At 46.1% G+C, this 57,671-nt stretch carries 56 protein-coding genes (2 of these 56 only partly in view); 26 read left to right on the plus strand and 30 right to left on the minus strand.

Features of this window, described 5'->3' with window-relative positions; genetic code table 11:
- Positions 1 to 537, plus strand: the 3' end of a protein-coding gene (locus HW988_RS14205) for a response regulator (protein ID WP_255490030.1). It extends 1,536 nt beyond the left edge of the window; the window shows 537 of its 2,073 coding nt (coding positions 1,537-2,073); the start codon falls outside the window, past its left edge; its stop codon occupies positions 535 to 537.
- Here HW988_RS14205 and HW988_RS14210 read toward each other — a convergent pair.
- The 4 genes from HW988_RS14210 to HW988_RS14225 form a co-directional block, all read right to left on the minus strand.
- The gene (locus HW988_RS14210; RefSeq protein WP_181604878.1) at positions 530 to 1,963 is read right to left on the minus strand and encodes a cell wall metabolism sensor histidine kinase WalK; all 1,434 of its coding nucleotides are present in this window, start codon (positions 1,961 to 1,963) and stop codon (positions 530 to 532) included. The two genes, HW988_RS14205 and HW988_RS14210, sit on opposite strands and share 8 nt — an antisense overlap.
- A complete protein-coding gene (locus tag HW988_RS14215; protein ID WP_255490031.1) occupies positions 1,960 to 2,664 on the minus strand; it encodes a response regulator transcription factor in 705 nt (234 codons plus the stop codon). Before HW988_RS14215 ends, HW988_RS14210 begins: the two co-directional genes overlap by 4 nt.
- Positions 2,657 to 3,322, minus strand: coding sequence for a phosphate signaling complex protein PhoU (phoU, locus tag HW988_RS14220; RefSeq protein ID WP_142701166.1), 666 nt, complete (start codon positions 3,320 to 3,322; stop codon positions 2,657 to 2,659). Before phoU ends, HW988_RS14215 begins: the two co-directional genes overlap by 8 nt.
- A 116-nt stretch (positions 3,323 to 3,438) precedes the next feature.
- Positions 3,439 to 4,497: a hypothetical protein gene (locus HW988_RS14225; protein ID WP_181604879.1), complete on the minus strand. Its 1,059-nt coding sequence runs from the start codon at positions 4,495 to 4,497 to the stop codon at positions 3,439 to 3,441.
- A gap of 51 nt (positions 4,498 to 4,548) precedes the next feature.
- Between HW988_RS14225 and HW988_RS14230 the strand changes: the two genes are divergently transcribed.
- Together HW988_RS14230 and HW988_RS14235 are read left to right on the plus strand one after the other, a co-directional pair.
- Positions 4,549 to 5,460, plus strand: coding sequence for a hypothetical protein (locus HW988_RS14230; protein WP_181604880.1), 912 nt, complete (start codon positions 4,549 to 4,551; stop codon positions 5,458 to 5,460).
- 108 nt (positions 5,461 to 5,568) lie between these two features.
- Positions 5,569 to 6,000 (plus strand): hypothetical protein, encoded by a 432-nt coding sequence (locus HW988_RS14235; RefSeq protein WP_181604881.1) that lies wholly within the window; start codon positions 5,569 to 5,571, stop codon positions 5,998 to 6,000.
- A 14-nt stretch (positions 6,001 to 6,014) separates the two neighbouring features.
- Here the strand turns inward: HW988_RS14235 and HW988_RS14240 are convergent, their stop codons facing one another.
- Entirely contained in the window at positions 6,015 to 6,518 is a 504-nt protein-coding gene (locus HW988_RS14240; protein WP_181604882.1) for a histidine phosphatase family protein, read from the minus strand.
- A gap of 1 nt (position 6,519) precedes the next feature.
- A complete protein-coding gene (gene ppk1, locus HW988_RS14245) occupies positions 6,520 to 8,688 on the minus strand; it encodes a polyphosphate kinase 1 (protein ID WP_181604883.1) in 2,169 nt (722 codons plus the stop codon).
- An 80-nt stretch (positions 8,689 to 8,768) separates the two neighbouring features.
- On the opposite strand from ppk1, the gene thiL reads away from it, so the two are divergent.
- Positions 8,769 to 9,743, plus strand: a complete 975-nt coding sequence (gene thiL, locus HW988_RS14250) for a thiamine-phosphate kinase (RefSeq protein ID WP_181604884.1) — start codon at positions 8,769 to 8,771, stop codon at positions 9,741 to 9,743.
- 86 nt (positions 9,744 to 9,829) lie between these two features.
- Entirely contained in the window at positions 9,830 to 10,369 is a 540-nt protein-coding gene (locus HW988_RS14255; RefSeq protein WP_181604885.1) for a PilZ domain-containing protein, read from the plus strand.
- 12 nt (positions 10,370 to 10,381) lie between these two features.
- Here HW988_RS14255 and HW988_RS14260 read toward each other — a convergent pair whose 3' ends face one another.
- Complete coding sequence (locus HW988_RS14260) at positions 10,382 to 11,284, minus strand: LysR family transcriptional regulator (protein ID WP_181604886.1); 903 nt, start codon at positions 11,282 to 11,284, stop codon at positions 10,382 to 10,384.
- Positions 11,285 to 11,380: 96 nt separating this feature from the next.
- On the opposite strand from HW988_RS14260, the gene HW988_RS14265 reads away from it, so the two are divergent.
- On the plus strand, positions 11,381 to 11,977 hold the full coding sequence (locus HW988_RS14265) for a YceI family protein (protein WP_181604887.1): 597 nt from the start codon (positions 11,381 to 11,383) through the stop codon (positions 11,975 to 11,977).
- 5 nt (positions 11,978 to 11,982) lie between these two features.
- Positions 11,983 to 12,756 (plus strand): 4,5-DOPA dioxygenase extradiol, encoded by a 774-nt coding sequence (gene ygiD, locus HW988_RS14270; RefSeq protein WP_255490032.1) that lies wholly within the window; start codon positions 11,983 to 11,985, stop codon positions 12,754 to 12,756.
- A 104-nt stretch (positions 12,757 to 12,860) separates the two neighbouring features.
- Here the strand turns inward: ygiD and HW988_RS14275 are convergent, their stop codons facing one another.
- The 3 genes from HW988_RS14275 to HW988_RS14285 all read right to left on the minus strand — a co-directional run bounded on the left by HW988_RS14275 (position 12,861) and on the right by HW988_RS14285 (position 18,177).
- A complete protein-coding gene (locus HW988_RS14275; RefSeq protein ID WP_181604888.1) occupies positions 12,861 to 14,024 on the minus strand; it encodes a hypothetical protein in 1,164 nt (387 codons plus the stop codon).
- Entirely contained in the window at positions 14,024 to 14,890 is an 867-nt protein-coding gene (locus HW988_RS14280; RefSeq protein WP_181604889.1) for an ATP-binding cassette domain-containing protein, read from the minus strand. The genes HW988_RS14275 and HW988_RS14280 overlap by 1 nt, the downstream gene beginning before the upstream one ends.
- A 149-nt stretch (positions 14,891 to 15,039) precedes the next feature.
- A complete protein-coding gene (locus tag HW988_RS14285; RefSeq protein WP_181604890.1) occupies positions 15,040 to 18,177 on the minus strand; it encodes an efflux RND transporter permease subunit in 3,138 nt (1,045 codons plus the stop codon).
- Between the two features lie 211 nt (positions 18,178 to 18,388).
- Here HW988_RS14285 and HW988_RS14290 point away from each other — a divergent pair, with 211 nt between their 5' ends.
- The 4 genes from HW988_RS14290 to HW988_RS14305 all read left to right on the plus strand — a co-directional run bounded on the left by HW988_RS14290 (position 18,389) and on the right by HW988_RS14305 (position 22,995).
- Positions 18,389 to 19,156 carry a hypothetical protein gene (locus HW988_RS14290; RefSeq protein WP_255490034.1) on the plus strand — a complete coding sequence of 256 codons (768 nt, stop codon included), beginning with the start codon at positions 18,389 to 18,391 and terminating at the stop codon, positions 19,154 to 19,156.
- Positions 19,150 to 20,625 carry a TolC family protein gene (locus tag HW988_RS14295; protein WP_181604891.1) on the plus strand — a complete coding sequence of 492 codons (1,476 nt, stop codon included), beginning with the start codon at positions 19,150 to 19,152 and terminating at the stop codon, positions 20,623 to 20,625. Before HW988_RS14290 ends, HW988_RS14295 begins: the two co-directional genes overlap by 7 nt.
- Before the next feature lie 12 nt (positions 20,626 to 20,637).
- On the plus strand, positions 20,638 to 21,618 hold the full coding sequence (locus HW988_RS14300; RefSeq protein WP_181604892.1) for a hypothetical protein: 981 nt from the start codon (positions 20,638 to 20,640) through the stop codon (positions 21,616 to 21,618).
- Between the two features lie 222 nt (positions 21,619 to 21,840).
- Complete coding sequence (locus HW988_RS14305; protein ID WP_181604893.1) at positions 21,841 to 22,995, plus strand: sensor histidine kinase KdpD; 1,155 nt, start codon at positions 21,841 to 21,843, stop codon at positions 22,993 to 22,995.
- Here the strand turns inward: HW988_RS14305 and abc-f are convergent.
- The 4 genes from abc-f to HW988_RS14325 form a co-directional block, all read right to left on the minus strand.
- A complete protein-coding gene (gene abc-f, locus HW988_RS14310; RefSeq protein WP_181604894.1) occupies positions 22,992 to 24,791 on the minus strand; it encodes a ribosomal protection-like ABC-F family protein in 1,800 nt (599 codons plus the stop codon). The two genes, HW988_RS14305 and abc-f, sit on opposite strands and share 4 nt — an antisense overlap.
- Before the next feature lie 293 nt (positions 24,792 to 25,084).
- Positions 25,085 to 25,741 (minus strand): leucyl/phenylalanyl-tRNA--protein transferase, encoded by a 657-nt coding sequence (gene aat, locus HW988_RS14315; protein WP_255490035.1) that lies wholly within the window; start codon positions 25,739 to 25,741, stop codon positions 25,085 to 25,087.
- A 3-nt stretch (positions 25,742 to 25,744) separates the two neighbouring features.
- Positions 25,745 to 26,842: a sorbosone dehydrogenase family protein gene (locus HW988_RS14320; RefSeq protein WP_181604895.1), complete on the minus strand. Its 1,098-nt coding sequence runs from the start codon at positions 26,840 to 26,842 to the stop codon at positions 25,745 to 25,747.
- Between the two features lie 71 nt (positions 26,843 to 26,913).
- Positions 26,914 to 28,359 carry an ATP-dependent DNA helicase RecQ gene (locus HW988_RS14325; RefSeq protein WP_181604896.1) on the minus strand — a complete coding sequence of 482 codons (1,446 nt, stop codon included), beginning with the start codon at positions 28,357 to 28,359 and terminating at the stop codon, positions 26,914 to 26,916.
- A 176-nt stretch (positions 28,360 to 28,535) separates the two neighbouring features.
- Here HW988_RS14325 and fusA point away from each other — a divergent pair, with 176 nt between their 5' ends.
- Complete coding sequence (fusA, locus tag HW988_RS14330; RefSeq protein WP_142701183.1) at positions 28,536 to 30,644, plus strand: elongation factor G; 2,109 nt, start codon at positions 28,536 to 28,538, stop codon at positions 30,642 to 30,644.
- 370 nt (positions 30,645 to 31,014) lie between these two features.
- Here fusA and HW988_RS14335 read toward each other — a convergent pair whose 3' ends face one another.
- Positions 31,015 to 31,599: a CAP domain-containing protein gene (locus HW988_RS14335; RefSeq protein ID WP_220128750.1), complete on the minus strand. Its 585-nt coding sequence runs from the start codon at positions 31,597 to 31,599 to the stop codon at positions 31,015 to 31,017.
- Between the two features lie 165 nt (positions 31,600 to 31,764).
- Between HW988_RS14335 and HW988_RS14340 the strand changes: the two genes are divergently transcribed.
- On the plus strand, positions 31,765 to 34,908 hold the full coding sequence (locus tag HW988_RS14340) for a kelch repeat-containing protein (protein ID WP_181604898.1): 3,144 nt from the start codon (positions 31,765 to 31,767) through the stop codon (positions 34,906 to 34,908).
- A 5-nt stretch (positions 34,909 to 34,913) separates the two neighbouring features.
- Here HW988_RS14340 and HW988_RS14345 read toward each other — a convergent pair whose 3' ends face one another.
- The gene (locus tag HW988_RS14345) at positions 34,914 to 35,546 is read right to left on the minus strand and encodes a hypothetical protein (RefSeq protein ID WP_181604899.1); all 633 of its coding nucleotides are present in this window, start codon (positions 35,544 to 35,546) and stop codon (positions 34,914 to 34,916) included.
- Positions 35,547 to 35,681: 135 nt separating this feature from the next.
- On the opposite strand from HW988_RS14345, the gene HW988_RS14350 reads away from it, so the two are divergent.
- Both HW988_RS14350 and HW988_RS14355 read left to right on the plus strand, forming a co-directional pair.
- On the plus strand, positions 35,682 to 35,909 hold the full coding sequence (locus HW988_RS14350) for a hypothetical protein (protein WP_181604900.1): 228 nt from the start codon (positions 35,682 to 35,684) through the stop codon (positions 35,907 to 35,909).
- Between the two features lie 2 nt (positions 35,910 to 35,911).
- Entirely contained in the window at positions 35,912 to 36,373 is a 462-nt protein-coding gene (locus HW988_RS14355; protein ID WP_255490036.1) for a hypothetical protein, read from the plus strand.
- Between the two features lie 70 nt (positions 36,374 to 36,443).
- Here HW988_RS14355 and HW988_RS14360 read toward each other — a convergent pair whose 3' ends face one another.
- From HW988_RS14360 to HW988_RS14370, 3 genes are all read right to left on the minus strand, one after another.
- Positions 36,444 to 36,713 carry a hypothetical protein gene (locus HW988_RS14360; protein WP_181604901.1) on the minus strand — a complete coding sequence of 90 codons (270 nt, stop codon included), beginning with the start codon at positions 36,711 to 36,713 and terminating at the stop codon, positions 36,444 to 36,446.
- A gap of 118 nt (positions 36,714 to 36,831) precedes the next feature.
- Positions 36,832 to 38,562: a hypothetical protein gene (locus HW988_RS14365; protein WP_181604902.1), complete on the minus strand. Its 1,731-nt coding sequence runs from the start codon at positions 38,560 to 38,562 to the stop codon at positions 36,832 to 36,834.
- Positions 38,563 to 38,654: 92 nt separating this feature from the next.
- Positions 38,655 to 39,311: a TetR/AcrR family transcriptional regulator gene (locus tag HW988_RS14370; protein ID WP_181604903.1), complete on the minus strand. Its 657-nt coding sequence runs from the start codon at positions 39,309 to 39,311 to the stop codon at positions 38,655 to 38,657.
- A 123-nt stretch (positions 39,312 to 39,434) separates the two neighbouring features.
- Here HW988_RS14370 and HW988_RS14375 point away from each other — a divergent pair, with 123 nt between their 5' ends.
- Genes HW988_RS14375 through HW988_RS14385 form a run of 3 tightly spaced genes read left to right on the plus strand, consistent with a single transcriptional unit; the run spans position 39,435 to position 40,815 of the window.
- Positions 39,435 to 39,965, plus strand: coding sequence for a hypothetical protein (locus tag HW988_RS14375; protein WP_181604904.1), 531 nt, complete (start codon positions 39,435 to 39,437; stop codon positions 39,963 to 39,965).
- Positions 39,966 to 39,981: 16 nt separating this feature from the next.
- A complete protein-coding gene (locus tag HW988_RS14380) occupies positions 39,982 to 40,479 on the plus strand; it encodes a hypothetical protein (RefSeq protein WP_181604905.1) in 498 nt (165 codons plus the stop codon).
- A 9-nt stretch (positions 40,480 to 40,488) separates the two neighbouring features.
- The gene (locus HW988_RS14385; protein WP_181604906.1) at positions 40,489 to 40,815 is read left to right on the plus strand and encodes a hypothetical protein; all 327 of its coding nucleotides are present in this window, start codon (positions 40,489 to 40,491) and stop codon (positions 40,813 to 40,815) included.
- A 51-nt stretch (positions 40,816 to 40,866) separates the two neighbouring features.
- Here the strand turns inward: HW988_RS14385 and HW988_RS14390 are convergent, their stop codons facing one another.
- Entirely contained in the window at positions 40,867 to 41,649 is a 783-nt protein-coding gene (locus tag HW988_RS14390) for a dienelactone hydrolase family protein (RefSeq protein ID WP_181604907.1), read from the minus strand.
- Between the two features lie 229 nt (positions 41,650 to 41,878).
- Here HW988_RS14390 and HW988_RS14395 point away from each other — a divergent pair, with 229 nt between their 5' ends.
- The 3 genes from HW988_RS14395 to pyrE all read left to right on the plus strand — a co-directional run bounded on the left by HW988_RS14395 (position 41,879) and on the right by pyrE (position 43,828).
- Positions 41,879 to 42,919: a CNNM domain-containing protein gene (locus HW988_RS14395; protein WP_181604908.1), complete on the plus strand. Its 1,041-nt coding sequence runs from the start codon at positions 41,879 to 41,881 to the stop codon at positions 42,917 to 42,919.
- A 5-nt stretch (positions 42,920 to 42,924) separates the two neighbouring features.
- Complete coding sequence (gene cutA / locus HW988_RS14400) at positions 42,925 to 43,239, plus strand: divalent-cation tolerance protein CutA (protein ID WP_181604909.1); 315 nt, start codon at positions 42,925 to 42,927, stop codon at positions 43,237 to 43,239.
- A gap of 70 nt (positions 43,240 to 43,309) precedes the next feature.
- Positions 43,310 to 43,828: an orotate phosphoribosyltransferase gene (pyrE, locus tag HW988_RS14405; RefSeq protein WP_181604910.1), complete on the plus strand. Its 519-nt coding sequence runs from the start codon at positions 43,310 to 43,312 to the stop codon at positions 43,826 to 43,828.
- On the opposite strand, the gene HW988_RS14410 is transcribed toward pyrE, so the two are convergent.
- From HW988_RS14410 to HW988_RS14425, 4 genes are read right to left on the minus strand one after another with little or no spacing between them, the layout of a single operon-like run.
- Positions 43,825 to 44,595 carry an ABC transporter substrate-binding protein gene (locus tag HW988_RS14410; RefSeq protein ID WP_181604911.1) on the minus strand — a complete coding sequence of 257 codons (771 nt, stop codon included), beginning with the start codon at positions 44,593 to 44,595 and terminating at the stop codon, positions 43,825 to 43,827. The genes pyrE and HW988_RS14410 overlap by 4 nt on opposite strands.
- A 36-nt stretch (positions 44,596 to 44,631) precedes the next feature.
- Positions 44,632 to 45,471 carry a class I SAM-dependent methyltransferase gene (locus HW988_RS14415; protein WP_181604912.1) on the minus strand — a complete coding sequence of 280 codons (840 nt, stop codon included), beginning with the start codon at positions 45,469 to 45,471 and terminating at the stop codon, positions 44,632 to 44,634.
- 2 nt (positions 45,472 to 45,473) lie between these two features.
- Complete coding sequence (locus HW988_RS14420; protein WP_181604913.1) at positions 45,474 to 46,529, minus strand: alpha-ketoacid dehydrogenase subunit beta; 1,056 nt, start codon at positions 46,527 to 46,529, stop codon at positions 45,474 to 45,476.
- A complete protein-coding gene (locus HW988_RS14425) occupies positions 46,529 to 47,650 on the minus strand; it encodes a thiamine pyrophosphate-dependent dehydrogenase E1 component subunit alpha (RefSeq protein WP_181604914.1) in 1,122 nt (373 codons plus the stop codon). Before HW988_RS14425 ends, HW988_RS14420 begins: the two co-directional genes overlap by 1 nt.
- 254 nt (positions 47,651 to 47,904) lie before the next feature.
- Between HW988_RS14425 and HW988_RS14430 the strand changes: the two genes are divergently transcribed.
- Positions 47,905 to 48,093, plus strand: coding sequence for a hypothetical protein (locus HW988_RS14430; RefSeq protein WP_181604915.1), 189 nt, complete (start codon positions 47,905 to 47,907; stop codon positions 48,091 to 48,093).
- Between the two features lies 1 nt (position 48,094).
- On the opposite strand, the gene HW988_RS14435 is transcribed toward HW988_RS14430, so the two are convergent.
- A complete protein-coding gene (locus HW988_RS14435) occupies positions 48,095 to 49,024 on the minus strand; it encodes a prepilin-type N-terminal cleavage/methylation domain-containing protein (RefSeq protein ID WP_181604916.1) in 930 nt (309 codons plus the stop codon).
- Positions 49,021 to 50,010 (minus strand): type II secretion system protein, encoded by a 990-nt coding sequence (locus HW988_RS14440; RefSeq protein WP_181604917.1) that lies wholly within the window; start codon positions 50,008 to 50,010, stop codon positions 49,021 to 49,023. Before HW988_RS14440 ends, HW988_RS14435 begins: the two co-directional genes overlap by 4 nt.
- 86 nt (positions 50,011 to 50,096) lie before the next feature.
- Here HW988_RS14440 and HW988_RS14445 point away from each other — a divergent pair, with 86 nt between their 5' ends.
- Both HW988_RS14445 and HW988_RS14450 read left to right on the plus strand, forming a co-directional pair.
- The gene (locus tag HW988_RS14445; RefSeq protein WP_181604918.1) at positions 50,097 to 51,140 is read left to right on the plus strand and encodes a hypothetical protein; all 1,044 of its coding nucleotides are present in this window, start codon (positions 50,097 to 50,099) and stop codon (positions 51,138 to 51,140) included.
- Positions 51,141 to 51,161: 21 nt separating this feature from the next.
- Positions 51,162 to 51,788, plus strand: coding sequence for a hypothetical protein (locus tag HW988_RS14450; protein WP_220128751.1), 627 nt, complete (start codon positions 51,162 to 51,164; stop codon positions 51,786 to 51,788).
- Between the two features lie 19 nt (positions 51,789 to 51,807).
- Here HW988_RS14450 and HW988_RS14455 read toward each other — a convergent pair whose 3' ends face one another.
- The 3 genes from HW988_RS14455 to HW988_RS14465 all read right to left on the minus strand — a co-directional run bounded on the left by HW988_RS14455 (position 51,808) and on the right by HW988_RS14465 (position 55,287).
- Positions 51,808 to 52,890, minus strand: a complete 1,083-nt coding sequence (locus HW988_RS14455; RefSeq protein ID WP_181604920.1) for a hypothetical protein — start codon at positions 52,888 to 52,890, stop codon at positions 51,808 to 51,810.
- Between the two features lie 11 nt (positions 52,891 to 52,901).
- Entirely contained in the window at positions 52,902 to 54,350 is a 1,449-nt protein-coding gene (locus tag HW988_RS14460) for a hypothetical protein (protein ID WP_220128752.1), read from the minus strand.
- A gap of 94 nt (positions 54,351 to 54,444) precedes the next feature.
- Entirely contained in the window at positions 54,445 to 55,287 is an 843-nt protein-coding gene (locus HW988_RS14465) for a TIGR02147 family protein (protein WP_181604922.1), read from the minus strand.
- Positions 55,288 to 55,494: 207 nt separating this feature from the next.
- On the opposite strand from HW988_RS14465, the gene HW988_RS14470 reads away from it, so the two are divergent.
- Positions 55,495 to 55,854, plus strand: coding sequence for a hypothetical protein (locus tag HW988_RS14470; protein WP_181604923.1), 360 nt, complete (start codon positions 55,495 to 55,497; stop codon positions 55,852 to 55,854).
- Positions 55,855 to 55,992: 138 nt separating this feature from the next.
- On the plus strand, positions 55,993 to 57,180 hold the full coding sequence (locus tag HW988_RS14475; RefSeq protein WP_181604924.1) for a hypothetical protein: 1,188 nt from the start codon (positions 55,993 to 55,995) through the stop codon (positions 57,178 to 57,180).
- Positions 57,181 to 57,239: 59 nt separating this feature from the next.
- On the opposite strand, the gene HW988_RS14480 is transcribed toward HW988_RS14475, so the two are convergent.
- A protein-coding gene (locus HW988_RS14480; protein ID WP_181604925.1) for a S41 family peptidase crosses the window boundary here: on the minus strand, positions 57,240 to 57,671 show its end. It continues 1,587 nt past the right edge of the window; only the last 432 of its 2,019 coding nucleotides appear in the window; its start codon lies beyond the right edge, outside the window — the gene reads right to left on this strand; its stop codon occupies positions 57,240 to 57,242.

Below are 57,671 nucleotides of genomic sequence, written 5' to 3' on the forward strand. Positions count from 1 at the left end.
TCCCGCCATTTTGCCCGCGCTTTAGGTGGCGACTTGTCGCTTCTAGAAAGTAAAGAAGATGTCGGCAGTACTTTCTTGTTCACGATAACTTCCTCTGACGAAGAACAAGCCACAGCACAACATCCACCTCAAGTGCAAAATCAAACGCCCGTCAGTTTGCAAGATTTTGAAGGTAAAACCATCAAGGTGTTGTTGGCCGAAGACTTGAAAGACAACCAGATTCTAATCGGAATTTATCTTCGCTCGAAACATTTCGTTGTTTCTTATGCCAACGATGGCTTCGAAGCCGTGAAAATGGCGACGGAAAATGATTACGATATCATTTTAATGGACGTCCAAATGCCAGGGATGGATGGTCTGCAAGCCACCAGAACTCTTAGAGCTCAAGGGTACAAAAAGCCCATTATCGCATTAACGGCCCATGCCCTGCGCGAAGAAGTAAAAAAATCCTTAGATGCTGGTTGCAATGCCCATCTGACGAAACCGATCAATCGCCCCGATCTTCTCGGAGCAATTAAGACTTTTATTTCTATTTGATGGGGAAGGCGCAGATGAACTCTGTGCCGCGGTCTAATTCGGATTTTACAGCCACAGTGCCGCCGTGGCTTTGCATGATGTGTTTAACAATGGCTAAGCCCAAACCTGTGCCCCCGGCGTCTCTTGTACGACCTTTATCGATGCGATAGAAGCGTTCAAATAAGCGATCCAAATGTTCAGATGGGATACCAGGACCGTCGTCGATCACGCGCAGGATGATGTATTCTTTGATGTCGCGTTCCCAACGGATCTGCACAGTTTTATTGTTCGGGATGAACTTCACCGCGTTTGAAACCAAGTTGCGAAGAACCTGTTCAACTTTACGCGAATCCGCTTTGAACGGAGGAACTTCGCCCACCACACGGATAGCGATGCTTTTCTCGGCAGCCAGGACGGCCATTTCAGAAACCACGTGTTCTGAAATTTGCAGAGGATGAATCAATTCCAATTTTAATTCTGAATTCGAAGATTCCATGGACGTCAACGACAACAAGTCATTCACCAAGTCCATCAAGCGATCAATATTGCGAGAAACGATATTGATGAACTTACCCGCTTGCTCCGTTTGGCCGTTGTTGATGTCTTCTTTCAAAGTATCAACATAACCTTTGATCGAAGTCAGGGGCGTGCGCAATTCGTGGGAAGCATTACCTACAAATTCGATACGGATTTGCTCGGCCCGTTTCAGCTCAGTGATATCATGGAAGATACCCACGATACCGTAAACTTCACGGGTCTTTTCATTGCGAATCGGATTGACCGATACCGAGAAAAAGCGCGGCTGGTTGTCGATCAGGGTTGGCAATTTCACGGTGAAGCGCGTGCCCTTACCTGTTTTGATCGTGGTTGCAAAACCTTCCAGAACATCCGAAGAGCGAATCGCATCCTTCAGACGCAGATTTTCAGTGGAAAGCTGTGGGCCTTTCAAAAACTGCGCTGCAAACTGAGAATTGAAGTAAAGGATTTTTTCGTCAAGGCTGACACTGACCAAGCCTTCCGACACAGAACTCATGAAAGCCTGGGATTCCTCCTGCGCTTGCAGGAAGTTCGCCTTACGACGCTTCATCTTTTTGTGGATTTTATCCAAAGCGACTTCAAGCTCTGACAGGTCATCAGCATCATCATCCAAAAGATCCTCGGCATCCGACGCCGAAAAGATCTCTCCATAGGCGCGCTTATTGGAAATACGCAAAGCTTTTAGGATGACTTTATGAATTGGACGAACAAAACGGAAAGCGATGATCAAAGACACTAAAAGACTGAACATGAAAAAGTTCAGCAGGAAGTCCGTGTACACGAAATCAGCCATACGATGTTGCGAATCCAAAGAAGCCGCAATAACAAAGGCCAAGATGTTAAAAACAACTACTTGAAAGAAGAATAACTTCCAGAAAAGACGTGACGGAAAACGGATGAAACTCTTCATGCCTGTTCCATTTTCACCCGGTAGCCCACGCCACGGATGGTTTCAATGCGATCGCCCCACTCGCCCAGTTTTTTACGAAGACCGAAGACGTGAGTGTCAATCGTACGACCGACGACACTAATGCCCTCGCCCTGAATGTTTTCAATCAGTTTTTCACGAGTCAAAACCACACCGTGGTTTTGCACCAGCGTGCCTAAAAGTTTGAATTCTGAGGGAGTCAAATGCAGAGGTTCATTTTTATAAGAGATCTCGTAGGTTTTGAAATTCATTTTCAAACCGTGGATACTGATTTCGCTGTCATCTTTGATGACTTCTTCAGCCTTCGGACTTGCACGACGAAGCAAAGCTTTTGCGCGTGCGATCAAAACGGAAGGATTAAAGGGTTTCGTCAAATAGTCATCAGCGCCGCGCTCAAGACCCATAACGATATCCTGAGGTTCCGTCTTTGCCGTCACCATCAATACGGACGCGTTTTGATTTTTTGCTTTGATACGATCCAGAATATCGACACCGTGAAGACCTGGAAGCATCCAGTCCAACACGAACAATTGGTAGTTTTTGGCATTCATTTCAGCGAGGGCTTCTTCGGCAGAGGCACATTCAGTCACGCGGTAACCTTGACGTAGCAAATGCAAAGCCATCAGTTCGCGGATCTCTTGTTCGTCCTCAACCACCATCACTTGAATTGAATTTTCAGCCAAACTTGCCCCCATGTCGAACATCTTTACCGGTAAATGCGAAGATCACGTCTTCGGCAATATTAGTCGCATGGTCACCCAGGCGCTCCAAATTACGTGCGATCAAAATAAAATCCATACTTGCTTCAACATCGTCTGGATTGCTTTTCATATGCTTGATGGCGTCGTTGAAAACTTTATTTTTCAACGTATCGATCTCATCATCCATCAACAAAATATTTTTTGCTTCAACAGCGTCACCACGTACAAAACAATCCAAAGAACCTTTAACCATGCGGCCTGCGATTTCAGACATTTTCTGAATATCGCCAGTTTGTGCCTGGATCGGTTTACGACCCAAATAATCTTTACCGGAATAAGAAATATTCACAGTTTGATCACCCATGCGCTCAAGGTCGTTGTTGATTTTCAATACGGAGATAATCAAACGAAGATCTTTCGCCACGGGGCCTTGTTTGGCCAGGATGTGCATGCAGTGGTTATCGACGCGAATGTGATCTTCGTTGATGCGCTTTTCGATTTCATGAACTTCTTGAAAAGCATTTACATCACGGGAAAGCAAAGCGGCAGTGACTTGAGAGAGGGCTTTTTCAACATGACCACCCATTACCAGAATCATTTTCTTAAGGTCTTCAAGTTGAGTGTCGATGGCACGTTCCATACGTATTCCCCGTTTGTTGGTTGTATAAAGGTTTTCAGAGTAAAAGACACCGCTTAACACGGCTCTCAAAGCAAAACTAACAGAATCTTAACAGATCACGAAGTCGCCTGGGTCCCCTAGAATAGGACTTGGGCAGCTAGCTCTACTTTAGAGGCATCGCGGATGCCTTTTCCATAGTTATCAGCATACCACGTGTGATCCACAGCCAAAGCAGTTTTTACATCTTCAGTGACTTGATAAGCAAAAGACACGATTCCCGTTTGCAGGTTTTTATCAGGCTCTCCCACCGCGGCGTCCAAATAATCATAACGAAGCATCACTTCAGATTTAGGACCCACACCGAAAATCGTGAAAGCGCTGCCCCCGAATCCATGAACCGCTTGCCCCGCCAAACTTACAACATCGACACCGTCGGCCATTTTGCCATCGGTGATGGCCCCTGCCGGATCATGGGTGTCCAAAAGCTCGATACCGATTTTAGTTTTGCTGTCTTCAGGTTTATAAAGGAATGAGGCCTGAATACGCTCTTTCGCCGCGACTTCATCCCCGTATTGTTCGTAAGTTCCGTGGATGTATTGCAATGTGATGGCAAAGGGATTCCAACTTGTAAAACGCAGAAACAATGCGCCCTCTTTGTGAGGTCCCGCAGAATCCTGATCGCGACCTTCGCCATTTACCACAGACAAAGACCACTCCCCCAAATCTCCTGGGAGTTCAGACATAAAACCCGCGCCCAGGTCCGAATAAGTCTCATACTTCCATTTTTCTGTCAGACCGTAGGCGGTTTCGCCCAAAAAACGATAATTCACGTCTTCATACTGTGCTTCCAACCAAGATTGCGGCACCACCCCCATGCGCAAGGCAGAGACACCTTCAAAAATGCTAACCAAGTCCAAGTAGGCTTCACGAGTATTGACCATGAAACTTTCTGAGGTTTCGCTGCGCTTTTGTGCGCCTTCGAATGAGACGTACAAAAGATTGCCCTCTTTGAGGGGCACGCTGAAATTCAAAAGCAACGAGGGAACGCGAAATTCAGTTTCACCCGCTTCGCCTGTTGGGAGCAAATGAACCAACGCATTCAAGTCAGCCTCCCCGGAAATTTCGATATCCGTCAAAGCCCAGGCTTGCCCACAAACAAAAATACTCAACAAGGTGATAAAAAATGATTTTTTCATGTCTATGATGCTCGCATTTTTATATACTATTGCCAAAGGAGATCTTTAGCCGTGTCACGTCGAGTTTCCGCCATCGATATCGGGTCCAACGCCATTCGTATGATGGTGGCTGATATCAATGAAACAGCCCCCTTTATCCGTGTGAATAAAAAGCAGCGAGCTCCGGTTCGCCTGGGGCATGATGTATTTACGACGGGCACTATCACCCCTGAAACCATGGAAATTGCTAAAGCCACCTTTCGTCGTTTTGCTGAAACCAACGCAAAGCTGAAGGTCGAAAAATGTCGAGCCGTGGCGACCAGTGCCTGCCGCGAGGCCAAGAATAAAAAAGAATTTCTGGAAACCATTAAGAAAGTTTCCGGAATCGATATTGAGATCATCGACGGCACCGAAGAAGGCCGCCTTATCCATTTAGCCGTCCGCAAAGAAGTCCAACTCGATAACAAGAAAACCATGCTGATCGATATCGGTGGCGGCAGTGTTGAGGTGACTTTTTCTAAGGGAGGCAAGCTTTTAGCGACTAAGTCTTTTCCGATGGGCACGGTTCGGGTGTTAGAATACTTAAGCAAACGCCGCATGAATGAAAGCCATTTAAGTATCATCATGGGCGAGTTTTTGTCAGATCTGGGACCCCACATCTATCCCAACACTGAAAATGATCCAGTTGATTTCGCGATCGGTACCGGCGGAAACCTGGAGTGCATGGCGGAACTTAAAGTACGTTTGCTTAAAAAGACTCCCAATACATTTGTGACTCTTGCAGAGCTTGCAGAAATCATCGCTCGTCTGAAAGCCATGTCGATTAAAGATCGCATCGATAAATTGGAGTTACGCCCCGACCGCGCTGACGTGATTATGCCCGCCTCCATGCTGGTGGAAACCATCATGCGCCAGGCAGAGGTGGAAAAAATCGTCATCCCTGCAGTGGGCCTGCGTGACGGCCTTATTTGGTCGATGGTTTAACACTTCCAAAATTTAGAACACAACCTTCCAAAACATCTATTTTTCATTTTTCGCTCAGCGCGATAGATCTCTTTTCAACGACCCTCACAAACTTGAATCGGAGATCCCATGAAACTAGCTATCTTTTCTATGAGTCTGTTCCTATTCTTCGCAAGCCTTGCTGAAGCAAAAACTGTTGCTGTTCAAGGTGACGCTGCTCGCTCCATCATGGAAGCTTTATACTCTGCAGGCTTCCCAGTAAAACACGTTGATGACGACCAATACGGCACAAACCCAATGACGGTGGATGTATCTAACTTAACTTGCCGCTATTCAGCTGCTGATGGTCCCGATGAATGGATGAATGCAGTTCAGTGCTACACACAAATTGATCCAGCGGCTCGTCCAAACTCTTTGGCGCTGGCTAAAGCTTTGGCTCCGTTTGCCGCTTTCGAAGGCGCTGCAGGAAGCCGTTACCTAACTGCAAACAAAATCCAGTGCGTGCTAAACTACAATGAACGCGCCTATCAATGTCAATTAGACGTCGATGATATCGAATAGTTTTTGACTCGGTTTCAATCGAAAATTTTCGGTGGAATGGAGTACATCAACTCTGCTCCACCGGCGTTTGCCTGAGCAAAAGATTCCAGTTCCAACGACAGCACGCCACTTTTTCTAAGATCAATAAAGCTCTCGGCCTTACCCGTTAACATATAACTTGCGAAAACACTTAAATGCGGTTCGTGGCCCACGATCATGATTTTTTTATGATTGCGCCCTTGAGTGCGAAACCATTTTAGCAAAGCCTGCGGTGGACTTTGTGGAACCATCTCTGGAATCTCGATGACTTTTTTCCCGGGATAAAATTGGGATAGAATTTGCGCGGTTTGAGCAGCCCGAGTAAACGGACTGGTCACGATCACATCAACGTCTTTGATAAAGTCCTTCATACGCATGCAAACTTTCTGCATGCGCTTACGTCCCTTCAAAGTCAGGGGACGAAACTGGTCTTCCAGTCCTTTTTTTGCAAAGTCTTCCCTTTCTTCAGCAAGGGCGTGACGGACGATGATGATTTCCATTTTACTCCGCGGTTGAATCTTCGACCAGTTTACCTCGTGTTTTCGCCAATTGCATCAAAGTTTGATGAATGCCGATCTCATCAGTTTTAAAAGGTTTTTTCGTATAACTTCCGTCGGAATTCATCACCCACGCTTGTCGATTCTCTTTCAGATAAAACTGCAGGATTTCCCACAGTTTTTCTTTAAGACTGCGATCCAGCACAGGTACAATTGCTTCCACGCGGGCATGCAAATTACGATACATCCAGTCCGCCGAACCCAGGAAGAAGTCCCCATCAACTGGGTCTTCCTTGCCATTCCTGAAATAGAACAAACGCGAGTGCTCCAAAAAGCGACCAATGACGGAAATGACTTTGATGCGCTCACTCATCCCCGGAACACCGGGACGAAGGCAACAAAAGCCACGGACGATCATTTCGATGTCCACGCCTTTTTGTGATGCAGAATAAAGCGCAGCACCGATATCGTTCTCTTCAAAGTTATTAAACTTAGCGACGATGTTTGCCGGCTTCCCGGCTTTCGCATGGGCAGCTTCACGATCAATCAAAGTTCTGAATGTTGAAAGCATATTCACAGGCGCAATCAACAGGTGCTGATAACTGCCCTTTAAGCTGATACCCGTCAGGTAATGGAAGAAATCCACCACATCGTTCGTGATTTCTTCACGCGCCGTCAACAGCCCCAAATCCGTATAAAATCTGGAAGTCGCCACATTGTAGTTACCTGTACCGATATGAACGTAACAACGAAGTCCCTCTTGCTCCTGGCGAACCACCAAGGCAGTTTTTGCGTGAGTTTTCAACCCCACGACTCCGTACACGACGTGAACGCCGGCGTTTTCAAGCTCATTGGCCCAATAGATATTACGTTCTTCATCGAAGCGCGCTTTTAATTCCACCAGACAAACCACTTGCTTGCCTTGAGCGGCGGCGCGAATCAACGAGCGAATGAACGGACTGTTGTCACCGGTGCGGTACAACGTCATTTTAATCGCTAAAACCTTGGGGTCTTCGCTGGCAATCCGAATGAAAGTCTCCACCGAAGCAGAAAAACTTTCGAACGGATTATGGATCAATTGATCATTCGCACGAATGGCACTGAAAATCCCTGTACCCTCTTCGGCAAATGCGGGAGAGACCACCGGAATGTACGGTTCGAATTTCAATTTTGGCAGGGGCAGATCAGCAATCATACCCAAATCACCGTAATCAAGCTCACCAGGAAGTTCGTAAATGTCTTCTTCGTTCAGCTCCAACTCTTCCATCAAGAACTTCAACATCCACATGTCTGGATTGGGTCCATGCTCCAGGCGGACGACTTCAGCAAAACGACGCTGACGAAGTTCTTCTTCGATCGCTTCCAATAAATCTTCCGCATCCTCTTGATCCTGATCGGAATCGGCGTTGCGAGTCAGACGGAAAGCCATCGAATCGATCACTTGCATGGAAGGAAACAGATCCGACAGATTTGCCTTGATGACTTCCTGAAGGCTGACGAAGCGATTGATGCTGGGATCAATGTCCACGCGAATCCATTGCGGCAAAACTTTGGGAACTTTGACTCGGGCAAAAAGTTTTTCCTCGGAATTGGGATGCTTTAAAGTCACACCCAATGAAACCGAAAGATTCGAGATGAATGGGAATGGATGCCCTGGATCCACTGACAATGGTGTGAGAACTGGAAAGACATTCTTGCTATAATATTTTTTTACGCTCTCGCGTTCTTTTTCGGAAAGATCTTTCCAGCTTAAAAGGAAAATGCCTTCATTTTCCAAAGCGGGTTTCAAAGTTTTCGTAAAGCAGCTGCCTTGATCTTTGATCATGGGCTGAACGACTTCACGAATTTCCTGAAGCTGGGCCATCGGTGTTTTACCATCCGATGACTTTGGCGAAACTCCGTAGGCCACGTGGCGTTTTAACCCGCCCACGCGTTTCATGAAAAACTCATCCAGATTCGATCCGGAAATACTTAGAAACTTAACTCTTTCCAAAAGAGGATTGTTGCTGTCTTCAGCTTCGGTCAAAACACGGCGATTGAAATTCAACCACCCGATCTCGCGACTGGTGAATAAACTTTCAGATGACAATGGATGCTCGACAACTTTGACCTTGCGAGTAGCAGCTTTTTTCTTAGACGTTCTGGTCGGCGACTTCGCCTTCGGTGTGTTCAAAGAATCCTCCTTGACTCCCTGGAGGTATATTTCACAATAAAGCATTATTTTTGGCAATGTCTTCCTAGAGGAACAACGACGTGCAAAATACTCCCAAAGAATGGCAAGTTCTTAAGCAGATTCGCAATAAGGTCCAGCGTCATAATCCAAACACCGTGGTGCCTTTGGGTGATGATGGCTTTGTCTTTAAAAATTTTCCGGGTCTCTCGGTCATTGCTCAAGACATGATGGTGGAAGACGTCCATTTCCGTCTGGATTACGCCTGTGCATTTGATCTGGGACACAAAGCCCTGGCAGTTAACTTAAGTGATCTTGCTGCCATGGGAGCACAACCCCACTTTGCACAAGTATCCCTCGCACTGCCGAAAGAAATAACCGAATCCTGGCTTGACGAATTCTATCAGGGTATGACAACGCTGGCGGATCGTTTCGGAATGGAAATCGCCGGTGGAGATCTGTGCGCTTCCCCTCGCGGAGTCATCATCGATGTCAGCGTGCATGGATCATGCGAAAAACCTCTTACCCGGCAGGGTACTCAACCTGGAGATATCTTATTAGCCAGCGGTCCGTTGGGAATTTCAACAACAGGGCTGCGAGCGCTTCACGAAGATCGCCGAAATGATTTTCCACAAGCCGTGGAAAGACATCTGCGCCCCATGCCGCGCTTGGATTTACTGCCAGAACTTCGTAAGCACGCTGATAAAATTCACGCTTTGATGGATTGCAGTGATGGCTTGGTGAATGATGCTTTGATCTTGGCAAATAAACCCTACAACAATGGCCAAGCCACACCGGCTGTGGGCATTCATCTTTTCCCTGATCAATTTCCTTTGGAAGATGAAACAATTCGCATGGCTCACTTGGCGAAAGCTTACGAATATGCGCTTTGGGGGGGAGAGGATTATGAGCTTTTGCTGACTCTTTCTCCGAAGCATCGTGGGCTCTTTCCGCAATGGACAGAAGTTGGCCAGTTCACAGAAAGCCCTGGAGTCTTTTTAATTCATGGCGATGCTAAGGAAGAGATCGAGTCTTTTAAGGGCTGGAAGCATTTTTAAGTCGAATAGGTTTCAGGATCATTTTGAGACAGTATTTTTCCCGACCTTTCGTTAAGAGACCCTGCTTTTTGTCCGAATAGTTTTACATGACTTCACTCGCACGCTACCACGGCAGATCTCCCAGATTCATTCTTCAGACTGAAGATGAAAGTATCGTGCGCGTTGCTGGCCCCAAGCAAGTTCCTTGGGAAGAAGGCACTTCCATTAAAAATGTATCGCTGACAGGTCTTGCCTTTACGGCGCCGGATGATCTGTGCCCGATTTTGGGTGAAGTGATTAAAATCCAATTCACTCCGCCCGGCTCACGCCAGATGGCGTGCTATGGAATTGTCACGCGTCTTGATAGTATTTCGAATGCGACGACTCTGGTCGGTGTGCATTTCTATAAAATGGAAATGACTCAAAGAATCGTTTTAGCTCAAGGCCTTGCTCGCCGCTTTAAAGAAAATCAAGAGCGCGGGCAAATCGATGAAATGCTGAACAAGCAACCGGGCCCGATGAGCCTCCTTCACTTCCCACAACTTATGATGATGGGTGTGATCGCAGTTCTTTGGGGCGCGGTTATTTTTGGTGCTTTGAAATTCCAGTACGAAGATTTGTTTTCGTTCTTTACGCGTTTCTTTTAGAAGCCATTTCCGCTAAAAACTTTCAAACTTCTCTTTCAATCTTTTTGCAGCGAAATCGATGAACTTCTTGGTTTTCATCGGAACTTCTTTTTGCTCGGGCGAAACCAAACTCACAGGAATTTCCTGGCCACGCAAACTGCGATACATGTGAATCAATCGTCCGGAACGAATATGCTCGGCCACGATGAATTCCGGCACCATACCGATACCTCGGCCCTGCAACGCCATTTGGACAATCATATTTGGATTGTTCGCTGAAAACACCGGATCCACTTTCACAGACATTTTTTTACCGTCAGCCGTTCGCCACAGTTCCAATTTGTTTTGTGAGTTCAAAGATAGAAACGGCAGAGTACTTAGGTTTTCCAGGTCGTCGGCCTGACGATAGCGCTCCAAGAATCCGGGACTTGCGACCATCACGCTTTTTAAGGTTGCCACTTTTTTCACTCGCAGATTGCTGTCCTTAAGAATTCCGATACGAACCGCGACGTCAATGGATTCTTTGACCAAATCCACATAAGCCTGACTTAACATCAGCTCGAAACGAACACGTGGATGTTGCTTTGCAAAGTCAGCCAGAATGTCCGGCATTAACAGGACACCTAGATCATCGGAGGCCGTGATACGGAGCCAACCAGAAACATCTGCAACTTCCTCACTTAATTCTGCAGACAAGCTCTCCAAGCCCTCTACCAAACCGCGAGAACGCTCATAATAGGCCCGACCCGCATCGGTCAGTTGGAATTGTCTCGTCGTGCGATAAACCAGCTGGATCCCCAGGTCTCTTTCTAAGGCAGCTAATCTGCGACTGACTCGGGATTTGGGCTGATGCAGCACCTCAGCAGCTTTGGTAAAGCTCCCTGCTTGAACTAATTTAACGAAAGTGCGGATTTGATTCAGATCTAATTGTTCCATATATGCAACAGTATATCGTGAATATGTCTCCTACCGCAACACTCCTTTAGCCCCGATACTGATTAAGTCCGAAACACAATAAAAGAGGAGAACCCTATGAAATTAATGACCGCTGCCTTTATTACGTTACTTAGTTCCGCTGCTTTTGCCAAAACCATCCCGGCCGGAACCTATACCATTGACTCTGCCCATTCAAAAGTTGGCTTTGAAGTTCCTCACCTGGTGATCGCTACTGTTGAAGGTCGTTTTACAAAATTCGACGGCTCTATCACAATCGATCCGAAATTGGAGAAGTCCAAAGCGAATTTGAATATCGACGTAAACAGTGTGGATACTGACAATGCTGACCGTGACGGTCACTTAAAGAGCCCTGACTTTTTCGACGTCGCGAAAAATCCTAAAATGTCTTTCGTCGTTAAAAAAGTTGTCGGCACTGCGGATGACTTGAAACTGATTGGTGATTTGACTTTAAAAGGTAAAACTAAAGAAGTGACTTTGGCAGTGAAATACCTGGGTGACGTAAACGACCCCTTCGGTAATCACAAAATCGCATTCACGGCGACTGGTAAAATCAATCGCCAGGATTACGGTCTAAGCTGGAGTAAAGCGGTGGAAGCCGGCCCGGTTGTAGGTGACGAAATCACTCTTACAATCCGTGTTGAGGCGAACAAACCGGTTGAAAAGAAAGGTTAATTTTTATGAAACGCATGCCTGTGATTTTTGCTGCTCATGGCTCCCCAATGAATGCTTTGGCGAAGACTCCGTTCACGGATACTTTGTCAGCATTGGGCGAAAGCTTGCCGCATCCACAGGCAATACTTGTGGTGTCGGCCCACTGGGAAACCGAAGGAACGAAAGTTCTTTACAATGCGACACCACAAACAATCCATGACTTTTATGGATTTCCGAAAGCCCTGTTTGACGTTCAGTACCCTGCCCGCGGTCCTTTAAGTTTGGCGCAAGCCACGCAAAAACTGATTCCGGGTTCAGAGCTAACTGAAAAATGGGGCCTGGATCACGGAACCTGGTCGGTGTTGTTACACATGTTTCCGAAAGCGGATATTCCTGTGTTTCAACTAAGCCTTGATGTGAATGCTCCTCCCGAAAAGCACATTGAGCTGGGCCGCCATTTGCGTTCTTTGCGCGAGCAAGGAGTGCTGATCATCGGAAGTGGCAACATCGTTCACAACCTGCGCACCATTCAATGGCGCGATCCCAACGCAAAATTCGATTGGGCGGTAGAGTTCGATGCGGGCATAAAAAAAGCTTTGGATTTACGAGACGAAAAAACCTTGGCTCAGTACATGGAAAAATTCGGCTCCGCCGCGGAACTCTCCGTTCCCTCGCCCGAACACTACTGGCCACTCTTGTACACCTTCGGTGCTTCGGACGAGCAGGATAAAATCTCCTACCCGTTTGAGGGCTTCGAAATGGGATCACTATCTATGCGCACTGTTATGTGGAGCGCGTAAGTCTAAAATAAAAAAGGCACAGATTTTTAAGTCTGTGCCTTTCTCATTTTTTGACTCATTCAACGCATGCAGTTACCGCTGCGGAGGTAAAGCCGCGTCAATACTTACTTTCGCCAAATCCGAATTACGAGTGGCACTTGTTTGTCTTTTTTATGTGTGACGAGTGTTTTCTCTGCGACGGAACTCAGGCGACCACTGCCTTTGGCAATTTCTTCTATTTGAGTTTTCAACTCTGATGAAAACTCCTCTAAACCTCGAGCTCTTAAAAGACCTAATAGTTTTGAGTACGCATTCCTATCACCCAAAAGCTGCCGTACTTCTGTTTCGTCAGTCTTCCCGCCTACTGAAGTATAGTCTTCTGAAGGATCTTTTTCATAACAAGATACGACGGTCGGAGAATCTGTCGGCTCCATTGGACATATGCTTTCAAGCTTCCCCATAGCAGCAATCGTTTGATCCGTATTAAGTGATCCCACCCGTGACATCCAACGCACCCATTCTGATGGCGTCTTGACTTCGTCAAGTCCCGAGAAAGATGTGATTCTGATATCACTCTCTCCAAGGAAACTGAGTTGGTCATAAACACGCGCTAACGAATATGAACCCGCTGCAAGTATAACAACGGTCAGCGAACCAATGCAGATGAGTTTCTTTCTTTTTGCCTTCGTTAAAGTCGTCAGTGCGAAGTAGTTAGTTGCGAATAGAATAATCACCAAGCTCAATTCCGCGATCATATATCCTAGAAGTCTGGAAAAATGATATACTGCCACAAGAAATGAAAAGTAGAGCGCATATCCGACAGATTTAGCAATATTTGCGGGAGATTTCGTGAGGTTTTTCGTAGCCATAACTTTCGGATCATGAATTGCTACAACACTGATAGATACCAACAGGAGAACTCCCCAAAGGATATCTAATAAACCCCCATTGAAGATGTCATGAATAACGGAATCTTGGTCTCTCTGATGGATTAATAAAAATGTATACAGGAACACCGTATTTAATGCCAAACATCCGAATTGAATAAGAACAATTCCCGTCCAAAACTGATTGATTGTGCGGGCAGTTCTTCTCCAAAAAACAATCCAACCTTCCACTGATATGAATAACGAGCCTAAAACAAATGACAATCCAGCAGCAAAAAAACCGACGTAATTCCGTATATAAGGATCTTCTCGGAAAAAGATACCTACAATTAAGAGAACAAGCCAAATAAACAAAACTCTTGAAATATAGCGTTTATAAAAATCGAAAAATAAATGGCGCATTAAAATTGATCTCCTGCCGTGAAATAGGACTGCACATCAGAGATTGTCACTGCACGTTGGTCCTCACTTATTCCCAGCCCCGTAACTTCATGATTTCGAGGATGCATGAATATCCATTTCCCATCCCCATTCAAACCTATTTTTTTAACAACCGAAGAAGAAATAGAAGGTCCGATCTCTTTGGGAACTAGAAGCTTTCTGAAATGTGAATTCAACGTCTGGCTGTCGCTGGAAAAGGAAACTTTGCCATTCTCTAAAATCGTTACGTTGGTTGCAAATCCCTGCATTTCACTGGCGATGTTCGTGCTCATCACAACGAGACAACCTCGATGCATTTCTTCATTTAGAAACTCCATCATCGTCCATCGTGAAGCTTGATCTAATACCGCAGTGATTTCATCCAAAAGATAAATTAATGGTTTCTTCGGCGCTTGAACGCAGAAAAGAGCTTTCATCTTTTGCCCGCGAGACATCCCATGAAAAGATTTCGTTGCGTCCACATCAAGAGATTTACACAGACGATCAAACAGCCCTGCGTCGTAGTCTTCATAAAGATTTGCGTGCATCTCGCACCAATGCGAAAGCGAGTCAGAAAACGGAAGAATTTGCTCTTCAGAGATAAAGGCCATGAAATCATTCAAGCAAAGTGATGTAGAAAAAAGAGATTTATCATTAAAGGTTAATTCACCGGAATCAAACACCTCTTGCTGGGCAAGGATTCTCATGAGAGTGGATTTGCCACTTCCATTTTTCCCCATCAATGCGATGAACTGTCCCGACTTCAAACTGAGATTGGAAATATTCAAAATGGCTTTTTTATCATACGACTTTATAAGATTCTTTACGACGAACACTGCTTTATTCATATAGGAATGTTCGCATTAGCGTCGGTTACTGGCAGCAAAAACTGAAGCACCCAGACCAAATTTCAACATGTTTATAGCGGAAAGAAAAAAAGCCCGGTCTCCCGGGCTTTTTTTTACGCATCGAGTCCGTAAAGAGGACCTGGCACCTTTTATTCGCCGACGGCGGCGAAGGCTTGTTTGGTTTGCTCGCGGACTTTGTCGCGTTTTCTGAATCTGTCGGAGATCGAGTACGCTGCTGGCACTACGAACAAAGTCAAGATTGTGGAAACCAAAACCCCACCGATCAAGCACAAGGCCATTGGGCGCATTGTTTCGGAACCGGCACCGGTTGCCATCGCAGAGGGAACCGCCGCGGCAATCGTTGCGATCGACGTCATCAGGATCGGACGAAGACGAATTGGACATGCTTCCAATAATGCATTATCCGCATTCAGTGCACCACGATCACGAACGGTGTTCGTGAATTCAACCAACAAGATCGAGTTCTTTTTCACGATACCCATCAAGAGCAAGAATCCGATGGCCGAGTACATGTTCAAAGATTGGCCCGTTAACAACAAGGCAAAGAACGCACCCGAGAAACTTAGTGGCAATGCCAACAAGATTGTCGCTGGATCGATGAACGAGTTGAATTGGGAAGCCAAGATCATGTAGGCGATCACGATACCCAAGATGAATGCTAGGAAGAAACTTTGGATCGATTCTTTGAAGGTTTTCGAAGAACCCTGCTGCTCGATCATGTAACCCGGTTCCAAAGTCTTTTTACCGATTTCCAAAATCTTATCCATCGCTGCCTGCTGAGAAGCACCGGCTTTTAAGTTCGCAGTAATGGTAATTGCACGCTGACGATTCATACGTGAGATACTTTGCAAAGCCTTCGTCGTCTCTTGCGTTGTCACGCGAGAGATTGGAACCAAGTTCGCGCGGTTGTTTCCAATCAACAACTTTTTGATCTCAACCATCGCGTCTTCTTTATTATCCAATTTCACTTTGATGTCGTAGCGGTGACCACCGTCAGGATACTCCCCGGCTTTCACTCCCCCGATCAAAGCATTCACCGTCGTCCCGACAGCTGCGATGCTCACACCATGTTGAGCCGCTGAAACGCGATCTGGTTTTACCTGAATTTCTGGCATACCCAAAAGGTAATTGGAATCGACGTCGACCATTAAACCGGTCTTAGTCATTTCATCCATGATCTTTTGCGAATAGCCCGCAAGCTTTTCCCAGTCAGAACCCATGACGGTAAATTCAATCGGATAACCACGACCACTTGAGAACCCACGTTGGGACATATCCATCAGTACCGGGCGCACGTCTTGGATTTTACCGAACGCCTCACGAGTCACCTGCATGAAATCAGTTTGCGTCATGCGCTTACCCGTTTTTTGATCAATCGGACGCTCTTTGAACTCTTTCATAGTGATAAACATCATCGCGGTATTGGCGTCAGAGATACCGCCACCGAAACCACCGATGCTGGCAAAGACTTGCTTTACTTCAGGGCGAGAACGCAACCACTCTTCCGCTTGCTTAACTTGACCATCTGTATAAGCAAGAGAACTTCCCACCGGCAATATTAAACGCGCCAAGAAAATGCTTTGATCTTGAGCGGGTGACATTTCTTTCACCAGGAATTTAACAGAGATAAATGACAAAGCCACGAATACCAAAGAACCGATGATGACTTTCCAGCGCATTTGCAAAGTTTTGCGCAACCATCTTTCATAGCCCACTTTCAAAGAATCCATGAAAGCTTCAAACGCTTTACCGATTTTAGTCGTACGCTCACCGTGGTGAACGAAACCAGCACAACGCATTGGCGTGATTGTCAGGGATTCCACCAATGACAAGAACACGGCGATGGAAATTGTCACCCCGAATTGCATCAAGAACTTACCAATGATCCCCTTCATGAACGCCACAGGAAGGAAGATCGCGATAACGGCCGCTGTTGCTGCCATTGCCGCAAAAGAAATCTCACGCGCACCAAGAATCGCGGATTCAATCTGTCCGTGCCCTTCCTCGTTATACCTAAAGATATTTTCCAGAACCATGATGGCATCGTCGACGACGATACCGATGGCGAGAGTCAAACCTAGCAACGTGAACGTGTTCAACGTGTATCCCAGGAAATACAAACCGATGAAGGCACCTAACAACGAAGTTGGAATAGAAAGTAAAACGTTGAATGTTGCAGACCACGACCCTAAAAACGCCCAACAAACCAAAGACGTCAAAACCACGGCCAAGATCAAGTGATGCGTCAACTCACCCACGGATTTTTCAATGAACTGAGTACTGTCGAAGTTCACATGAATTTTCATACCTTCCGGCAGTTGCGACTGAATTTCTTCCGCTTTGGCCTTCACCGCTTTCGCGACAGCCACGGCATTCGTACCACGCTGTTTACGAATACCTAATCCCAACGCCGGCTCGCCGTTAAAGCGAGAAATACGAGTGATGTTATCAAGACCCATGCTGACATCGGCCACTTGACCGATCTTTACCATGTTCGTGGAATCTTGAATCAAAGACCCGGCACGACGGCTGATCACGATGTTTTTAAACTCTTCGATGGTTTTTGCCTCACCCATCGTACGCACGTTGAAATTGCTTTTCTTAGTTTCAATGTAACCACCGGGAACTTCAGAGTGCTCAGACTTGATCGCATCGATCACGTCATTCACTGCAATATTATAACCCGGAAGTTTTTTAGTATTTACGAATACGCGAAGCACGGGATCCGTGTAACCACCCAGGAAAATATCACCCACGCCATCCACTGTCGTAAAACGATCTTTCAAATAGTCGCGCGCGTATTTCATCAGGAATTCAAGGTCACCCTTGTCGTAAGTAAGTGCCAACCACAAAATGGGTTGGTCGTCGGGATTCGTTTTTGAAATGGTTGGAGCATCGACGTTGTCAGGAAGTAATCGCTGCGCACCTGAAACTTTTGCCTGAACATCTTGCAAAGCGAGATCGATATTGCGGTCCAAACTAAATTCTACGGTAATTGTTGCAGACCCTGTTTTGCTGCTGGAAGTGATGCTTTGGACACCTTCGACTCCCATCAAAGCACTTTCGATGACATCAACAACCTGAGTCTCCATTACTTCTGGAGCCGCACCATCCAAAGTTACGCTGACCGAAACTGTGGGAAAATCCACGTCAGGTAATTGGCTTAAACCCATTCTTGAAAACGAGATCAAACCGAAAATCATCAATCCAAACATTAACATCCATGCGAAGACTGGGTTCTTGATGGAAATATCCGAAATGCGCATTCCTTCTCCTTGGAACAAAGACTCGATCAGTGTAACTCAGCACATCCTAACCAACCATGAACATCTTTCAACAAAAGATAACTCAAGACTTTGATTTTACTCAGCCTTCATAAGGTCACCTAAGCAATACTTAGGTGGCTAATCAGTGATTGACATGACTGGTCTGGAGGACTATTTCTTTTCGGCAATTGTGCCACTTCTGGAGGCTTTCATGTCGACTGCTCGTTACGCGAGTTCATTCTTGTTCGCTACTCTAACGTTCGTTTCCGCAATTGGTTGGTCCCAAGCGACTTCCACTTCTTTAAGAGATGCTGCCCTTGCAGAAACTTCTGCCAAAGGTACAGCTCAAAAATATGCATCTGACGCGCAAACAACTGGAATGTTGGTTCTTAAAGACCCAAAGCCAGAAATCATCACACGTCCTTGGCAATACTTCGCGGGTTTCACAGCTCAGCAATTCCAAGCTAAAGGAACAGTGACGACTGAAACTGCAGGAACATTTGATTTGAGCCAAAACGATCAAACATTCATGCCCGGCCTCACATTCGGTGTGATGACACCTGAATGGAACGTAAAAAATATTTTGATCAGCGGTGGAGTTCGTTTTGATGCTTCTATGGCGACGCAAAACTCTGCAGTGACCTTGCCTTCAGGAGCCACGATTGATGACGCACGTTTAAATACGACGATGGCTTCCGCGGGACCGGTTTTGAATATTAGCCACGCAAAAGTATCTTGGTTGGCAGTTACGTTCTCTCCGCAATACGGAAACTTGAACTACACGCAAACTTCCTCTAACGATTTTGCGCACTTCTCCAAACAAGGTTCTTACTTGGCGATGAACTATGGGTTAGACTTCCGTTTGACAAAAAAATGGTCGGTTTTCACTGAATGGTCTCAAAGAGAATTGCGTGATCAGAATCAGGAAATCGCTCTTGAAAAAGACAACTTTGAATTAGGAACTAGAGTGTCATGGTAAAAAAAATCATTCTTCTTCTTTGTGCAACTTCGACTGCTTGGGCGCAACAACCTGTTGCTGCTCCTAAAGTCATCACTCTGACACAGAAAAAAGTGGCAGAGTTGGCTTTGCAGCAAGGTTACCGCACCAAAGAAGTAAACCTTCAGTATCAACAATTTAAACTTCCCTACGCTGAAACCCTGGCTAAGTACGATTGGCTTCTTAATGCAGCCACTGGTTACGAACAGGACAAGCAAGCGCAACTTTTAACGTCACCAACGATGGATCCACACAACAAGATCGAGCGCTATAACACGACGTTCTCGTTGCAAAAGCCTTTCACGACAGGAACGTTGGCAACTCTTGAACTCAGTCGTCTGTCACTAAATGCAGACTATGATACAGCAATTGCGACGCCTCCTCCGGACAACCAAACTTTGGATCGTGCCGGGATCATCCTGGAACAAGCGATCTTAGGTAATTTCTTCGGTGTGGCTGATCGTGGCACTGTGAATGCAGCAGAACAAAACTACCAGGCTTCTGAAATCCTTCGTGCGAATGATTTGGAAAACGTGGTGCTCGAAGCTGTTCGCCAGTTCTGGCAGGCTTACATCGCTCAGGAAAACTTCAGAGAAGCCGTCAGCGCTCGTGACCGCTATAAAAAACTCGTGGAGACAGTTCGCAGAAAAACTTCTTTGGGTTATTCCAATCCTGGCGACTTACCGCAAGCTCAAGCCGAACTTGAGACTCGCGAACAAACTGTGAAACTGACTTCGACAGATTACCTGGCTTCTGTCGAGAATCTTTTGACAGCGTTGGCTTTGGATCCAAAATCAGAAGTAAAATTTGAAATGAGCGCAGCGCTTCCAGCGATGCCAAGCTTGCCACCCAAAGCCACTGAAGATTTGCGCGCCATCCGTTCGCAAAAGTTGAAAGTCTCAGCAGCCGAGGAAAGCCTGTCGGCCTCCAAGTCTTTGTCCTACCCGACTTTGAATGTCGTGGGTAAAGCCTATACAACGGGCGTCGGTGAAAAATCTGAAGATTCTTATTCTGAAGTGACTGGCGGCTCCCGCCCTGATTACTACATCGGTTTGAGATTTGCTTACAACTTTGGCTCTGACATCCAAAACGAACGTATCGTTTACAACAAATTGAATCGCGACCTGGAACAAACTCGTTTGCAACGTCAAATGGTGGAAGTCGTGGACGCGAACACACAGGCTGAGCGTAAAGCTCAAGCCGCTTACTCGATCGCCCAAAGCGCCGAGAAACAAAAAGCTTTCCGTGAAAGAGCGGTAACGGAATTGAACCGTTCCTACTCTCAAGGAAGAACTGATATTAATAACTTGATCATTGCTCTGAACAACTCATTTACAGCAGAGATTCAATACATCACTGCAGTAGGTAACTACCACATCGCTCTAAATGAGTGGGCAGCATCAAGAGACGAACTTATTCCTGACGAACAGCCGTCAGAAGACAAGAAATAGGCAGGGGATTTTATGTTGAAGAAACTTATCTTAACTTTGAGCGTACTAAGCCTGACTGCTTGCGCGTTCAACAATGACGAGTCGAGCGCTAACAAAAGAAATAAAAAATTAGCTGAAGACAACGCTCGTGCTGCTGCGATCTTTTCCAAAGTGGAAGGCGCCTACCAAGGAAACCTGATCCGCGAGAATGGTGCAACTGAAGTTATCGAAATCAAGTTGGTTGGCCTTTCTCTGGACACGGGCAACAAGAATGACGACGGCTCCGCGATCAATCAATACCTTCAAACAGCCGTTTACACTCGCATTTCCCCATCATCTGCATCAATGACTGGCTTATCGGCCAATTACACTGCAGAACTGGGTGCATTGACGATTACGAATCCAGATAAAAACATTAATAACGATGATGTTCATTCGATTACCGCAACTATTAAAGACGGCGTAATGACTGGCGTGGTTGTATCCAAAGCTGGCATCATCGGTCGTATGTCTTTGAAATTCGTGATTGGCGGCTCGTCAAACGGTGGTAACGGTTCTGACGAACAGTATTATGACCGTCTTCGCCAGAAATACGCGAAGATCTCTGGTATGTATTATGGCTGTGTGATCACAACCAAGGACATGACTCAAAGAGGTGTTCCGAACTACAAAGCGAAAATGACCTTGTCAGTATTCGAAGAAAAAGTTGTTGGAAAAGACAAAACAACCCGTCCAACGTTGGTGGGAACATTCCTTAGAAACGACGACTCTGAGGAATTCCTAAGAGCAGCTCTGAGCGGCGAATACCGCGATGACTTCGTACCTGCAGCCCTGACCCTTGACGGTAAGTACTCCGGCCAAACAAATGGCTATGCGACCGTATTCAAGGGAACTCTATCTGCGGATGGTGATTACGTTGCAGAATACTCCAGCAACAACTTCGGTTTAGAAGGCAAAATGTACTTCAAACGCGGAAAAACTTACCCCGCGAAATGCGCGAATGTTTCTCGCTAGTAGTAAAGTTTTTTAAAGGCAATATAAAAACCCAGCGTAAAAAGCTGGGTTTTTTTTATCTCTGTGACGAAGCACTCCCGTGGTTTTGCTGAACTACAGCGGCCAGGATTTCTACCCCTTCATTTTGACAAAGAAGCACCAGCTTGCAGCACAGCTCCTGTCAAGTTTACTCGATTGGCATACAATGCTCGTAAGAGAAAGAATCCTTATTGAAGGACACCAATGGACAAAAGCAAAGATCACCACGACAAGAGGTTAATGACTTCGGAGCTCAACTTAAACAAATTAAGTCTCCAGGTAATGAAGACCTGGGAAAAAGGCGTTCGAGATCAAGTTGAGTCAGCGGGCGAACTATTGCGCCCCATCCTGAGAGACGCCCTCCCCCAATTTTTACGTCTGCTGGCTAAAGCTCTGGCGGAACCCAATGCCCGGGGACTGATCGAGGAAAGCTCTGCTATCGTTAAAAGGCACGCCGCCATCAGAGCCCGGGAAACCAGCTTTGGTGCATCTCATATTGTTCTGGAATTTCAGATTTTACGCCAAGCCGTGACTTATCATTTAGAACAAGAAATGCATCTTTCAGAGCAGGACAAGCAAACCATTCAAAAGACCTTCGACGAAGCCATCCAAGAGGCGTTGATGGAGTTTTTTCAAGTTCATGCCACCATCAAGGACGAGTTCACGGCGACTCTCAGTCACGATTTGCGCAATCCCATAGGAATAGCGCAAATGTCAGCAGAAATTATTCAAGAAATTGCTGCTGATATTGCAGACCCCAAAATCAAAAATCAGATTATAGACCTTACGGGTAGAATCACCGCGAACACCAAACGGGCCGATCGGATGCTTCAAGATTTACTTGATGCGAGCATCTTAAGAATTGGCGAAAAGCTTCCTATCAATCTGTCCAAGCTTGATTTAGTCGCACTGGCTCACGACGTAGTGGAAGAATTAGAGCCACGTGAAAAACATCGTATAAGTGTTATTGGTGAATCTACATTTGGATTTTGGGACCACGAGGGCTTAAGACGATGTTTCGAAAATCTAATAAAAAATGCCATTAAGTATGGCTCGCCCGACACTCCCATTACCATTCGAATAAATCGCGAAAAAGGCCATGTTTTGGCTTCCGTTCACAATGAAGGAAATCCTATTTCCAAAAATGATTTGCGAATAATCTTTCACACCTTTGGGCGCTCGAGATCAGCCATCTCAGGCGGAGTTCAAGGTTGGGGTATAGGGCTGGCTTTGGTGCGTGCGATGACAGAATCCCTGGGCGGAACCACTCGGGTGGAAAGCTCGCCTGAATTTGGGACCACCTTCACTATGGATTTGCCTGAAGACTCCAGAAATATTCCTGCCCCGTCGACTATTTAAGATTTTCCTTCTAATTGCGACCAGCGATCATAGAGACGTTCGATTTCAGCCTGAAGAGTGGCGATTTCCGTATACAGCTCCTGCACTTTTTTGGCATTGCTGGATATTTCCGGTAGCAGACTTTTAGTTTGTGCATTCTGAAGCTTTTCCTCCAGAACCGCGATGTTCGCTTCCATATTATCCAGCTCGAACTTTTCCTTGAAGCTTAGCTTTTTAGGTTTCGCTGAGGCCGCTTTCGCTTCTTGCTTTTCTTCCTGTTTTTTAGCGGCTTCGATCTCTTTTAGATCTTCAAACCACTCTTCCCATTGCAGGAATCCGGCAAAACGTTCCATGGTCATGTTGCCATCTGGATTTTTATGAAGAGCGATGATGTCTTTCGCGACCTGATCCATAAAGTAACGGTCATGGGTTACCAGAATCACGGCGCCGTTAAATTCCCGCAAAGATTCTTCCAGAACCGCCAGCGTTTGTACGTCAAGGTCATTCGTGGGCTCATCCAGAATCAAAACTTGCGCTTCATTCAACATCAATTGAGCGATACGCAGACGAGCTTGCTCCCCGCCTGACAATTTCTCTACCGGCATATCCATTTGTTGGCGATTGAATTGGAATCGCTCCAAATAGCTGCGGGCGTATACGTAAGAACCTTGATAGTGAACGTAGTCACCATCAGGACAGATATTTTTTAAAACCGACTGCTGCGGATTCAAAGTCTCGCGATTTTGTTCAAAGTACGCGACCTTTAAATTCTCTGCGCGCTTCACTTCACCCATGTCCGGCTGTTCCTGGCCAAGCATGATGCGAATCAAAGTGGATTTACCGCTACCATTGTCTCCCAGTAAAGCCATGCGCGTTTTTGGATTTACCAAGTACGTAAAGTCCTTAAACAACAAACGGTCATCATAAGCTTTAGTGATATGCGAAAGCTCGATCAGCTTTTGTGGATTACGATCAGCATCTTTAAATTCAATTTTCACAGTGCGATTGGCATTTTTCGCGACCAAATCAGTCACGTCATCTTTCAATGTGTGCGCGCGATCGATACGGGCTTTCTGCTTCGTTAAACGCGCTTTCGCCCCACGACGCAGCCATTCGGTTTCACGACGAAGAGTGTTCTTCATCGTCAATTCTTTGGCTTCTTGTCCCGCCATCATTAATTCTTTCGATTCCACATAGGCCGAGTAATCGCCCAAAGTCACAAACAAGTAATTTGGATTTTTAGGATCAAGATCAAAGATCTTGTTCGTCACACGTTGCAAAAACAAACGGTCATGGGTGATGATCAATGTCGCGAATTGAGCTTTGGCCAAAAATTCTTCCAGCCACATGATACTTGTCACATCCAAGTGATTCGTTGGCTCATCGAGCAACAATAGCTGCGGATTACGCACAAGTTCGCGAGCCAGCGCCACACGTTTTCTCCAACCGCCGGAAAGGTCTTCAACCAGGAATGTGTCACCGAACTGGGAAAGCTCCAAGCGAGCCATCCATTCATAAGCCGGTCCGATCACTTCGTTGTAATCGTTGTCAGCCATGATCGCATCCAGGATAGAGACGCCGGGCTCAAAAGACGGCGTTTGTTCCAGGTAACCAATCGTCAAACCCTTGTTCATGGTCACTTCACCACCGTCAGGTTTCATACGACCCGCGATGATTTTTAGAAGTGTGGATTTACCAGCCCCATTAGGTCCGACCAAACCAATGCGGTCGCCTTCATCAATCCCCAGACTGACGTTTTTAAATAGAGTTTTTCCCGCGAATGATTTTTCGAGCTTATAGGTACTAAGTAATGGCATGGAGCCACCCTAAGCTGAATTGCGTCAAGATTCAAGCGGGATACTGATCTAACACCCCGCTCGAGCAACCAAGCCTTCACAACGCGAAAGATTTTCCTGTGCTTCGGAGATAGTAATCCACGTGGAAATGCAAAACAGTAAAACTAGCAACCCTATCACACGTCCTGTGCGCATAGTTCCTCCTGAAACTGAGTTCTTTGCATTTATTTTGCAGAGATGTCCCCGGAAAACCAATAAGGGCGACCTGATTTTGATAATTCGCAATTATTTTAAAGGAAACTTTGCCAGCTGACTCAACCGATATCCTGATGACGTTCATCGAGCATACGCAGATAATCCTCGCGGTCAATCAAGCGACCACCGAATTGAGCGACGACCGGGGTGACCATCTGCACATCAATCCATTCATGCCCAAGCTGAGTCAGGTGCTCAACCAAAAACCACAGAGCCAGTTTGGAGGCATTGGGTTTTTTATAAAACATACTTTCACCGCTAAAAACACCTTCCACCAGGACACCGTAAATGCCGCCGATCAAAATATTGTTTTCGCGAACTTCAATGGACAAGCCAAAACCGGCTTTATTGAATTCATGGTAGGAACGCTTCATCACCGGCAATATCCAGGTGCCGTCCTGCCCGGGACGAATTTGATTGGCGCATTCGCTCATCACATGATCAAAATCTTTATTAACCGTGTAAGTGATCTGCGGATTTTTACGGCGAAAGCGTTCCAAACTTTCAGGCACGTGAAACTCTTTGAAAATTAAAACCCCGCGTTTTTCAGGAGAAAACCACAGCATAGGAAAGCCGACCTGGGGCCAAGGAAAAATTCCCTTGGAATATGCAGTGTACAAAGTTCCGACATCTAATTTTCCACCGACGGCCAAAATTCCTTCGGCCATCGTATCGCGCGGATCTGGAAAATCGACTGATGAGTGGAACCTTGCCAAACTTTACTTTCCTTTTGCTTTATACGTCAGGCGATAGATCACTCCTGCTTTGTCGTCAGAGATCAGGACAGAACCATCTTCCATTACTTCGACATCAACCGGGCGTCCAAATACGTCGCCACCTGCTTGCAACCAACCTTCAACCAAAGGCTTTACATTGGTGATTTTGCCATCTTTCACTTGAGCAAAGCCCACCATGTAACCTTGAGGGATCGTGCGATTCCAAGAACCGTGTTCAGCGTAAATGATACCGCCTTGGTACTCGGAAGGAAACATTTTCCCGTTATAAAAACGCATTCCCAAAGCGGCCACGTGAGCCCGCAGTTCAGCCTCAGGGGCTTTAAAAGTTTTGCAGTCCTTGCCATTGCCGAATTCTTTATCCTGAATATTTTTGCCATGGCAGAATGGGAAACCAAAATGCTCCCCCACCTTTGTCAGGTGATTGATCTCATCTGGTGGAGAATCTTCGCCGTACCAATCACGCCCGTTATCAGTAAACCATAAATCTTTGCTGACAGGATCCCAGTCAAATCCAACCGTATTACGAACGCCTTCCGCCACAATGTCTTTCGCGGTCCCATTCACATCCACACGGTAAATGCGCCCGTACTCGGTCCCCAAATCACAGATATTGCAGGGTGCACCCACGGGAACATAGAGTTTGCCATCCGGACCAAAGCGAATGAACTTCCAACCATGGTGAGTGTCTTTAGGAAACTTTTGCGGCAATTCACGGATGAACTTTTGCGGTCCGTTGATTTTATCTGGGATGGCGTATTCTAAAATGCGCGGCACTTCCGCAACGTAAAGCTTGCCATCTTTTACCGCGACACCATTCGGCGTATCCAACTTTTCCGCAAAAACCTGCGCTTTGCCGTTTTGCACCAAATAAACTTTATCTTTCGCGCGATTGCCGACAAAGAATCGCCCGCCTGGAGCTTGCGCAATCGAACGCGCATCGGGAACTATCGCCCACACGGAAATTTCGAATCCCGGTGGAAGTTTTAATCTCTCGAGTGGTAACTTTTCGGCTGCGTGCAAATTCACAGAGGCGAAAATAACGACTGCTCCGACGAGGTTTTTTGAGAACGATAACAACATAGATCCTCCTTAATCAAATCCGCAAAGGTTTAATCTATACGACCTCACCCACGCCGAAAAGTGGGGCTTTTCTATTTTTGATTATCTACACAGATGTCGCACTTACCGCAGGGAGTTTCGTGTTTATGACCGAAGTAATGATAGATATAATTCATCCGACACTCCTTATCTTGAGTGGCCCAACGAACCATTTCTAACAATTTTGAATTTTGTGCTTTCAAAATCACCGGTCCATTTTCAGCTGCAAATTGCTCGGCTGTCGGCGCTTGGACACACAGATATGGAAATGGATCATCGGATTTTTGCAAACACCCCCAACGCTCCAAAATACTGACGGCGGCTTCGGGACGGAAATCCCGGCGGTTGCGGAAATTCATTTGCTCTCTTAAAAAATCAAATTTTTCCTGATTTACTCGCAGGCGATTCTGCTCGATCAGATCATAAATTTTAGCAATGAATTCTGGCTCAGGATGTGACCACTTCAAAAATTCCATTTGAATGCTGACGTCATCCTGATCGTACAAAAGATGACAGAAAGATTCCTGCCCATCTCGACCCGCGCGACCGACTTCCTGAAAATAACTTTCGAGCGCACTGGGAATTTCCGCATGCACCAGCAGGCGCACGTTGGGTTTATCAATACCCAATCCAAATGCGGGTGTTGCCAACATCAAAGGTGCTTCTTCATTGATAAAGGCTTTTTGATTACGCTTGCGATCCTGGGGCGAAAGATCACCGTGGTAAACCAGATGCTGAACTCCGGCGCGATTTAGCTCTGCTGAAATTTTACGCAACGTTTGAATCAGCGAGCAGTAAACTATGCCTGAACCCGGTTGTTGATAACGAAGTCCCACGATCGCCCGGATTTTATCATCCATGCCGTATAAATCGTGAACTCGCAAAGCCAGGTTAGGCCTTTCAATTCCTGCCGAAATAATTTCGGCGTCAGGAATATTTAATTTCGTCAGAATATCTTTTTGCACTTCCGGTGTCGCCGTTGCCGTCAACGCCAATGTCGGAGGATTTCCAAGTAATGCCCTAAACTCCCCCACTCTGGAGTAATCGGGACGGAAATCATGACCCCACTGCGAAATACAATGGGCTTCGTCCACCGCTAAAAGTTGGATTTTACGGCCTTCGATGGCTTTTAAAAACTCAGGTTTGCGAAAACGCTCGGGCGTCACATACAGAAGTTTATAGTCGCCCTTCGCCAAACGCTCCTGGCGGCTTTCCCGCTCATCTCGCGTTAAAGCGGAGTTTAGGCAAGTGGCCGAAATCCCAAGGTCTTTGGCCTTAAACACTTGATCCTGCATCAAAGCGATCAACGGAGAAATGACGATTACTAGGCCTTCTCGGATTTTCGCAGGGAACTGAAAACAAAGGGATTTTCCCATGCCCGTGGGCATTAACGCGAGGAGGTTTTCGCCTTGCCATACTCGGCCTAAAATCGCTTCTTGTTCGCCGCGAAAAGTGCTAAATTCGAAGTTCCTAATCAGGAGATCGTGGAGGTCCATCATGCCACCAAGCTTACGCTAACCCAGCCTAAACAGGCACGTTCCGAGCCATTGCGGTTGCGCCGTGTCAATGTTATATTCTGGGCCCCATCATTTGCATCTATATGTAATCGATGATAATTCGAGTACTTTCAAATTAGTAACTAAGTCTTAAACGACCAATTAAGAAGGGTAATATTATGTCCAAAAAGTGGAATATTGATATGGTCAGAAACATCGGTATCTCGGCTCACATCGACTCGGGAAAAACGACTACTTCTGAACGTATTTTGTTCTATGGAGGCCGTATCCACGCCATCCACGAAGTTCGTGGTAAAGACGGCGTTGGTGCAACAATGGATTCCATGGATCTTGAGAGAGAAAAAGGTATCACTATCCAGTCTGCGGCGACGCAAGTTCACTGGAAAGATTATACAATCAATTTGATCGATACACCGGGGCACGTGGACTTCACAGTTGAAGTTGAACGTTCTCTTCGCGTACTTGACGGTGCGATCCTTCTTCTTTGCGGCGTTGCCGGCGTTCAATCTCAATCCATCACTGTTGACCGTCAAATGAAACGTTACAACGTTCCTCGTTTGGCATTCGTTAACAAATTGGATCGCCAAGGTGCGAACCCATACCGTGTAACTGACGCTTTGATCGAAAAATTGCGCTTGAACGCTGTGATGATCCAAATCCCAATCGGTTTGGAAGACCAACACAGAGGTCACGTAGATTTGACTGACATGAAAGCTTACATCAACGAAGGCGATAACGGTGAAAACGTTAACGTTACTGAGATCCCACCAGATCTAGTTGAAACAGCTCAAAAATACCGTCAAATCATGATCGGTAAATTGGCTGACGTTGACTCTGCTATCGAAGAAAAATTCTTGATGGAAGAAGAGCCAACGACTGAAGAAATTCGTGCAGCTATCCGTAAAGGCACTATCAGCTTGAAACTAGTTCCAGTTCTTTGCGGTTCCGCATTTAAGAACAAAGGTGTTCAACGTTTGATGGATGCAGTTACTTACTACCTTCCGTCTCCTGCTGAGAAAAAAGAGCAAGCTCTTGATCTTAACAAGAACGAAGAGAAGTTTGACTTGTTCCCAGATCCAGCGAAACCGTTGGTTGCTTTGGCGTTCAAACTTCAAGAAACTCCATTCGGTCAATTGACATACATGCGCGTTTACCAAGGTAAAATGGGCAAAGGTGATTTCATCATCAATCAAGTGAACAAGAAATCTGTTAAGATTCCTCGCTTGGTTCGTATGCACTCGGACAAAATGGAAGATATCGACGTATCTTACGCTGGTGACATCGTAGCATTGTTCGGTATCGACTGTGCTTCTGGTGACACTTTCTGTGACGACAGAATCCAGGCATCTATGCAATCTATGCACGTTCCAGATGCAGTTATCTCTTTGGCAGTTGCTCCTAAGGACAAAACTGCTGCGAATAACTTCTCTAAAGCGTTGCAAAAATTCCGTAAGGAAGACCCTACATTCCGCGTGGCTCGTGACGAGGAATCAAATGAGACTATCATCTCTGGTATGGGTGAGTTGCACTTGGAAATCTACGTTGAGCGTATGAAACGTGAATTCAACTGTGAAGTTATCGTTGGTCAACCTCAGGTTGCTTACCGTGAGACGATTTCTGCAGCAGCTGATTACGATTACACTCACAAAAAACAAACGGGTGGTTCGGGTCAATACGCGAAGATCGTGGGTAAAATCCTACCTCTTCCTCCACAAGAAGACGGCGCAGTCTTCAAATTCGACAACAAAGTTGTCGGTGGTCGTATCCCTAAAGAATTTATCCCTGCTGTTGAAGAGGGTTTCAAAGAGCAAACTGTTAAAGGTCCATTGATCGGCTTCCCGATCGTTGGTGTTGAAGTTCAGTTGGAAGACGGCGCATACCATGATGTCGACTCTTCTTACATGGCCTTCAAAATTGCGGCGATGGCTGCTCTTCGTGAAGTTTATCCTCAAGCGAAACCAACAGTTCTTGAGCCGATCATGAAGCTTGAAACTGTAGTTCCAGACGAATATCAAGGTTCAGCGGTTGGTCAAATCAACCAACGCCGTGGTTCTATCGTTGGTACAACTGCATTCGACGGTAACTGTGTTATCGAGGCGGAAGTTCCATTGACAGAAATGTTCGGTTACTCAACTGACCTTCGTTCTGCAACTAAAGGTAAAGGTGAGTTCTCTATGGAATTCGCGAAGTACGCTGCAGTACCTCGCAACATCCAAGAAGAGCTTGTTAAGAAATACCAAGCTAAGCGCGCAGCTGAGCAAAAGTAGTTCTTTCTCTTACTTAGAGATTCAAAGCCCTGGTGGAAACACCGGGGCTTTTTTTTTGCCTTTTTTTTCGAGGGAATCGGGATCGAGTCGGTGCCCATTGAAGAAGGCTGTTCTTCGTGCGGCACGCCTTCCAGGCTCAACGGTGCCCGCCTTTGGCGGGTTCGCGCATCCATGCGCCACCGAGGCCGCACTACGCACAGCCTTCTTCAATGGTCCCCGCCTCGCACGACTTTTTCGGTAAAAAGGCAAATAAAATCCCCGGTGTTTGCGGAGATTTTGGTTCTGCGTTCGCTTTGCGAACTGCATTTGTGGTTTTGGAGATTGGGCTTCGTTCGTTCGTCGTCGGTTTTCGTAAGCGGATGCTGGAAAATTAGCGGTTGGTGTTGGTGTAGAATACTTGGGTGGCGTAGCCGTTGTAGAGGCCTATGCCTAGGGATTTGTAGTTGGGGCTTAGGATGTTGTCGCGGTGGGCGGGGCTTACCATCCAGCCTGTTACTACTGATTCTGGAGTGTAGCCTTGGGCTATGTTTTCTCCGCAGCCGGATTGGATGTTGAAGCGTTTGCATCTTTGGGCGAAGGTTTCGTTTGCTCGGTCGTGACTGAGGTAGTTTTTATCGCTCATGTCTTTGGATTGTTCGTACGCCATTTCGGTGCAGGCTTGGCAATAGACTAAGGCTACGAGACCATTCGCTGCTCGTTGGGTATTTGTGGCTTTGAATACCAGGCAAGTGTTCGCATCCATGTTGTAGCAGCCATCTGCGCCGGCACTTGGGAGCGTGACCGTTCCCGAAGCCCCTTGAGAGGAATCGATCCCCAGGGCGGAGCTGGCTTCGAAGCCGCCGTTGCAGGCAGAGAGAATTAGCGTCATTGCGATGAGAGTAAGAACTTTCGTGTTCATGAAATTAGAATATCGAAGGGACTGTTTCCCAAGTTGGAAAATCGGTCGAGTTCTCACGTTGAAACTGCTACGTCCAGAACATTGCCAATTTTCTGGAACTCCAAAGCTTTTATATTTCATTTAAAATACAAATCTCATTCTGAGACGTTTCTTGGGGTTTCAAAGCTATCAATGAAACCTAACATATTTCCGATAAGTTATCATATGCACGTACATGGATTTATGAGATTGATCTCAGGGATTCTCATCCTGTTGGGAACAGCAGGATGCACCTTCGATGCAACCTTAAGGGACTTAGCATCAGTGGATCTTAATACATTGCCGGCGAATACTTCTGTCGCCTATCGCGACTACTACAGCAAAGTCAGTCACTTCGCCCATACTCAATCGACACTGCAAAACGGAAAAGTTCTTATCGTGGGTGGCGCTGTTGATGGCACTCGCAATGCGACGAACATTGTCGAAATTTTCGATCCGGAAACTCAGAAATGGGCCAAAGCTGCTGACCTTCCTGTAGCCGTTAATAATCATACTTCAATAACACTGAACGACGGACGCGTGCTCGTTACGGGGGGCGCAACGACAACGACGATCCTTAGCGATGCCTACATTTACTCCCCCTCAACGAACACCTGGACTCAAGTTGCATCGATGTCCACAGCTCGGGTTTATCATACAGCGACTCTTTTAAGTGACGGTCGAGTTCTCATTGCGGGCGGCAGAGCGGTCACGGGAGGAGCTGATTTAGCTTCGAGTGAAATTTACGATCCAACTGCTGACACCTGGACATCCGCTGGAAACATGCCTCGCACTCGCTCCTTTCATCAAGCGGTTCTTCTCAATAGCGGCAAAGTTTTAGTTGTCGGCGGTTCGAGCACCAACTCCCTTTACCGTGATGCCCACCTTTATAACCCGGCCACAAACTCTTGGGCTGGCACAGGAAGCTTGGCCGTTGGACGCTTATATCACACAGTCACTCTTTTGGATGACGGCCGTGCTCTTGTCATCGGTGGGATGGAAACCGCAACGACCAGTACGACTGAGATCTATGATCCAACGACGGAGACTTTCACCACCAAGAGTGGCATGCCCGCCCCCCGCGCGTCACATGCCGTTGTAAAAGCCAATGGCTGGGTCGCTGTCGTCGGTGGTTATGATTGGAATAGCTGCGCCAATGCTTGCCCAGACATGTTTGCTTACAATCCAACTTCAGATTATTGGGTGACTTTATCGACTACGCAAATTGCACGGTCTGAATTGACGGCGTTGCTTTATCAGTCGGCAATTTATGTTATCGGTGGCAGAACCGTGGGTGGCACGGGCACTCCTGTCACTGAAAGACTTAACGTTCAAAATCTTTTCTGGACTCAAGAAGCAAGTTTAACAACTTCAAGAAGCTTCCACTCTATGACGACCTTAAGCGATGGTAAATTGCTGGTGGCCGGCGGCATCACCACGGTTGGTTTCAGTTATTTATCAAGCTCGGAGATTTTCGATCAGTCGACCAACACTTGGTCGGCGGGACCGACGATGTCAACTGCCCGCGGAGAAAGTACGGCCGTTCGCCTAAACAACGGAAACGTTCTCCTTACTGGTGGATACGACGCCGGAGGCGTCATGTTCAGTTCAGATATTTATAATCCGAGCTCGAACACCTGGAGTGCGGGTCCCGCAATGAATAGCTATCGCGCTTATCATTCAGCTACATTGCTTGCCAACGGCAACGTTCTGATCGTCGGTGGATATAATGGCGCCGCCGAAACCGCAACAACAGAGATTTACAATCCGACGACAAATACATTTACACTGGGGCCTTCTGCACCTCAAGCAATCAGAAATCATACGGCGACCTTGCTTTCAAATGGTCACGTCATCGTAATCGGTGGCCAGGCGGGAGCAACTATCCGCACATCCGTCTATGACTATGATCCCGTGGCTAATTCTTGGTCGACAAAAACATCTGTCCCCGTTGCTCTCACCAAGCACACAGCGACATTGATTTCAGGAAAAATTGCCGTTGTGGGTGGCATGACCACTGGCGCATCGGAACTAAATACCGTTCGTCTGTATGATCCCGCGACGGATACCTGGACGTCGCTGACTTCGATGAATCACGCCCGCTATGATCACCAGACTGTTATTCTTCCCAGTGGAAATGTGCTGGTTGCCGGAGGCACTGGTGCTGTGAATTCCTCGGAAATATACAACGTCACGAATAACACTTGGACGAATACATACCGGGTCCTTGCGAAAGGCCGCAGTTCATTCAAAATGACTCTGTTAAATAATGGCCGCGCTCTGGCTGTGGGGGGCCAGGTCGGTGGCACCAATGCAGTCAGCGTTGAATCCTTTGTCGAGGATTATCAGGTTCCGCAGTGGACAATACAATTTTCTCAACCAGCTCGCTATGCTCATGCGGGTGCCTTGATGTCCAACGGTAACGTCTTCATGGCCGGAGGCGTGGATCTGAACGGTTCGATCCTGCTTAGCACCGCCATCTATGCTCCCACCACAAACAAGTGGAGCGTAGGCCCTAACTTAGCTGCCGGTCGTTTCTATCATTCTGTAACTGCCATGAAGAACGGCAAAGTTCTTATCGCCGGCGGTATGTCGCAAACGACTCCTTCGACCCTCGCGGAAATCTATGATCCGGAGACAAACACCATTGCCACAACTCCATTACCTAATGCGCGCTTAGCACCTTCGGCAGTTTTGATGAGTGATGGTAAAGTGATGCTCTCCGGTGGTTACGATGCAACTTACTCTCCCGTAACCGCCGTCGATATCTATGATCCGTCGACAAACACATGGTTTAGTGCAGCTCCCAGAACTGGTTCACTCTTCGACACGACGGTTGCATTGTCGGCAACAAAATATTTGGCAATAAGCCCCGTGGGCGCATCAGTTTATGATTCAACAACAAACACATGGACAGCTACAGGACCAATGAGTGTTCCCCGTGCAATCGCTACCGCGGCCGTGCTTCCGAACGGGAAAGTTTTTGCAGCTGCCGGCACTGACGCCACGGGTGCCGCCGGCACAACTGTCACTGAAATTTATGATCCAACGACAAATACCTGGTCTCAGGCAGCTCCTATGCCGGAAGCCGTAGCTTTGCAATCCGGCACCCTTCTTCCAAGTGGCAAAATCGTCATCATCGGCGGAGCCCGCAACGATATGTCGACCAGCGATGCTGTTTACTACTATGACCCATCTACAGATACCTGGACGACGGGCACACCTTTAACAGACGGCAGGTACTTTCACCTCTCCATCCTATTGCCAAATGGGCGCGTCTTCGTTCATGGCGGCAGTAGCGATAAGCTGGGCGTATTGCCTTTCTGGGAGCAGGTTTTAGATTTCTAAATTATTTAGTACATCAATTTCAAAGTGAGCATAGCTGATGCGATAGTTCCGGTACCCTTGGTGGTACCGGAGGATGTGGTCGTATTCAATTCTGTCGTCGAGGAACGGCCCACATATTCAATCACAAAGTGCTCTCCAATAAACCAGCCAACCCCCAACATAATTCCCGCGCCGCCTTTGGCTTCATAACTTCCCAGGAAAGTCGTGGCTGGCCTAAAATTCACCGTGCTATAAATCAGTGCGAAGGGAAGATAAAACGAGTCCCAACGATATTCCGTTCCCATATAGATATTGTGCTGCTGGTACCTTGAAGCGGAGGAGGAGCTAAAGTTCGTTGTGCTCATTCCATTGAAAGTAACCTTCTTGAGCTCCCGCTCTGCCCCATACTCAAGCCCGCTGATAAAGCCCCAGGAATTTTTGGGTGCATACCAAATATGCAAACTAAACCCTGAAGCTCCGGAATATTCCATGTCATAGGTTTTTTCAGCGGTGGTGCCCGAGGTGGGAGTTTCTTGATTTTTTAAATTCACCAAGAAATTGGGACTGTAACCGCCACCCACTCCGACTTTCCAATCAGAAGATTCAGCACGCGCCCCAAGACTGACCAACAAGATCAAAACCGCAAACGTAGACTTCACAAATGACTCCTTATTGCAGCTAGATAAACAGATGTTTAGTTATGCTGACAAATGAAATGCTGAAGTCTGGGCAATGGTCTGGAAAAGTTAAACTTTGTCTCGTTTTATGCCGATGGAACCCTTGGAGAAAACATCATGGATCGTGATCAACTTATCGAAGAAATCAAAAAACAGATAATGGAAGAGCTTAAGGGTGCTGCCTCCCCGCTCACCGATAAAATTTCCCCCGAACAAAAAGCCGAAATGGTGGAAATGAAAAACTCTGTGGAAAGCTCCGTAAAGGAAAATCCCTGGATGGCTATGGGTATCGCGGCGCTTGCTGGCTTTATGATTGCTCGTCTTCTTTATCGCAGGGATGACTAGTTATGATGAAATTTATCTTGCCACTTTTGTCTTTCCTAATCGGTAACGCCAAAGGCTTTATCAAAGAACCGGCGGAAGCATTTTCGCAACAACTCGCCATGCGAGTGCGTTCGTTGACGACTTTGTTGGTGGCAGTCATTGGCTCCCTGGCTTTAGGTTGCGTGGGACTTTCGCTGTTCATCGCTTCGATCGCTTCACAATTGGACAAGAATGAAGAATTCCATGTCTCTGGTGGAATGATCGTTTATCTGTGCCTGACTGTGGTTTCGATTGGCGTTTTGATTTATTCATTAAGCAGCAAAACTTGGATGAAGAGTCTGGGTTTTGAGGAAAAACCGCCGCAAGCAGCTTCCACCGGCAAACGCGCTTCGGGTGCTTTGGAAAATGCGGTGGCTCTTTTAGTGATGGATTATATCGACGAAAGGAAATCTCGTCGTGACGAACGTCCCCACTCTCGCGATTAATTATTTCTTAAAGCACAAATAAAAAAGGCAGCCTCAATGAGCTGCCTTTTTATTTTATTCCGTGCGGGAATTAGTAACCGTTGCCACCGTAGTAACCGCCATCTTCATCATAACCGCCGCCGTAGCCGCCACCATCGTATTGACCGTCGCCGTCTTGACGACTGCCGTCTTCGTAAGGACCATTGCCACCATAGCCACCACCATCAAAAGAATCACCATTGCCACTGCACTCGTAAGATTCTTCTCTTGGGTCGCAACCTTCCGCGGGTTGAGCAGCGAATGCACATGTGAACGGAGCCAAGATCGCAGCCATCATCAAAGCCATAACCAGATTTTTCATTCGAAACCTCCAAAATAAGAATCCCCTGCTTATCACAGGGGACACACTTGGACTAATGAAAATGTAGTGAATCTGTTGAACGGAAAAAAGCGCTGCAGAAATTCTCAAATGTTAACTATTATCGGGCCGAACCATTCATAAATTCTAGAACCCGGTCGGATAATTCACGCGAGTTGTTGATTCTTTGCACAGCACTTCCCGATTCTTCTTTGTCCGCAGCAGAAGGTTCATGGTACTTTTGCAGATAACTTTCCACTTTAGAACCAAACACATGCCAATCCACTCCGTCTTTGTCGGCACTTGGAAACTCTGTCAATACACCCATACCGCGCTTTGCATACAGACGCGAACCTTCGGTTTTAGGATTAAAGGTATAAAGTGCCTGACCACAGACAGACAAGTCACAAGAGCGATTCTCTGGAAACATGGTTTGAATGGTTTCAGCAAATACTTCGTTCAATGCCTTTGCACGCAACTCTGCGCTCTTCGCCATGAAGAACTTCACCGGCTCAAAGATTTCTCCGGCCTTCAAATAAACTGGTTGTCTTCCGACGAACTCGCCATTCACCACGCGAGGTCCCACTTGTTGCATCGTGATGCCTTCCACAAGTGCAGGACGAGGCATTCTAAAACCTTCACCTAAGTATGCTTCCATTTTCAATAGGGGAACTTTATTCTCCCGTATCAATGACGGATCTACGATGCGATCCGATTGCGCTGTGGGATAATCGTTATAGATCGTCGAACCAAACTTACCTGTGTACTCAATCCATTTGCCAGCATCAGCATTAAAGATCTGGGCTTTTCCATAAGACGCGCGATTCAGCCCCATGGCCGCCAGCAACTCGCCAGAGTCTTTCTTGCGAACCATAACATAGTCTGTTGAGTTTAAAGTTTCCAGAACCTCAGAGAAGTCCGCCTTGATAAACGATTCACCCCAATGACGGCGTTCGACGTATTCCGGGTAAATTTCAGAGATCAATTCGATCACCCAGCTTTTTTGCAACTCCTTACCTTTTGCAATCGCTGCCGAAGAAACTTGAGCCTTGCTTGTGAACTTGGTTCCGACCACGATCACAACCATGTCTCCACGATCATATTCTTCGCGAAAAGCAATTCGGCTCAGTCCAGTACCTGATACCGCTTCAACTGGAACTTCGGTGACACGACTTTCTTTAGTGTGACCACGCAGGCGCGCCAAACTCTCGCCCGATTTCATCTTCGCGCGATCGCTCGCGTCCCACTCTAAACGACGGCTATCAAATATCGCGTCGTACTCGGGATAAGTTTTACCAGATTTAATCACGGCCACGATACGATCTAAGTATTTGTGCAAGGCTTGCGAATAGGCGGCTTGATTTGGAAATTCATTTCTGCGCGGCAGATCGGGAACTTCAAACCCTCCACCCCACTCGGTTGTGCGGAAGGTGTACGGCCCCCCTTGTGGCGAGTGAGAAGAGATGTATTCATAACGAGTACTGGCGGAGGCCACCTCGGACTGAATATCTGCCTGAATATACCCAGGCAATTCATCGTTACGGCCGAGATTGGATTTCGCAAAATATTTACTTCCCATGGTGTAGAGACGACTGTCTTCACGTGGTGCTTGCACAAACTCACGAGGGATACTCCCCAGAGGCTGCACAGGAGTTTTAGCAACTGGCATTGACTTGAGATAACCGGTCCAAGATTTTGGTGGAAATGCAGATGAATTCTCAGTGGCGTCGACAAAGATTCGACCACAGCTTTCAGCACCATGGGAGAACGATCCCCACAGCAGCACCAGAGACACTCCCATCAGGGTTCCTATGAATTGTCTAACAGCTGTATAAAGGCTGAACAATGCCACTGGTAAAAACCTCCAAATTCGATCTAAAAACCACCTGGTTAAAAGTGGTCTTCTCCTCTTATGAAGTTCAAATGGCATGCCCCCTCAGTGCACTATTTGATAACACCTGCCACGATCATTTTGGCCGCCCTAACGGCGTCTTGCTCAACCTGTTTGTATTCTGACTTCACTCTTTCGGAACAGATTTCGATGATGGCTCCGGTGATAATTCTTTGCACTGATTTGGCAGCGAAACGCAAATCCTCAGGGTTCAATTTCTCGCGCTTGCCAGCGGAGGTCTGTAACTGAATGAAGGATACAATTCTATCCGCTCCCATGTTCGTCAGGTTCTCGTGAAGCTTGCGATAGCGTTCCTGCTGCGACGACACCATAAAGAACAAGATCCAAGCTCTTAAGTTCACAGGCTGTTCATGAGCCCAGGCCACAGCAGAGCGTACGTATTCGGAGAACTGCACCTCGGGATCATTACTCTGGGAAAAGGCCGCAATAACAGCCGCCTGATACTGCCCGCGGATCAACTTCATGGTCGTCTCAAAAAGGGCTTCTTTATCCGGAAAATAGTGACTGACCAAACGGCGACTGGTCTTTGCTGGAATGGCCACATCATCAAAGCTGACGTGCTCATAGCTGACGGCAGAGTACGCCTTGATAGCACCTTCTAATATCTCCAGACGCCGCTTATCTGCTTTAGAAAGCTCACGAGGAAACAGTTCGGAATAGATCTGTCGCTGTGTCGATTTTTTATCCATACATGAACATTCTACCCCAGGTTCACATAAAGTTCATAATTATTCCCATTTCGTGAATTTAAAATTCCCAATTTGGGAAAATGAGGATATAACGCAATACATCAATAACCTCATGGAGTATTTATGAAATTTTCTAAAATGTTGTTATCTTTAGCGATTATATCGTTCTCTGGCCTTGCTTCAGCTCAGTCTGAGGGCAACGGCAGCCTTCAACGTGTCCAGCTTTCTGCCTCCCTATTAAATGAAAAGGGCGAAGCGTTCTGTAATTCCCTGTGGTCCTTCAGGGTCTCCGGAAGACCTGAACTTTGTAAAGCCGTTCTCAAAATTGAAAACAGAATCATCTTGGAACTGATGAACAAAGGCCCGGGCTACGACATCCTTCGTGCTGAGTATATCGATGCCAGTGAAAAACTTTGCAGCTCATTGATCTATAATTTTGCAACTGCAAAAGCAAAGGGTTGTTGGAACGTGGCTCTTAGCAAAGTCTCGTCTTTCGATGATCTTGCTAAATCAGAAATCTCAACCGTTGACCTGCACCTGAAAGACCTTGAAGAAAAAAAATCTGCGTACTGCCGCGCTTTGCACAGTGAAAGCTGCGTAAGCCTTCAAAACTCATTTTTACAAGTCATTACTGAACTAGCAAAAGTTAACTAAAAAAATTGGAGAATTTATGAAAACAAGAAATATGATCCTTGGCTTCTTAGTATCCCTTTCCGCAATTTCTGCGAAAGCAGAAATCAGCAGCGTAAAACAACAACGCGTGCAACTTGTCGCCTCGTTCTTACAAGAAAAAGATATCGAGTTTTGCAATAAGCTATCCCACACCCGTGGCGTGTCGTACCTGGCTGCAGATAAATGCGTTGAATATGTGAAAGCAGAGCAAAGAACGATTAAACAGCTCTCAGCGAATGGACCTGGTTACGATATTCTTCGTTCAATTCTTTTGGATAGAGGTCTGGAAGCCTGTAAAGCTCAGTATGCAACTGATTGCTGGGAATTGATTCAAAGCAGAGTCGCAGCATTCGATGCGATTGCGGCCGCAAACTATCAAGTGATTGATATTCTAGCCGAAAACTTCGCTTACAAAGCAGACGTTTACAGATACGGTTCGGACTTTACCCCTTCTAAAAAAGCTTTCGTTCAACTACTTACTGAAATGTCCAAATAAGGAGAAAAAATGAAAACATTAATTATGACCCTAGTTACTATGGCCATCAGCTCGTCAGCTTTCGCAGGAGCGGCAACTCATGTCAACGCCGTCGCCTGCGGGATTGCCGTGAGTGAAAACGAATTTGTTGCGGAATCACGCGCTTATTCAAATCCAGCCGACGACCAATATCTTAACAATCCAGGAATTTTGGGAACTTTGCTATTTGAACTAACAAAGTCTGAAAAATCACCTGTTCTGAAACGTGGCAATCAGTACTGTGTATGGGGCAAGTTCATTGTTCCAGCAGATGGTTCAGAGGGTTCCGTCGAACCTTACAGCGTTCAAGAAAAGTAACAGCTCAAAAAAAAGCCCGGTGATAAACCGGGCTTTTTCAATCTTAAAGAACTATTTAATCGGTGCGACTTCATTCAGGAAGTTCATGAAAACTTCCCAGGATCTGTGATCGGCTTTTTCATTGTAAGCGACGCCTTTACTGGGATCATTCCCAGCCTCTTTTTGCGTGAATGCGTGAACCGCGCCGGAATAAGAAATGAATTGGTAATCGACTTTGTTTTCATCCATTTCTTTCATGAACGGCATCACCTCTGGATTCACATTTTTATCCAAGGCCCCATGGGCAATCAGCACCGGAGCTTTAAAGTTTTTTGCATCCTTTGGAGTTGGATTCGACAAACCACCATGGAAGCTGACGAAGCCCGCAGCGGGAGCTCCTTCACGACCCAGTTCCAAAGCACCCGTTCCACCAAAGCAATAACCAATCACGACGATGTGTTTTGGATCGACCATTTTATTTTTCTTAAGCCAGTTGAACGCCGCCATTCCGCGAGCACGATACAGTTTGCGATCATTTTTATATTGAGTTGCCAACTTGCCCGCTTCTTCCATCGTTGTCGGACGAATGCCTTTTCCATAGATATCAGCGGCTAAAACCACGTAACCTTTTTCAGCTAGCATCTGCGCGCGCATCTTTTCATTTTCAGTGATGCCCATCCATTGATGGATAATCAAAACCGCAGGTCTCGGCGTTTTTACAGAGTCATCATAAGCGACATAACCTTCAAGAGCGGCTTTGCCTTCTTTATAATCAACATTTTCAGTTTTAAGGGCCGCTGATGCGGAAGTGACCGTCAGAATCAGAGCGATGCTGGATATAAGTGCTTTAAACATTCTAAACTCCTCTTGGTATATGACAAAAGTCTAAGTGGAACGCTTGATGAGGTCAAAAGTCACTCGCCAGCTCTGATAAAGAACACCTGAGGAATCTAGCCCTATGCGTTATAGACAGCCTCCTTCCGGCGTATGCTATTATAATCGCAATGGAATATCACAGGTTCGGCACCTATCAATTGCCAACAAAATTCTCCCCGTCATCATTCACCAACTTAGATAAACAACTATGTCGTTATTAGTCATCTTAGTCATTGTTACCTTACTTATTTCGTTCGTGTGCTCACTGTTGGAAGCGTCCCTATTGACTTCCACATCCGCTTACATCGCCGTCTTGGTTCGCGAGAACCGCCGCAGTGCTAAACTTTTGGAACACCTGAAAGAAAACCTCGATCGTCCTATTTCGGCGATCCTGACATTGAACACTCTTTCACACACCTTGGGTTCTGCGGCCATTGCTTACCAAGTTCAAGCGATCTATGGCGAGAAAGCCGTGACTATCGCTTCGTTCATTCTGACCTTCGCGATTTTGGTTTTGTCTGAAATCATTCCAAAATCCATTGGAGCGGCTCACTGGAAAACGTTGATTCCTTTCACGGCTTACACGATTCAATTGATGATCATCTGCCTTTATCCTTTGGTTATTATGTCAGAATGGTTGGGACGTTTGTTTCAACGTCGCACGGAAGAACCTGAAGTGACACGTGAAGAAATTCTAATGACCGCCGAAATGGGCGCCGAAGAAGGCAGCTTAAAAGGCAAAGAATCCAACATTATCAAAAATCTTTTGATGCTAGATAAAATCTACGTCTCTGACATCATGACTCCCCGATCGGTATTCTTTGCATTGGAAAAAGATCTGACCGTTGAGGAAGTTTTTAACAAGTACAAACCTTTGCGTTTTTCTCGTATCCCAGTTTATCACGGCAGTCTCGACAATATTGTGGGTATGACTTTCCGTTATAAAATCCACGAAGCCCTTTCCAACGACCTCCATGAAAAATTGGTGGGCGAGTTGGTGACTCCGATATCTTCGATCCCGGAACGCATGACGGTTTCTCAAGTCCTGGATTATTTTATCAAAGAAAAAGAGCACATCGCTTTGGCCGTGGACGAGTACGGTATCGTTGCCGGTCTGGTAAGCCTGGAAGACGCCGTTGAAACACTTTTGGGTGTGGAAATCGTCGATGAACTTGATTCCGTGGAAGACATGCGTAAGTTCGCTTTAGAGCAATGGCAGTTGCGCAAACAAAAACTTCGTAAGAGCTAATCCCCATGATCATCTATTACATTCCCTGTCCTGATCAAAAGAGTGCTGAAAATATCAGTCGCACTCTTTTACAGGAGAAACTTATCGGTTGTGCGAATATCATTCCCGGAATGAGTTCGATGTACTGGTGGGAGGGAAAAATAGAAACAAGCTCCGAGTATATTCTGATCCTAAAAACTCTTGAAAGCTCTGACGCAAACAAAAATTTAGAATCCCGCGTGAAAGAGCTTCATCCCTATGAAATTCCCTGTGTGATGGCTCTCCCCGTCGCATCAATCAACGATTCTTTTAAAAACTGGCTTGAACAAAGTCTTAAATAAATCCAAAGTTAACTTCCGAAGGTAATATCTACTCCGGCAAAGCTGGAGTGCAGACCAGCCCGGAGGAAATATGACTCGTGCGGAACTCGCAAAAAAAATCTATGACGTCGCTCACTTAACGGGGGAATTTAAACTTCGCTCCGGTCAGATTTCCAACGAGTACTTTGATAAGTACCGCTTTGAAGCACAACCTGCTTTACTTCGTGAAATTGCCAAACAAATGGTGCCGTTGATTCCTCCAGGTACAGAGATACTTGCGGGTCTAGAAATGGGAGGCATCCCAATCGCGACAGCCTTGTCCCTTGAAACGGGCATTCCCTGCGCTTTTGTTCGCAAAGAAGCCAAAGAGTACGGCACCTGCCAGTTCGCCGAAGGCCTGGATCTTAAAGGCAAAAAAGTTTTGGTGATCGAGGATGTCGTGACAACCGGTGGCCAAGTTGTGCTTTCAACGGCGGATTTGCGCGGCATTGGCGCAAGCATCAGTCATGTGTTATGTGTGATTCACCGTGGCCCTCAATTCCCTGAGCCTAAGCTTCAGGAAATTGGCGTGACATTATCGCCGCTTTTTATGAAAGCCGATTTTAACTAAAGCAAAGCTCCACCGAGAAAATCCCCACTTGTAAGTGGTGGTGACTTGAGGGAGCGCTTTGCTCCCCAACCGAAAACGGTCTGTACCAGGTTGCGAGATGTGTCTGGCATGTCACGATTCCCAGCCAGCCACAGACTCTGCGAGAATAATTTTTTTAAAGATCGCACGGCTCGTGCTGACTTTCCCTGGGCCATAAAATTCTTTTGGGCTTCGGCCATCACCACCGGATGAGTTGCCCATATATCAATTCTTCCAGACTGAAGTTTTCGATAGTTAGCGAGGTCCTCGGTCATGCCTTCGACTTTGGAGCTCTTCCCTGTATAGCGCAACAGCTCTTGCTCTCGGGCACTGCCACTTAAAACACCGATACGGTACTTTCTTAAATCTTTAAGATCAGTGATTTGAATATTGGAATCGACTGCGTACAACCAGCAATCGACATCGGCTAAGTGGACAATCCAATTAAATTTGTATTCTCGCTCGAACGTTCGAGTGAAAGGAAAAAACAACGCTTGAGGATTTCTTTCGACTTCCAGCAGAGCCCTTTTCCAGGGCACCCAAACGATTTCGAATTCTTTTTCTTTTCCAGATTTTTTCAGAGTGGCGGCGATCAGTTTACCAAAATCGCCCGCAAGACCATCCAACCCATCCGCTTTTTTCACGACAGTTGGCGGCGTTTCGACTGTATATATTTGGATTTTAGAACGTCCCACCTCAGGTGAGGCCGTCGCCATGAATCCTGCAAAAACCATAATACTTAAAAACATTATTTGTTTATAGCGCAGGACTCATTTGTCTACACCTTACTTTTCTGCAACGACGTAGGCGATCCAAGACTCACAAGATTCACCGTGATCCACGCGAGTGAAATTACCATCACCGGAACCATCTTTAGCGGTCCCTTCCCAGTAAACGTGACTTTTTGCAAAGCCCACTTCGTGCATGATCTCGCGAATTTCGGAAATACTCCACAAACGCCAGTCGTAAGTGAAAACCTGTTCAATTTTCTTACCACCTACGCGGAAGTGAATATGGAACACAGCATTGTTCGTCACTGGGTCAAAGTTCGTCTGATCCCAATAGTACGTGAAATCTTTGTGCTTCATTCTGTCTTCGATAGCGTCATAGCATTGACTGCCACCGAACACATCCACCAGGAAGATACCGTCTTTGCTCAACGTTTTATAAGCGTTCGCAAAGTAGTTTTTCAGCATCCATCTTTGTTTAAAACAGAAGTAAGAGAAGTTCATCGCAGCGATGATGTCAGCCTTTTCCAGACTAGGATCCATCACGTTGCCTTCAATAACTTTCATACGCTTTTGTTGCTCAGGTCTTAGCTTAGACAAATAGTGAGTTTTACCGTAAGCAATCGGTTCTGGATCCAAATCCACACCAATAGATTGATGTTTCGGGTCCAACTTAATCCACTCTGTAGAAAGCGCAAATGTACCGCAGAAGTCCTCACGGAAAATTCGCGGAGCTTTTTTCTTAAGCTCCTTGTAAGTATTGCGAATGAAAACCACATCGTTTTCAGCCGACTGCACAGCTTTGCTGTACAGTTCGTATTTATCAAACTGAGTTTTTCCAGTTTTCTTTGAAACTTTACGACGAACTTTTTTTCTGTGACCGACTCCCTTCAACATGATTACGGAACCTCTGCAACGATTTCGCGAATCGCTGTTTCGATGTCGTGGTGTTGAGGCACAGAATTTTTTTCTAGATTTGGATGCAAACCAATACCTGGCAAGTTTTTACCTGCAAGCACTCGAGGACGCGCCATCAACGAGTAAAAGCACTCTTGAGTTGTTCTGTAAGCCAAATGCTCGCCGAAGTTCGTCACTTCAGTGTCTTCGTTCACGAACAACACACGACCTGTTTTTTCAACAGATGATTTAATCATCTGCCAGTCGTATGGATAGATCGAACGCAAATCGATCACTTCCACCGAGATGCCCTCGTCAGCCAATTTCTTAGCGACGTCATCACACAGGTGCACCATGCGGCTGTAGGTAACGACAGTGATGTGTTGACCTTCGTGAGTGATCTTACCTTTACCGATTGGTACGATGTACTTTTCAAGTTCAGGCCATTTCGCTTTCCAACCTTGAGAGTTTTGAACTGGCTTATCGATCATTGCTTTCAAAGTTTTTTCGTCCTCTGGCTCACCAGGGATCAACTCGTCACCTTTATGGCGCATCAAAGCTTTAGACTTCAAATAAAGAACCGGATTTGGATCTTCAATGGCTGCCAACATCAAACCGTAAGCGTCCAAAGGATTGGAAGGCATCACAATCTTCCAACCTGGCAAACGAGATGCCCAGGCGTCGAAAGAGTGAGAGTGGTAAACGGATCCAAAGATCCCTGCTCCGACCGGAGTCATCACAACCATTGGCAATTGAACTTGACCGTTTGTACACCACAAAGTGTTGCCGGCGATTTTCAAAAGATCGATCGTGTTGAAAATATAATCTGCGAACTGGATTTCAGCCACGCACTTATCACCTGTCATTGCGATACCCATCGCCATGCTGATGATACCACGCTCGTCCAGTGGAGTGTTCCAGGCTGTTTTCAAACCTTGAGTCGCCGTGAAGACGCCACCCAATGGAGCGCCCACGTCCTGACCGAAGATGTCTTTAACGCCCATGTGTTTTTCACCGTAGTGAAGGGCCATTCTGATTGCTTGAGCTACACTTGCCATTAGAATTTTCTCCAATCAGCATTTTCATTATTCACGAATACATGATCCCAAACGGATTCAGGAGTTGGACCACCTTCACTACGAGCTTGTTCTTGCGCTTTTACGCCTTCTTCCTCGTAGATCTCCCAAATCTTTTGCGCAGCTTTTTCAGTCAAGATACCAGCAGCGATCAATTTTTCTTGGAACTTGTAAACCGGATCGAACAGATCTGTCTTACGGTTCGCACCGTCTGCAGACGAGTGACCGTACAAACGAGTCGTTTTCACTTCCAGGAAAGACGGCTTACCCGTTTTGCGGATGTAATCCATTTCTTCCTTCAAAGCGATATATGTCTCGACAGGATTTGTACCATCGATCACACGAGAGCGGATATTGAAAGCTTTCGCGCGGTCTGCGATATGAGTCTCACCGTGTTGACCTTCGTATGGAGTCGAAATACCGAAGCCATTGTTTTGCACAGTGATCAACACTGGCAATTCTTGGCCTTTACGAGAAGACCATACCAAGCATGTTGCAAATTCGCCCTCTGCCGTACCAGCATCACCGCCGGTTACGATCGAGATCGATTTGTGACCCGCGCGTTTTTGTGCGTGAGCTGTTCCGCAAGCGATTGGATATTGAACTTCGATAGGAGAAGTAACGGGAGCCACGTTCCACTGAGGGAAACAATAGTGACCTGCGAAGTTACGACCACCCGTAGATGGATCTGTCACACGGTTCATCATCAAACGAACCGCTTCGATCATTGGCATACCAAGTGCCACCATCGTTGGCGTACAACGGTAGTGCAAATGGAACCAGTCGTATTCAAGGCCTTTACCCTTACGAGCCAATAAACCAAGTGGAACTCCGAATGCTTCCTCGCCCGGGCCACCGATCCAGAAGTAACCTTCACCGGCTTTGTAGATTTTGATAACACGTTCTTCTAGAACGCGGGATTTGACCATCAGGTCGTGCATGCTCAACAAAAGTTCTTCAGACAAGCCACCGAAATCAGATTTTTTCGGAGCTGCTTTTTTTGAAGACTTCGCAGCGGATTTATTCGCAGCTTTTGCCGGTGCTTTTGCTTTCGCAGAAGCGTTCTTTTTGGCAGCTGGTTTTACAGTGGTCTTTTTAGACATGTACTCAGTTCTCCACGGTTTTTAGTCACATAAATCAAGGCCCCTATCTAAGCGAGAACAGGTCAGATTGTCTGCCTTTTTCACCCCAATTGACGCAATTAGTAAAAATCCCTCAGGAACCTGCTGCAGGAAGCAGCATATAGCCGATTTGAGACCTAAAATTTAAGTCAGTTTCCCGTATGTGATGCTTCAAGCTGAGAACTTCAACATTGCTTCAACACTCCAGGGCTAGAATGTACTTACTGGAGGACGTTATGGCTTACAGATACGAATCAAGTGCCGTCTATGAAACTAAAAGAATGCAAAACCTGACAATGCAAGAAATCACTCAGGCGATTTGGGAGTTGGGTCAAAAAGCTGACGAGTATGCGCAAAAAGCGTGTATCAGCTCTGAAAAAGCAGCCGCAGCCGTGATGAAGGCAAAACAGGTTTTTAGCAAATGACCTAAAACGTCGCGACCGTATCAACGATTTGCTTATATTGGTCGGCCTGAGTGACGGAGTAATTCATTGAACCATAGGTAAAAGTGAAAACTCCGTTTTCAGCCTTGGCGTTAAAGGAACCTGAAACACAACTGAATCCCGTTGCCGTTCGACTTTTCTGGGAATAAGGACTTGCGAAGCATTCTTTGATCGAACCGATCATAAAGCTGGATTTAGGTTTTCCGGCAAGTTGGCTTTTCAGAGATTTAAGTTTTTCAGCAACACATTTTTGACTGACGGGTGCGTTGGCAGAAACTTGTGAGCAATCCTGAGAGGCTGTGCATTGGCCGGTTTTAGTGTCAAAGACGCCGCCAAACCCCAGGCAAGCACTTTTTAGTACATCCTGATAGTTATTGCCATCACCACCGTTGCACTGACTGATCAGACGGGCCTGATTAACTGAAATCGGAAATGAAATGGTTTGCGATTTGGTTTCATGAATTAATTCCTTGTGAGGCCGGTCAAAGACGATTTCAAGGTTGGCATTTAAGGGAACCACTTCGTCAGGGGAAGCAAAGCTATGAGCGTTAAATTCCTTCCAGCTTTCTTCCGTCGCGTACAAACGCAGGGACTTTACGCTGTGTTTTTCTTGTTCTAATTTCATGCCGTTTCTGATGATGTCAGCACCGTTACCATCTTGAACATTATCCACCAACAGCGTCCCCTTCTCGTCCAAGGTTCTTCCTTTAAAAGAAGCATCACAGGACTTTCGGGTGTAGATACTGACCATGGTGTTATTCATAAGATCAGATTCGCTGAGCTTATTAGCCGCCAGAGCATTTGAATCTTTGGAAATCTTAAGCACCGTTGCCAGACCTAATGTCACCAAGGCCACCAGGGCGATAGCTGCCAACAGTTCAATGATCGAGAAACCGTTTTGCTTTATTCTCATTTTGCCCCCACGGTTATTTTCATTAAACCATCGGTTTGATATTTTATGACCAGTTCAAACAGGTATTTCGCCAAAACGGGATCTGACAAAGTGTAATTGGTTGCCCCTTGAGTGTAAGAAAATTCCGTTGGTGTTGCAGAAAAATTAGTACTACCCAGCTGACATGTGGTTTTGTCTGTGGCCACCACGGCGCCTTGTGAATTTGCAAGGCAGTCTTTGATTGTGCCTTGCAGGCCTTTCACGACGGCCGCCGTTGGAGTACTGTTTAAATCTTTCAGCTGATCAGAAAGTCCCGCCGTTAATTTATCAAAGCACTCTTTCGATACCGCCGAGTTTGCAGGAATACTGGCGCAGTCTTGCTTAAAATTACATTGTGATGTTGCGATATCAAAAACGCCGCCCAATTGTTCACAAGCGACTTGCTGGGCATTAGCCACCATATCCGCCTGAGACGACAGACACCCCACCACGACACCCGCGGCATTTAAATAGACCGGAACCGAAACCGCCAAGGAGTTTGATCTAGAAGAGATCTGTTCTTTTTGTCTTTCCAATTCAATTTGAATATCGATATTCGCAATATAATTATTGGTACCCAGGCCCGATTGCGCATCTTTGAAATGTTTCCAATCTTCTTCACGAACTTTGGCTTGCACCGTTTGCACCAACAAATCATTCACTGGCGATTTAATTCCCGGCGCCAGCAATGGCTTGTTACCCATATCCACGAACTTTTCAGCAGAGGTATTGCCGGTTTCACTAAAACTCATGTTCTTAAAATTCTTTTCGCAGATTTCAGGATTCGTTAGACTTTGCTGCCAGGACAAATTCAAATTTGCAGCGGAGTTGCGCATCTCTACTAAATTTGCGCCTTTAAAGGATGTCTGAAAGATCGCCCCCAGGGCGCCGACAAGAATCGCCACCAGAGCTAAACTCACTAATACTTCTATTAATGTATAACCAGATTTTCCACTGATGTTTCCCATGTGCATATTTCTCTTTTCTGAAACAACCAAAGTTTGATTTAGAAATATTGTTCACTTTCCGAAAAGAATAGCAGTGAGGGCCGCTCATGAAAACTGTTTCAAAACACACGTTTCCAGTGAACTCGGAGAATGGTTCGATTCTGGTCAGCGTTCTGGTGCTGTCCACTATCATGTTGGTCTTTGGATTATCGCTGATGACGTCATTGAACGACTCCTTCAATCTCAACACGCTCGCACTTACAAAAGTCAGTCAGATGAAGATCGAAGGCATGGTAAAGTCAGCACTTCAAAATGGGAATTCTTGTAACAAGAATTTTACTGATGCCGTCTTGGATCAGAACGGTCGTCTCAACTTGAGCAGTATTAAGGGACAAGCAGACGAACATTTGCTCGAGGCAGATCAGGTGCTGGGAACACGTGACTTAAAGATTACAACAATTGCTATTGAGACCGCACCCGCGGACTGGGCAGCCTATACTGCAAATAAAAATTCTGCCACGGCACCGTTGGCATTGGATGCAAAAATTCGCATTCGCTATCAAAAGCTAAAAACAACCATGGGTTCGAATCAAACTTTCACAGATATACCGTTACATTTTTTAATCGATAAAAATCAAAAAATAGTTTCGTGCGACACTTCCGATTCTGCGGGACAAACATTGTGCCTGCAATTGGGAGGAGCTTTTGATACTGCCAGCAAGAAATGCTCGTTTAATATCAATTGTGCGAATTTAAACGAAGCAATGTTGCCTTCCGGTACTTGCGTGATGAATCAGATCACGGATCTGCAAAATAGCATCGACTCGGCCGTAGAGCAGAAAGAACAAACGGAATCGAAAGAAGCTGAAATGCCGGAGGTACCAAAACTCGCCGCCTCTGCATACCCCCAACCACCGCAATGGAAATCCTGGGAAAACATGGTTAAATCTTGCGTGCAGACTCCCCAAGCCGCTAAATTCACCGGGTCGACTCTGTCATGTTCACTGGGCTCTTTTAATATCACTGCGGGTCCTACCGAAGTTAAAATGAGTATGGGAGCCATGAACTATCAAGGCGGTCCTGATGATGCGGCCTTTATCATGGACCAGGTTCGCCAGATAATTCTGACCTATCTTGCCTCGACCCAATAGAAATCCTATTCTATTGGAATCATGACGAACACATATCCATCACTTGTTTTTGGGCTAAATACCCTTTGGACTTTGCTTAAGTATTCAGCCGCATTCTTAGCCCTGGGATTCGTTCTTCATCACATTTCTATTATTCTGCGTACGAAAATTTCACAGTGGCTGGGACCGAATGCCTTCATGCTGATATTCTCTCCGGGAATCATGATTCACGAAATCAGTCATGCTGTTGCTGCTTTTCTTTTTCTTCACCAGATCGAAGACATTAAACTATTTGATTGGAAAGCCAAAGATGGTTCTCACGGACATGTGGTCAGCAGGCCACGTTCAGTCATCTGGCCTTTTAAAATTTGGATTAAGATGGGTGAGCTGTTCATCGGAATCGCCCCTTTGATCATTGGCCCACTGATCTGTGTCGCTGTTTTCTATTACTGGATTCCCGGAGGAAAAATATTTGCCCACAACCCCCGCTTTGTAAATTACCCATCTTTTTCCTGGGGATTGTTTGCTTGGTACTATTTGGTGATCGCGGTCTTTTCTCAAATGGAATTGAGCGATGCAGACCTTAAGGGAACCTGGAAAGGTTATCTTTGGATCGCGGCCAGTACAGCTATCGGCGCACTTTGCTATTATAAAATCCGTCATTTTTAAATGCAAAAGTGCGCTTGGACTATTTCAATTTTTGAATTCCGCGCGCTGACATCTCTGCATCAATCGCATCGCTCAGGCGCTTGTTGTACATCTTCCAGTTGTCTTCGAATTTAATTTCCGGGTGATCAATCTTATAGGAATTTTCTTTGGCAACGGCTGCAAAGACTGCTTCCATCATGACCGTGGCTTTTTCTTTACGATATGTTGGGCTTGCCAAGTAAGAATCCCAGATGTCGTCACGAGAGATTGAAAAGAAGTTGTGACCTTCCATATCCACATCGTGGTCGCGATGATTTTCAAAATCACGTTGCTCCGCAGATTGCTTCATGAATTTTTTATTTCGTGTATTTTGCAGATCGGTGGCGAATGCCACCGCCTTGGACACGGAATCAGATTTCCCTGTGTACATAACAGCAACGACATCTGCGAAGAATTCATTATAAGCGGTATTATTATCCCAAACCTCATAGAACTTGGTCATTAGTTCCTGGTCTTTTTGCTGCAACTCCTGAATTTCGCGAGCGACCGCAGCCATGCGATCTGTGATTTCGGCTGGCACTGGTTCATTCTTAATTTTGAACGAGTTGGCTTTATCTGAAAGCTCGTTATTCTCATTTTGCAAGCTAGCACGTTTCGCACGCAGGACTTTAACCTCTTGATAACTCTCAATAGCTTCCGTCCAACGAGGCTCCACCCGCCCATAATTTTCCATGAAAATTAAATGGCCATATTCGTGGGCAAGAATAGGAATAGAAAAATTCGGAGTCTTCAAATACTCCTTATTGTTATGTGTGCGCTTGTAGTGAACTCCCGCCACCACCGTCTTCTGAAAGGGATTCGCCGCAGGACTTGAGTGCTTCTTATAAACTAGAATTTCTGCATTTTGTGGTGTAACCAAGCCACCCAAATGTGAATTCAAATCATCGACCACTTTACGGAAGACATCGACTTCTTTGGCGGTTACTCCGTCTTCTTTGATGGTAAAGCGAACTTGCGAAGAAAAGATCTGACTGCACTGCGGCCCCTCAGCCCATGCTGATAAGGACGTCAATAGAATCAGTGTACTTCCTAAAATCTTAACTGCTTTGTTCGCATTCTTCATATAGATATTCCTTAGTTAAAAACTTTCGAACACATAAGAATATTACTTTTAGGTTCCAGTTGGCGTTTAAAAGCCTCGCCACCAGCTTTTTGGAAGCGCTCCTCTGCCATGCTGCCGCTTTGTTCTGTCAAGGTGATTCCAGTTTTCGCTTTCACTTCTTCCACTACGGCTTCAATCACTGCCGCACTGTCTTGATAGCTGACGACCTCTTTATACGAGACCACTTCATCCGGGAAAATAATCAAAGGAGCCAGATACTCGACCTCTCCCGCCAACCCAGAACTCATATTCGGGAATAAGCGACGACTGTCGATACGAACGGCAAGAATTCCACCACCCGCTTCAATTTTATTTTTACGAAACTTAGGTGCACCCACGAATCCCGCGACCACCTGAGGATCCAGACTGAATGAAATAAAGCTCGATGCCCGAGGGTCTCCCGAGTGATTCCAATACTGATTCGTAAGCAATTTCGTCGGAGCCGCATCATCAGCGTCAGCTTGTTGACGATTCGTCGTCAAAGAACGAAGACGACGAGTATAGCTGCCTTGATTCTTGGTTAAGACGGTAGAAAAGAATCCCAATCGCTCTGAACCATCGGGCAAAGTCATTCGTTGAACCTTGTCTGTCTCGTAATCAACGCCGCGAACTGCGACCACAGCATTCGTCAGATCTGGTGAACGAATCGCCTGAAGCCAGGACTTCCAAACATTCGCTTCAAAGGGCTCCATCACACTCCAAGGCAAATAGGCCTCAAGCATGTTTGCAACTCCCGCACGATCATTCTTAAGAACCAGATCATTCAGTTTCAATTCCTGCGCTTCCAAGGTATCCAGGATTCTCGACTCGGACCGATCCTTTAAAAGTTTGCGATCTTTAGCGCGCACTTCTTTAAAGGCCTGATCGACAAGTTTTTTAGTATACTCTTTCTCCGCTTCATAATTCCCCATAACCGCATCAACCTTGGCATCAAGGTTATCCGTCGCGTCGGCAAGGAATGACTTTGCATATTTCACAGAATTTACAGAATAAGAAAATCGAACTTCCTGATACTGCTTATCCGCCTGGGCTGCACGACTGCCATGTTCGGCATTATAGAAAAGCTCCATGCGCCCATAACTAGCAGAAAGGTTCATATAAACCGTCTGAATAAAAGCCATCGAGCGAACCAAATATTCAGGCTGAGTCAGCGCCACGTCATCATAACGAAGCACATAAGTAGGCCGAGAATTCTCCATAGCCATTACCACTTCAGAGTGTTTCCCACCCGAAAGCGAAGAAACCCTCTCAAGTCTCATAACCTTAGAATAAGTATTAATACGCCCAACAAACCTCTCAAGTCCCGCCAAAGCCTCAGACGGGCCAGCATGAGCCACAGCCCCGGCAAATAGGAAGCACCCCGTGACAACAACTGTCACGACCCTGCCAAAAGCTTTTGCAGAGATCCCAAGCCAATTCATTTCTATAAGCCTTTCGATCTATAGTTCCAATCCAGTGAACTGCAAAAGCAAAGGCCATACCGAAAAGTGTCTCAAAGTAAGACACTTTCTTTAGCTAATCTAATTTTCCGATTCTAAAGAAATCCACAGCAAAGCAAACTAGTTCTTCTGCGGGCTCGGATTCGCGAATTTTTAAACGGGCATCACGAATCATATGGCTGATGGTATCGCGAATATTTTGATAGTCCTCATTCGCCAACGATACCACCGAGGAATAATGGAGATCTTCTAGCTTAATTCCATTATCAACACTGTTCATAGTCAGCATGCGATAATTAGAATGATTACGAACTTGCATCGGCGAATTCCATTCTAAATGCAGACGGCTGTTACCGAAAGTGATCTGGCCGTCTTTGTCCTTACGAACCAGATCTTTCGCCAATAAAAACTCCAAAACATTTTCCACCAAAGAAATAGAAAGCCCCAGCCTAAGCGCGATCGTCTTGGCATTTCTCAGCGAGGGCAACGTCGCCGCGATGTGAATCACAGAGTAATACCAGGCACTGTAATAGATCTGTTGATCTTGTTCCGACAGGACATGGGTGATGTCGGATTTTACTCGCTCTTTCATTCCCAGTTCTTTCGCGGTCTCAACTTGCTTCTTCAGTCGTGCGCGAAGATTCGCTGAGCCAGCGCGAGCATAAGCCACCATCAATAAAAGATAATCTGTTTCTGATTCTGAAAGTTTCAAATAGGCGGCAAGGTCCAACGCCTGCTCACTGCTAAAATTTAACTCTCCGGAAATCACCTGTGATAAAAATGATGTTTGCGTGCGCAGCGCTTTCGCCATGGCTGACAAAATGCCCCGCCCCTTCATGGGATGGGCTTCAATCCACTTCTGCAGATATTTTTTGTAGTCTTTAAATGAATAGATACTGGGTAAGGATGTTTCACTCATACCCTGTTTTCGGCAGAAATCTGCTTAAAATGAAGGTCTGGACTTAATCAGCCGGGACCAATTTTACCCTTAATTATCAATAACTTACATATCAACTGGCGAGTAGCTTAAACATTCACCGACATCTTTCAAAAACTCCACCTGGATGCAATGCATTATTTCACGCTAAAACCCGTCCAACACAAATAAGACCTTAAGGAGGTTGATATGAAAAATGTATTGTTGACGGCTACTCTGTTATTGATCGGCACTGCTGCTTTCGCTCAAGATGCTGCCCCAGTGGCCAGCTGCATGTTGCACGAGCAAGATCTAGCTACCGGTAAAGTGATTCAGGATAAATTCGTTGAGTTCACTAGTGCTGACAATAAAAACAATCCAAAAATCCCGGTTAATATTTTCGAAGTTCAGGGAACTAAAGTCAGATTTGAATACGCTCCATTTCAAGATGTGAAATATGTTGTTCTAAAAGCCTACGTCGGTGCCACAGTCATTTCGACAAGCGGTAAAAATAAAGCCCAGATGATTATTGAAGATGGAAAATTTGTGACATCCATCAACTGCCAATAGCTGAAAAATACTGATACCGGCAACATTTTGAATTTCGATTGCCGGTATCTGTCACTGTTTCAAGTTGAGACAGCCACTGACTCCAGTTTTGAACCCAGGCGGCATTAGATTTGCTCATATTATCTCTCAGGAGTACCTATGCAAAATTTAAAATCTCCGACCGCGATTCTAGTGCTTTCACTTATCACCTTTAATGCATGGGCTGCAAGCCTGGTAACTCCAGCTAAAAATCCTCCCAAGGTCATCTACTCCAGCAACGGTAAAAATTCACAATCAATTGTGCCCAGTACAGAACCTACGGAAAAAGACTATGAAGATATGGTTCGCAAAGAGGGCATAAAACCATCGGCAGCTTTGGCTCAAGGCGGCGACTCTGGCGGAGGCGGCGGCATGGTTGTTGTGTCCGATGGCATGGTAAAGCTCGTGGATCTGATCAATCCAAACGAAAGATTTTTAGATCGCATCAAGAGAATGTCTCCTGCAGAGTACAATGAATACATCAATGACTCCGTTTATCGTGATCAAGGCCCTTTGCGTTCTTTGGGACATATTGGACTTTTCAGCGAGGTCTTTAGCAACTCGCTAGCGGCCTTGGAAGAAAGCTACTCGGAATTTCCGCTATTCGCTTCACTTGCTTATAACCGCTGCTGGTCCCTAACCACGACGACATTCTTCTTTGATCCAAGAATCAAACTTGGCGCTAAAGCCAATGAAAATAATTTTTACTCCCCAAGACTTCCCCGTCATATTCAGGAGCCCGCGGCCTATTTCTTTGGAAATACCATTATTCTTTCCGCCCGCTTACTGGATCTTATGGATGCGCGCAATTTAAAGGCTCTGGGTATACATGAATGCCTCAGAAATCTGAATGGACAGGCCCTTGATGTTGGCCTTAACACATCCGAGATCGAGGCCGTCACTCGATATTATATGAAGGTCACTCTACCTGGGGACCCCGCATTGGTTGCATCCGCGAAAGCCAAAACTTTAAAGCCCAAAAACGTTCCGTGGATTCGAAATGCCCTGCGCATGGGCGCCGCTCGATATGAAATATCTTCGTTGCTGAAACGACTTCAGAACGGTGACTCGAGCGTTACTGATCGCGAGATCGAGAAGTGCGGCGAACAATACAAACAAGCAAAAAAAATAGTACAAGAAGATATGATTCACCAAATAACGATCGAGCAAGACTGTTATTTCCGACTGTTCGCAAGCCTTGAAGACAATCGCCTGCGATGGAATAAGAACTTACGAGAACTCAATCAAATGTCCATCAACGACATTATCCAAGCGCACACGGTGCTTTTGCCGAAATTCTGCAAATAAAAAAAGCCCGGTTTCCCGGGCTTTCAACAACAACTAACATGTCAAATCTAGCAACAAACTTATTTAGCTGCTTGTTTCGGCGTCGCCGGTAAGGCTTTGCCGTCTTCAAGCTGAATCAGATCTAGAAGTACATTCGTCGCCTCTTGGATATCTGCGCGCTTCAAGTACTCTTCGTTCTTTTTCGCTTTGCTTGCTACTTTTTTGGCTTTCTCTTTTTTCTCTTTTTCGTTTTTATCTTTTAGCACTTCGCTCACACGGATCACTTTTCCGCGGGCTTTAGCTTTGTTCAACTCATCCACGATCTTTTTGAAATCGTCAGATTTCGCCACACGCTCAGAAGATCTTTCAGACAAAGTTTTCAACCAGTCTGTTTTAACTTCTTTCCATGTGCCAGGGCCTTCCTTAACGTAAGCATCTGGAGAGATGAAGGATTCAATTGTTTTCGGTGGCAAAGAGTAATCCATGTATTTCTCACCGATATCATCAGTCGA

The sequence above is a fragment of the Bdellovibrio sp. KM01 genome, from assembly GCF_013752535.1.
Taxonomy (GTDB): Bacteria; Bdellovibrionota; Bdellovibrionia; order Bdellovibrionales; family Bdellovibrionaceae; genus Bdellovibrio.

Excerpts from the sequence above, each read along its gene's own strand:
- HW988_RS14285 (WP_181604890.1), bottom strand. The coding sequence starts at position 18,177 with ATGCGCATTTCGGATATTTCCATCAAGAACCCAGTCTTCGCATGGATG.
- HW988_RS14370 (WP_181604903.1), bottom strand. The coding sequence starts at position 39,311 with ATGGATAAAAAATCGACACAGCGACAGATCTATTCCGAACTGTTTCCT.
- HW988_RS14440 (WP_181604917.1), bottom strand. The coding sequence starts at position 50,010 with ATGGGAAACATCAGTGGAAAATCTGGTTATACATTAATAGAAGTATTA.
- HW988_RS14325 (WP_181604896.1), bottom strand. The coding sequence starts at position 28,359 with ATGATGGACCTCCACGATCTCCTGATTAGGAACTTCGAATTTAGCACT.
- HW988_RS14255 (WP_181604885.1), top strand. The coding sequence starts at position 9,830 with ATGACTTCACTCGCACGCTACCACGGCAGATCTCCCAGATTCATTCTT.
- HW988_RS14360 (WP_181604901.1), bottom strand. The coding sequence starts at position 36,713 with ATGAAAAATCTGGTTATGGCTTTGATGATGGCTGCGATCTTGGCTCCG.
- HW988_RS14420 (WP_181604913.1), bottom strand. The coding sequence starts at position 46,529 with ATGGCAAGTGTAGCTCAAGCAATCAGAATGGCCCTTCACTACGGTGAA.
- HW988_RS14260 (WP_181604886.1), bottom strand. The coding sequence starts at position 11,284 with ATGGAACAATTAGATCTGAATCAAATCCGCACTTTCGTTAAATTAGTT.
- HW988_RS14235 (WP_181604881.1), top strand. The coding sequence starts at position 5,569 with ATGAAACTAGCTATCTTTTCTATGAGTCTGTTCCTATTCTTCGCAAGC.
- phoU (WP_142701166.1), bottom strand. The coding sequence starts at position 3,322 with ATGGAACGTGCCATCGACACTCAACTTGAAGACCTTAAGAAAATGATT.
- HW988_RS14470 (WP_181604923.1), top strand. The coding sequence starts at position 55,495 with ATGAAAAATGTATTGTTGACGGCTACTCTGTTATTGATCGGCACTGCT.
- HW988_RS14240 (WP_181604882.1), bottom strand. The coding sequence starts at position 6,518 with ATGGAAATCATCATCGTCCGTCACGCCCTTGCTGAAGAAAGGGAAGAC.
- HW988_RS14275 (WP_181604888.1), bottom strand. The coding sequence starts at position 14,024 with ATGCGCCATTTATTTTTCGATTTTTATAAACGCTATATTTCAAGAGTT.
- HW988_RS14300 (WP_181604892.1), top strand. The coding sequence starts at position 20,638 with ATGTTGAAGAAACTTATCTTAACTTTGAGCGTACTAAGCCTGACTGCT.
- HW988_RS14350 (WP_181604900.1), top strand. The coding sequence starts at position 35,682 with ATGGATCGTGATCAACTTATCGAAGAAATCAAAAAACAGATAATGGAA.
- HW988_RS14475 (WP_181604924.1), top strand. The coding sequence starts at position 55,993 with ATGCAAAATTTAAAATCTCCGACCGCGATTCTAGTGCTTTCACTTATC.
- HW988_RS14320 (WP_181604895.1), bottom strand. The coding sequence starts at position 26,842 with ATGTTGTTATCGTTCTCAAAAAACCTCGTCGGAGCAGTCGTTATTTTC.
- HW988_RS14455 (WP_181604920.1), bottom strand. The coding sequence starts at position 52,890 with ATGAAGAATGCGAACAAAGCAGTTAAGATTTTAGGAAGTACACTGATT.
- HW988_RS14375 (WP_181604904.1), top strand. The coding sequence starts at position 39,435 with ATGAAATTTTCTAAAATGTTGTTATCTTTAGCGATTATATCGTTCTCT.
- HW988_RS14415 (WP_181604912.1), bottom strand. The coding sequence starts at position 45,471 with ATGTTGAAGGGAGTCGGTCACAGAAAAAAAGTTCGTCGTAAAGTTTCA.
- HW988_RS14430 (WP_181604915.1), top strand. The coding sequence starts at position 47,905 with ATGGCTTACAGATACGAATCAAGTGCCGTCTATGAAACTAAAAGAATG.
- HW988_RS14410 (WP_181604911.1), bottom strand. The coding sequence starts at position 44,595 with ATGTTTTTAAGTATTATGGTTTTTGCAGGATTCATGGCGACGGCCTCA.
- abc-f (WP_181604894.1), bottom strand. The coding sequence starts at position 24,791 with ATGCCATTACTTAGTACCTATAAGCTCGAAAAATCATTCGCGGGAAAA.
- fusA (WP_142701183.1), top strand. The coding sequence starts at position 28,536 with ATGTCCAAAAAGTGGAATATTGATATGGTCAGAAACATCGGTATCTCG.
- HW988_RS14385 (WP_181604906.1), top strand. The coding sequence starts at position 40,489 with ATGAAAACATTAATTATGACCCTAGTTACTATGGCCATCAGCTCGTCA.
- HW988_RS14425 (WP_181604914.1), bottom strand. The coding sequence starts at position 47,650 with ATGTCTAAAAAGACCACTGTAAAACCAGCTGCCAAAAAGAACGCTTCT.
- HW988_RS14225 (WP_181604879.1), bottom strand. The coding sequence starts at position 4,497 with ATGAAAAAATCATTTTTTATCACCTTGTTGAGTATTTTTGTTTGTGGG.
- HW988_RS14290 (WP_255490034.1), top strand. The coding sequence starts at position 18,389 with ATGTCGACTGCTCGTTACGCGAGTTCATTCTTGTTCGCTACTCTAACG.
- HW988_RS14395 (WP_181604908.1), top strand. The coding sequence starts at position 41,879 with ATGTCGTTATTAGTCATCTTAGTCATTGTTACCTTACTTATTTCGTTC.
- HW988_RS14295 (WP_181604891.1), top strand. The coding sequence starts at position 19,150 with ATGGTAAAAAAAATCATTCTTCTTCTTTGTGCAACTTCGACTGCTTGG.
- HW988_RS14280 (WP_181604889.1), bottom strand. The coding sequence starts at position 14,890 with ATGAATAAAGCAGTGTTCGTCGTAAAGAATCTTATAAAGTCGTATGAT.
- HW988_RS14265 (WP_181604887.1), top strand. The coding sequence starts at position 11,381 with ATGAAATTAATGACCGCTGCCTTTATTACGTTACTTAGTTCCGCTGCT.
- HW988_RS14340 (WP_181604898.1), top strand. The coding sequence starts at position 31,765 with ATGAGATTGATCTCAGGGATTCTCATCCTGTTGGGAACAGCAGGATGC.
- HW988_RS14435 (WP_181604916.1), bottom strand. The coding sequence starts at position 49,024 with ATGAGAATAAAGCAAAACGGTTTCTCGATCATTGAACTGTTGGCAGCT.
- pyrE (WP_181604910.1), top strand. The coding sequence starts at position 43,310 with ATGACTCGTGCGGAACTCGCAAAAAAAATCTATGACGTCGCTCACTTA.
- HW988_RS14460 (WP_220128752.1), bottom strand. The coding sequence starts at position 54,350 with ATGAATTGGCTTGGGATCTCTGCAAAAGCTTTTGGCAGGGTCGTGACA.
- cutA (WP_181604909.1), top strand. The coding sequence starts at position 42,925 with ATGATCATCTATTACATTCCCTGTCCTGATCAAAAGAGTGCTGAAAAT.
- HW988_RS14380 (WP_181604905.1), top strand. The coding sequence starts at position 39,982 with ATGAAAACAAGAAATATGATCCTTGGCTTCTTAGTATCCCTTTCCGCA.
- HW988_RS14465 (WP_181604922.1), bottom strand. The coding sequence starts at position 55,287 with ATGAGTGAAACATCCTTACCCAGTATCTATTCATTTAAAGACTACAAA.
- HW988_RS14210 (WP_181604878.1), bottom strand. The coding sequence starts at position 1,963 with ATGAAGAGTTTCATCCGTTTTCCGTCACGTCTTTTCTGGAAGTTATTC.
- HW988_RS14305 (WP_181604893.1), top strand. The coding sequence starts at position 21,841 with ATGGACAAAAGCAAAGATCACCACGACAAGAGGTTAATGACTTCGGAG.
- ygiD (WP_255490032.1), top strand. The coding sequence starts at position 11,983 with ATGAAACGCATGCCTGTGATTTTTGCTGCTCATGGCTCCCCAATGAAT.
- HW988_RS14445 (WP_181604918.1), top strand. The coding sequence starts at position 50,097 with ATGAAAACTGTTTCAAAACACACGTTTCCAGTGAACTCGGAGAATGGT.
- HW988_RS14450 (WP_220128751.1), top strand. The coding sequence starts at position 51,162 with ATGACGAACACATATCCATCACTTGTTTTTGGGCTAAATACCCTTTGG.
- HW988_RS14355 (WP_255490036.1), top strand. The coding sequence starts at position 35,912 with ATGATGAAATTTATCTTGCCACTTTTGTCTTTCCTAATCGGTAACGCC.
- HW988_RS14390 (WP_181604907.1), bottom strand. The coding sequence starts at position 41,649 with ATGTTTAAAGCACTTATATCCAGCATCGCTCTGATTCTGACGGTCACT.